The sequence below is a fragment of the Vibrio sp. OPT41 genome (assembly GCF_015163595.1).
GTDB classification, from domain to species: Bacteria; Pseudomonadota; Gammaproteobacteria; order Enterobacterales; family Vibrionaceae; genus Vibrio; species Vibrio alginolyticus.
In genome coordinates this window covers 1-40,646 of sequence record NZ_JADDYH010000054.1, presented here as the reverse complement: position 1 = coordinate 40,646, position 40,646 = coordinate 1, and the positions used below count along the sequence as shown (strand labels likewise).

The following is a 40,646-nucleotide window of genomic DNA, read 5'->3' as shown; positions in this document are numbered from 1 at the left end:
AACGTGATGAGTCCGTAATCATCGAACAAAAAGAACCTGAATCGGACATTCCAGCAGAAGACGATCCATACGCAGATTTCGTCGTGCCTGACGATTTGATGTGGTAACAATAAATTAATCGATACATCAACGAAAAGAGCCGCTAATGTAACATCAGCGGCTTTTTTTATAGAAAAATAATCTACAGAGATGATGTTTTGTTATTGCTTACTTAGAAGCAAATTCGCACCTGATGCAGCTAAAAACAACGAACATCCGCGATTGAAACGTTTCGCCATTTTTGGATTTGAAAACCAGTGTCTCAAGTACAAACCAAAGATGGCATAGATTGAAATGGCGACCATTTCTAATATCAAAAACGTCGAGCCAAGGGCAAAAAACTGCTCTTGAACGTTGGCATTGGCATCAACAAATTGCGGCAAGAATGCAGTAAAAATAAGAATCGCTTTCGGGTTGCCAGCAGCAAGCGTAAATTCTTGCTTCGCAAGTCCTGCGTAATTGCGCGAATTGTCCAAGTCAGAGATCGGACTGGACTCTGAACGCCAAAGGTTGAACGCAATCCACAGTAGATACAGCGCCCCTACCAGCTTTATTGCCAAAAATAGCATTTCTGACGTATACAAAATCACAGCCAGACCTGATGCAGACAACGCAATCATTGCTGAAAAAGCGGCAATTCTGCCTAAACTGGCCGTAAACGCGGCCCTAAAGCCGTAACAACGCGCATTATTCATTGCCAATAAATTGTTTGGGCCTGGAGCCATATTTAGAGCGAAGCAAGCAGGAATAAAAAGGAGAAGCTGCCAAATATCCATAATAAAATGGTCTTAGTGAGTGATATTGATCGGTACCCTAACATCTGTTAATAAAGTGAGTAAACCACAAACCGATCTTAAAGCAACTCAGCATCAAATCGTGCCGTGCGAGCTTGAACTAACGTGCAGTTCGTTTCAGCCATCAGCTCCGCTAAGGTGATGTTTGGGTTTTGTCTCACCAAACGTATCAACTTCACGTCCAAAGGTTCCAATTTGTCTTGGTGAGCAAGTAGAGCTTGTTCGATTTTGTTGATCGCAAATCGCATCGTCTCTGCTTCTTCGTTTTTGAGATGCTCTAAAAACGCTTTTACATCCAAAGCCTCGCCCGAGATTTGCCAGTGACGAGATCGTCTAATTCGCTTAAGATCGCACTGTTTTTCTGCTGCGAGTGTTTTCGCTCGCTTGGCATGGTCGCCCCCAATACGGTGAATCAAGGATGGGAGCGAAATCGTAATCTTCGTCTCTTTCATGGCCTTTTCTTTCATCGTCTCAGCCCTCAACCACCGACACATTCTCGCCAACCCAAGCCAACAACTGTTTTGCCGCTTTGGATAACACCTGATTTTGACGCACGATGTAGCCGAAATCAGTGTTTGGAAAACTTGGCAAAGGCGTAACTTCACGAGAAAGCTTTAATCTCGGATCGAGCGAGAAATCCGGCACAATAGCAGTCCCAAACCCCGCTTCCGCCCAGTCGATTTGTGCTTCCACACTGCCCACTTCCATCACGCGATGCTTAGGCAGATTTAGTTCAGGTAAAGACGCATCAATCAGCTCTCGGGTTCGAGTATCGTGCCCTAGCAGGATCAGCGTCTGGCTCTCTTTTCGATTGTCTTGCCACTCAAAAATGTTATCGCCAAACGCACACCAGTGAATCTGCGTGAGAGGCGTAAAATGCAGCGGTTGACTCTCTTTTTGTGCGATAACAAAGCCGATATCGGCACGCGCACTTTTCACCAAATCCACCGCTTGAGAAGATGTGGTGTTGAACAATGCCAAGTCGATCCCCGGATATTCACTTTTGAATTGCTGAAATGGTTTGATAAGCAGTAAACGTGAAACAATATCGCTCGCCGCAATAGAAAGCGTCCCCTGCGTAAGATCGTTGATGGCATTGAGATCTGACTGACAAATTTGCAGCTCATTGAGCATCCGCTGCGCCGTAGCTAACAAACGCTTCCCCGCTTGCGTCAACTGCACGGGATTTCGCTCAATCAATTTCGTGCGCGTGGCTTGCTCCAACTGCTTGATATGCAAACTTACGTTCGGCTGCGTCATGTGCAGTTCCGTCGCTGTTTTACCAAAGTGTTTTACCTCTGCAAGAGTTACGAAGGTTCGCAGCCAGTTCAAATCTAACATTGCCAATTCCGATATGAAATTCTTATCAAGTTAATGAGTATAATTAATTTCTCTTATTATGGCGAACACCTTAAGATTTTTGCATCTGTTTTTGGAGATTAAATTATGTCGTCTATCGTTGTTGTGGGTGCAAACTGGGGTGATGAAGGCAAAGGCCGCATCGTTGACTTTTTGGCAGAGCAAGCTTCTGCGAGCATTCGTTTCCAAGGTGGTAACAACGCGGGTCACACCGTGGTTAACGACCTAGGTACGTTCAAGCTGCACCAGCTTCCAAGTGGCGTATTCAACCCAGACTGTTTGGCAGTGTTAGGTCCGGGTATGGTTATCAGCCCTGCGTTGCTGTCTCAGGAGATTGCGGAAGTTGAAGAAGCGGGCGTAAAAGTGAATATGTGCATCTCTGATCGCGCAACACTGTGTCTACCTCTACATGCACTAGAAGATACGCTAGAAGAACAACGTTTAGGCGACAAAGCATACGGTTCAACTCGCCAAGGTATTGCACCTGCGTACGGTGACCGCGTAATGAAGAAAGGCATCCTAGTTGGTTGGTTGAAGCAACCAGAAGTATTGGTTGAACGCCTTCAATTCATGATGGATTGGAAACTGCCGCAACTGCGTGCACTTTACCCGACGTTCGAGTTTGAACAAACCGCTGAAGAACTGGCGAACTGGCTGCTAGAAGTCTCTGCACCTTGGCGCGATTCAATTTGCAACGTAACGCTTCCTCTAAAAGAACTACAAGCGAAAGACAAAACTCTATTGTTCGAAGCGCAGCTTGGCGCGGGTCGTGACCTTGTTTACGGTGAGTACCCTTGGACAACATCTTCTAACGTTGTATCAATGTACGCGGGTATCGGTAGTGGCCTTCCGGCACTTCGTCCTGAACGCGTTATTGCGGTTGCAAAAGCCTTCAGCTCATCAGTGGGTACTGGTACGTTGATCACTGCAATGGAAGAGCAAGACGCTTTCCGCGAACTTGCTGGCGAGTTCGGTGCAACTACGGGTCGTCCACGCGACATGGGCTACTTCGACGCAGTCGCTACGAAAAATGGCGTTGAACTGCAAGCCGCAACTGAAATTGCACTAACGAAAGTAGACTGTTTGACTGGCCTTAACGATCTGAAAATCTGTGTTGGCTACGAAGGCGACCACAGCGAAAACCCAATCTGGCCTCAAACTGCCTCTCTTGCGCCAATCTACGAGAAGATGGAAAGCTGGAGCGAGGACATCACAGGTTGTCGTAAGTTTGAAGAGCTTCCAGTAGCAGCACAGAAATACGTTCTACGCATTGAGGAACTCATGGGCGTACCAGTAAAAATGGTGTCTGTGGGTCCTGGTCGTGAACAAATGATTATGCGATAAGATGTGAATTAACACATCATTGGCAAGCGGCTTTTATCTGTTCCGGGGTAAAGCCGCTTTTTTTACACTGTAAACTTTGGAAAATTGCACGGCTAAATTCATGTTTAGTAACCTCATCACGAGACTCCTACCTCCTTTATTTATAAATCAATAAATTATAGGGCTTAACACGTTGTGCACGTTACTAGCACATCTCACTTGTTAAAGAAGCACGTCAATTAGGTTAACTGGTTGATTTGATATTCTTTAAGTGATTAGTTGATCACGATCTTCATCTGCAATTTGTTGAACTAGTACTCAAAAAATCTAACCCGCTGTTTTTAGGATAGATGAGTTCCCCAACATCCAACCTAACAGCAGGTGATTCCCATGACGAAAAATATTTTCCGCCTCAGTACGATAACCCTTGGTTTGTGCCTTAGTTCTTTGTCTTTCGCGCAATCCGATCTTCCGAACATTAAAATTCTTGCCACTGGCGGCACCATTGCAGGCGCAGGTCAATCTGCAACCGAGTCAAACTACACAGCAGGTAAAGTCGGCGTTGAATCATTGATTTCTGCGTTGCCGAGTATGACCAAAATTGCCGATATTTCTGGAGAGCAAGTGGTCAGTATCGGTTCACAAGATATGAATGATGAAGTGTGGCTAAAATTATCGAAAAGAGTTAATGAGCTACTCGCTCAAGATGATGTTGACGGCATCGTCATTACTCATGGTACGGATACGTTAGAGGAAACCGCTTACTTCCTTGATCTGACCGTCAAGAGCAAAAAGCCTGTCGTGATCGTTGGTGCAATGCGTCCTTCCACCGCAATGAGTGCTGATGGACCAGTCAACTTATACAATGCAGTCGTAACAGCCACCGATGAAGATTCAGAAGGACGTGGCGTGCTAGTCGCAATGAATGACACGATTTTCGATGCGCGAGATGTGACAAAAACCAATACAACCTCCGTCAGCACTTTCCAGTCACCCAACTTTGGTGCTATCGGCTACATTCATAATAGCGATGCCAAATATCAACGAAGCCCAGAGCGTAAACATACGACAGAAACCCCATTCGATGTATCAAAGCTTAGTAAGTTGCCTAAGGTCGGTATTGTTTATAACTATGCAAATGCCTCCAATTTGCCAGTGAAAGCCTTTGTGGATGCGAAGTTTGACGGCATCGTAAGTGCTGGTGTCGGTAATGGTAACTTGTACCACACTGTGTTTGATGAGCTAGAGAAAGCGAGTAAAGATGGCGTTGTTGTTGTAAGAAGCTCCCGAACGCCTAGCGGCTCAACCACTTTGGATGCTGAAATTGATGACGAAAAATACGGCTTTGTTGCCGCTGGTACATTGAACCCACAGAAAGCACGTATCTTACTGATGCTGTCACTGACTCAGACCAAAAACTATCAAGACATCCAAAAGATGTTCCAATACTATTAATTCTGTCTAAGGTTCATTCGATAGAGGAGGTATACATCTTACCTCCTCTTACACATAGCGACATGAGCGTCTCTTGTTAGCCAAACAAGCGACGCTTCATTCCTGCTTTTTCCAGAATACGCGTAGTAATTTCCTCAACAGACAGAGAGGACGTATTGATATATGGGATCGCCTCTCTTCTAAACAACGCCTCAACAGTGTCTAGCTCCAGCTTACACTGCTCTGTGCTAGCGTAATCACTTCCAGACAAACGATTTTCACGGATTTCAGTCAAACGTTCAGGGTCGATAGTAAGCCCAAACAACTTATGACGATGGATCTCAAATTCAGGCAACAAACGCATCATCTTCACATCTTCCGCAATGAACGGATAGTTCACAACACGTAAACCAAATTGCATCGCCATATACAAGCTAGTCGGCGTTTTTCCACTGCGCGACACGCCAAGTAAGATAATATCAGCTTGCTCCAACCCTTTTAGCGTAATGCCATCATCATGCGCCAATGTGTATTCAATGGCCGCAATACGGTCAAAATAGGTGTCGGAATCTTTCCCCACGCTGCGAGAACGCTGCAACTTAGGCTTTGGTGCCATCTGAATGTCGTCTTGCACTTTCTGCACAATACTCTCCAACACATCGTAACTGTATGCTGGCGCTTCAAGCAGCATTTCACGTACTTCTGGAACGACAATTGAGAAAAAGACCAGAGGTTTGACGCCATTGCGCTGGTAGGAAGTTTCAATTTCTTTGACTACGTCAGTAGCTTTGTCCTGGCTTTCTACAAACGGAAAGGTTTTTTCGTTAGGAATGAACGGAAATTGACCGAGAACAACATGCCCTAATGTCTCACATGTTATCGCCGTACCGTCAGAAACATAGAACACATCACGACTTTGGTTATTTATTTGCATTTCTGTTTAATTTTTCAAAATCTTTTGAGTAGGATGGTACACATAATATTAATAAATCAGTTTGGCTTTCAGTTAGGTTCACCACAGCTTTAAAAATTCTTTTGAATTTTTTTCAGCCAGAACGTAATCGTTTGCCTTTGATATCAATCTAAATGAAGCAATGTATGGTCAACGTGTAATAACAGCCAACATGCGTTTATTTAGATCGATTTAAGTCCCCCTACTAAGCTGCAATGTTTCTGGAGAAAGACATGCAAAAGAACACCCTCTGGTTCAATGGCCTATCCATGGATGATGTCGACAAAGTCGGCGGTAAGAATGCTTCACTTGGCGAAATGGTTTCTAACCTAGCAAACGCAGGCGTTTCTGTACCAAATGGTTTTGCGACAACCTCATACGCGTTTAACCAATTCCTTGACCACGAAGGTTTGGATGAGCGTATTCACCAATTACTCGATGAACTAGACGTTGAAGATGTAGAAGCTCTGCGTAAGACAGGTGCAAACATTCGTCAATGGGTATTAGAGGCCCCTTTCCCTGCGGACCTTGAACAAGAAATTCGTGAAAACTACCAAGAACTGATCGAAGGCAATCCTGAGCTTTCAGTCGCAGTTCGTTCATCTGCTACGGCAGAAGACCTACCTGATGCTTCTTTTGCTGGTCAGCAAGAAACGTTTTTGAACGTGAAAGGCATCGACGCAGTACTAGAAGCAACTAAGCACGTTTACGCTTCTCTATTTAACGACCGTGCGATTTCTTACCGCGTTCACCAAGGGTTCGACCACCGTGGCATCTCGCTATCTGCGGGTATCCAACGTATGGTGCGTTCAGATAAAGCCTCGTCGGGTGTTATGTTTACACTAGACACTGAATCGGGTTTCGACCAAGTTGTCTTCATCACCTCTTCATGGGGTCTAGGCGAGATGGTCGTTCAAGGTGCAGTAAACCCTGACGAGTTCTACGTTCACAAGCCAATGCTTGAAGCAGGCGAACACCCAATCGTTAAGAAAACATTTGGTTCTAAGTTGATCAAAATGATCTACTCAGATAACCAAGAAATCGGCAAACAAGTTGATATCGTTGATACTTCTGATGAAGAGCGCAACACGTTCTCATTGAACGACGACGAGATTAAAGAGCTCGCAAAACAAGCAATGATCATCGAAAAGCACTATCAGCGTCCAATGGACATTGAATGGGCAAAAGATGGCATTGATGGCAAGCTGTACATTGTTCAAGCGCGTCCTGAAACCGTATGTTCACAAACGGAACAAAACGTGATTGAGCGCTACGAGCTACAAAACAAAGCGGATGTTTTGGTTGAAGGTCGTGCAATCGGTCAGCGCATCGGTAAAGGCGTGGTTCGCTTGGTTGACTCTCTGGACCAAATGTCTTTAGTCCAAGAAGGTGACGTGCTAGTTACAGACATGACTGACCCAGATTGGGAACCAGTGATGAAAAAAGCATCTGCAATCGTAACCAACCGTGGTGGCCGTACGTGTCACGCTGCCATCATCGCTCGTGAGCTTGGTATTCCTGCAATCGTTGGCTGTGGCGATGCGACAAGCAAGTTAACCGATGGTGCAACCGTGACCGTATCTTGTTCAGAAGGTGAAACGGGCTACGTTTACCAAGGTGAACTTGAGTTTGATGTAAAACGCTCTTCTGTTGATGAACTGCCACTGCTACCAACAAAAGTGATGATGAACGTGGGTAACCCTGATCGCGCGTTTGACTTCGCACAAATTCCAAATGAAGGTGTTGGTCTTGCGCGTCTTGAATTCATCATCAATAAGATGATTGGTATCCACCCGAAAGCATTACTTAACTTTGATGCACAAAGCGATGAGCTAAAAGCAGAAATCACTCAGCGTATTCGTGGTTACAAAGATCCTATCGATTTCTACGTAAGCAAACTGACAGAAGGTATCGCAACCATTGCTGCGGCATTTTGGCCGAAACGCGTTATTGTTCGTATGTCTGACTTTAAGTCTAACGAATACAGCAACTTGGTTGGCGGTAAAGCATACGAACCGCATGAAGAAAACCCAATGCTTGGCTTCCGTGGCGCGTCTCGTTACATTTCTCCAGTGTTTGAAGACTGCTTCGAGCTAGAAACTCAAGCAATCAAACGCGTTCGTAACGAAATGGGTCTGAAAAACGTTGAAATCATGATCCCATTTGTGCGTACACCAAGCGAAGCAGCATCAGTGATTGATTTGCTAGCGAAGTTTGATCTGCGCCGTGGCGATCAGGGTCTTAAAGTCATCATGATGTGCGAACTGCCATCCAACGCGGTCCTTGCCGATGAGTTCTTGAAGTACTTTGATGGCTTCTCGATTGGCTCAAACGACATGACTCAGCTAACGCTTGGTCTTGACCGTGACTCTGGCGATGTCGCACATCTATTTGATGAGCGCAACCCAGCGGTTAAGGTGATGCTTCAAATGGCGATTGATGCGGCAACAAAAGCAGGCAAATACGTTGGTATTTGTGGTCAAGGCCCATCAGACCACGACGACTTAGCGGAATGGCTAATGGATCAAGGTATTAGCTCTGTATCACTAAACCCAGATACGGTTATCGATACTTGGTTAAAACTCGGTAAAGTTAGCAGCAAGTAACACACGATAAACTCTAGCCCTCACACTCCCCTTGTGAGGGCTTTGTTATTCACACGTCATTTCACAATCAGTTCGTGATTCCTCTCTCAAGTTCGTCATTTAGTCAATTTCATTATCAAAGTCTGATGACCTAAAATGAATGGTATATCGATAACTCCAGAGAGAATTTGATGAAAAAGCCTATCGCACTCCTTACTACATTGATGCTCCTGGCATCCCCTGCTTATGCCGATTGGGATGAAATTTCCAATAAAATGTCTGAGCTTGGCGACGCAGTTTCTGATACTGCACAAGATGCTTGGGACGACACCAAAGCGTTTTCAAAACAAGCGTGGCAAGATTTCACGAATTGGTCCGAGGAAGCGATCAATACCGCAGGCGAATGGACAGAAGCCAGCATCGAGAAAAGCAAAGAATGGATAGATGCTGCCGACAAAAAAATTGATGAGCTGATGGAAGGCGATACGCCAGAAGAAGCTCGCCAAGCTGTGGACTTAATGGCAGATAGCGCTTTGCTCAAGTTATTTAATGAAAAGCCGGAGGCAAAAGCTATTTACGACAACGCGTACGGCTACGCGGTCTTTGATTCTCGTAAATTATCTTTGCTGTTTCACACCAACTCAGGGTCAGGAGTCGCAGTGAATAAGGAAACAGAAGAACGCACTTATATGAATATGTTTGGTTTGGGCGTTGCACTTGGGGCTGGCGGAAAATTTTACCAACAAGTGGTTCTGTTTGAGAACAAAGAAGACTTTGATACGTTCGTCAACGAAGGATGGGAGGCCACAAGTGAAGCCTCTGCTGTTGCGGGCGAAGATTCAGAGCAACTTTCAAAACAATTTAACAGCGGCGTCGCCGTCTATCAGTTGAACGCTAAAGGTTTGCTCATCGATGCTAACGTGTCTGGTTCTAAATATTGGGTTAACGAAGAGCTCACTAACTCGCAGTAATGCATAGCAACTAATCGCTTAAATAAAACCGTTGTTATGCACCCTTATCAATAAGTTAACGGGGATATAATTCCTCAAAACTGAGCACTTACGCAACTTTCTCTATGGAAGTCACCAGAAGATGGCGACTTCCCTTTCTCGTTGGATTGCTTTTGGTTATGCTTGCGCAAAACCACCTGCAATTCGGTATCCCATGCCTGACAATAACTTTAATAATCTGCTAGCAGAAGCAATTTCTGCTCTTAACACGCCTAACTTTACTCCTAAACTTATGCGTGTCATTCGCACTCTTTTTCATTTTGATTGCGCAGTTATTTTAGGTTACCGAGAAGGTAAACATCCTATTTATCTCTACGACTCAATTGAGAACGAGCGAGAGTTACTTTTTCAACGCTACCTTACTGACTCATTTCAAAATGACCCTTTTTTTCTCAAACTAAACGAGACAAAGCAACAAGGCGTATTTACGCTCAAAGACGTGGCGCGTAAAGGCGTTGACTTCACCTCATACTGCGAGCAGTTCTATCATCAAACAGGGTGGAAAGACGAGCTTAGCATGCTAGTCGAAGTTGAATCTGGCCGTTGGGTCATGCTGTACTTCGGATATATGACTGATGGAAAATACTTTTCTCAGCAACAAATAAATAAGCTAAAGCCCTATTTCCCGATAATTCAGTCGCTTTGTCAGCAGCATTGGAAACAAACGGAATTTACCTTTTCTGAGCCTGTTTTTGCACAGAGTGCTTATTCTGGCAGTATGCGATTAGCCATTGAGCAAGCTTTAGCAACGTTTGGCGTAGAATCACTCACCCGTCGAGAACAAGAGGTGGCTTCGCTTCTCGCTCAAGGGTTTGACACCAAAGAAATTGCCGCGCGGTTACACTTAGTTCAAGGCACGGTCAAAAATCATCGAAAGCGAATTTACTCGCAATTAAATGTGTCTTCATTGAGTGAGTTATTCCAGCTTTTCCTCAATCACCTCATTCTCCATTCAAGATAAAAACTGTCCCTTAAGGGATATATCGAGAAAAGGTGTCGCGTTTTAGTCTGAATGTAACAACCACTAAGACAGACAAAAAGAATGACGACACCATTACTGCAAGATTTACAAGATCGTGGCTTGATTGCACAAGCCAGCGATTTGGAAGAAATTCAGACACTTCTCTCACAGCCACAAACCGTTTACTGCGGCTTCGATCCTACAGCTGGCAGCTTGCATATCGGCCACCTCGTGCCTTTGATTATGCTTAAGCGCTTTCAAGATGCCGGACACCAAGCTGTTGCCTTGATTGGCGGTGCAACGGGCATGATTGGCGACCCAAGCTTTAAAGCGACTGAGCGCAGTCTGAACTCAGAGGAAATCGTCTCAGGCTGGGTTAACGATCTTTCTAATCAAATTCAGCAGTTGATGAATCACCAACTGACCAAGCCGATGATCATGGTGAACAACGCTGACTGGATGAAAGCGATCAATGTGATCGACTTCTTCCGCGATGTGGGTAAGCACTTCTCGATCAATACTATGGTCAACCGAGAATCGGTAAAACAACGCCTGCAACGACCTGACCAAGGTATCTCCTTCACCGAATTTAGCTACGCCCTACTGCAATCGTACGATTTTGCCGAGCTAAACCGTCGATACGGTTGCCGTTTGCAAATCGGTGGCAATGACCAATGGGGAAACATCGTCAGCGGGATCGATTTAACTCGCCGTCAAAATGGTGAGCAAGTATTTGGCTTAACTCTGCCGCTGATCACCAAATCCGATGGCACCAAATTTGGCAAAACTGAAGGTGGTGCAGTATGGCTAGATCCTAGCAAGACCTCTCCTTACGCGTTCTACCAGTTCTGGCTTGGCGCAGAAGACGCCGACGTTTACCACTTCCTGCGTTACTACACGTTCTTGAGCTGCGAAGAAATTGCCAGCATTGAAGCGCAAGACCAAGCAAGCCAAGGTAAGCCACAAGCACAACGTATCCTCGCTGAGGAAATGACGCGATTTGTTCATGGCGAAGAAGGCCTAGCTAGCGCCGAGCGCATCACTCAAGCTTTATTCAGCGGTAATGTGCAACAACTGAGTTTGGGTGAATTAAAACAATTGGAGTTGGATGGTTTACCAAGCATTGAGAGCGCACAGCAAGATTTGGTTGAGCTGTTGATTGAGTCGGGTTTAGCAAGCTCGAAGCGTGTTGCACGCGAACACATCAGCAACAACGCCATCAGTGTAAACGGTGAAAAAGTGGCGGCTGATAACCCAAGTTTGAGCTTCCCACTGTTTGATCAATATTGGTTACTGCAACGCGGTAAAAAGCACTTCTGCCTCGTGAAGCGTGCCGCGTAGTAACACTCGAAGTACAAAGCCCATAAAAAATTCCCCTCACTGCTTTCGTGATGAGGGGAATTCAAATTTGAACGATTTTAAGCCTAACAATAGGCAAAGGCGTTGCTTATTGCGTTCTTAAACGTTGCCAGTACTTTTCGTAAATCGCTAACGTTTCTGCGCCAACATCATTAATAAACTCGCCTTTTTTCATGTCTTCTGATGAAGGGAAAATAGTACGGTTATTTTTCAACTCTTCTGGCAATTTGTCACGCCCAGCGTTCGTTGCCGACGCATAACCCAAACTGGTCACGATTTCCGCTTGGTTCTCTGATTGGTACATGAAGTTAATAAATTTATGCGCCAATGCTTTGTTTTTACTGCCAGACGGAATAGTGAAGTTGTCCATCCACAATACCGCGCCCTCTTCCGGCATCACGAACTTCAGCTCAGGCATTTCAACCTGTCCTTGGAATGCGTTGCCGTTCCATTGCATGCCGACCGATGTTTCACCGGACACGTAAGGGACTTGCGGCGCATCTGAGTTGTACAGTAATACGTTGTTTTTCAGCGCGACTAGAGAATCAAAAGCCTGCTCGATTTCTGCTTCGTCTTTTGTGTTCACGCTATGGCCATTTTTCTTCAGCGCCATACCGAACACATCGCGAACGTCATCAATCAGCATGACTTGTTGTTCGTATTGAGACTCCCATAAGTCTGCCCATTTGGTCACTGGTTGCTCAACCATGGATTCGTTGTAGCTGATCCCGGTAATGCCCCAAATATAAGGCAGCGAGTAATCATTTTTAGGATCGTGCGCTTGGCCAAGTAAACCGTCCATTGTGTCTTGCATGTTTGGCACTTGAGCGTGATCTATTTTCGAAAGCAGCCCTTCTCGCCCCATTTTTTCAATGAAGTACGCAGAAGCAAAAACCACATCGTAGCCAGAACCTTTTAGCAATTTTAGCTTGGTATACATTGATTCATTATTCTCAAAAGTCGAATAATTAATCGTAATACCTTCTTGTTTTTCAAACGCTTTTAACGATGCTTCCGGCAAATAGCCACCCCATGCATAAACGTTCAACGTTTTGCTATCTGCATGAGCAAACATGCTGAGCACAAGAGCACTCAGCCCCAATCCTTTGATGATTAATTTCATGGTATGCAATCCAACCAGTCCAGCGACGCGCTGGGATTCGGGTGCATAATTAGGTAATTGTTACCCAATTGAAAGAAAATTTAATTAATCTTTAACAGCAAAAATATTTATCGAATTTATAAAATTAACGCATGTTTTTAATAGCGACTGTGCATACCAAAATGATGAGACATTCCATCTTCCATTCGACCGCCTTTCCAGCCACCAGAGCCGAGTAAATTAAGCACATCTTGAGCGGTATAATCGGCACCAGAAAAGAAATCATGCGCCACGTCTGAGCGTATTGCTTGCAATTCTGGTTGGTTTTCCAAATCAAGATCTTGCGGATTCGCATACAACGCCAACGCAATTTTTTGTTGGCACGCGCTTAAGCTTAACTCGCTGGTGCTCGTCTTTACCTGACCAACCGAAAAGTACTCACGACTGCCGTATCCCACTATCAATCTGGTACTCATTAGCTTAATCACTTTCTTAATGCGGCGACGTTGTATAAATCTCAACATGTTTTGTTATTCCTGTATTAAGTTGGCTATGTCGTATTCTTTTGTTCGAATTAAAACACTCTGTTTTATCCGCGAAATTTCTCTAGCGCTTTTCGCGATGATCGGTTGTATAATACGATCCTGAAATATTTTGTTACGTTACCTCGGTAACCCCTGAGACTGCAACATGAACAACAGCAGATGGGTCGGCTTTATAGGCGGCACGATTGTCTTACTTAGTACCTTTATCCTCTTCGGATCTTCCGTCCACTCTGCTTGGTACCGAATCCCTGCGGAAGCCATTCATGGTATCGCCTTCACTCTGGCTTTTGGTTTAGGGTTAAACAGCCTGCTGGCGTACGCGACGGCAGTGATTACTCTTGCTGCACTATTCTACATTGGCTTTGTCGTTAGCTATCGGGTCCATCAGAAACTTAAATAAACTTCTGTCTCAACCTGAGCTTAATAACGGATACTTAATAACTAAAAAGGGAGCAAATGCTCCCTTTTTAGTTATCAGCATATAGATGTTCTATGCCCGCTTTAATCATTAAGGTGGCATACCCTCAACGACTGCTGCATACCTGAAACATCATCACCTAAATACTCAACCGTCATTGGAACGTTGACCAACAGAGTAAAACTGGAGTCACTGAACCTTCCATCAGCATCACTCTCCAAATGAACAAAAAACGCAGGCTTATCCGCAATCAATGTAATTTTCCTCCCTTCAATAGAGACACCTATATTGGCTTTCGCTATCGGCAAGGTTTTTAGCTCATGAGTACTAAACCATGTGTTGCTTATTCTGTCTTCACCGATTTGCGCTTCAACATAGAAGAAGCCTGACGTAAGTTCGTCCTTCTCGATCGATTCATCCAATTGCCACAAAATCGTATTGCTGTCTGCTATGACTGTTTGCTCTAAGCTCCAACATTGCTTTTCTTCCCCTTGCCAATCTACCCACTTGAGCAGTGCGTTGACGCTTGCGGACTCTTTGGCATCATTGAGCAAATGTAGGCTCAACTCGCCTGTATGCTCGGAAAATACCAAATACTGCGGCGCAAAAAAGCGTTTTGCATGGTAGTGCAACTGCTTCCATCGACCACTGTATTCCAAACTAGACCAAGAACTGACAGGCCAATTGTCGTTGAGTTGCCAGTACAGCATGCCGCGACAAACTGGAGAAATGGCACGCCAATGATCGCATGCAGTTTTGATCGCGATTGCCTGCTGAACTTGACTTAAATACAGCATGCTCTCAAATCCAGAGGGAAAACGAAAATAGCGCGTGAACATCTCTGTGATAATACTATTACCACGAGGGTTCTTCTGATGTTGTTCGAAAGTTGGGGATGTAATATTCCAGTCTTGCTCAGGGACAAACCGCTTAACTTCAGCAAAAGATGGCCAAGATTGAAAACCAAACTCAGAGCAAAAACGAGGATTCACGTCAAGGTAGGCACTGAATGATTTTCCTGAATGCCAAACGTCCCAAAAGTGCATATCGCCTTTACTATCATCATGCCACGCATCACCGAAATCCAGTTCACCATTACATGGGGAACTTGGCCAGAAACGGCGAGTGCTATCTTGCTCGGTAATCTCCTTCTCAATCATGCGGTTGAGGCGATCGTAGTTAACCGTGTATTTGACTTTGCTGCGCTTAGATTCGTCATACCAACCAATAGCTCCAATCACTTCATTGTCACCACACCAAAGTGCGATTGATGGGTGCTTCTTAAGCCTCGGGATTTGGAATCTAAGTTCTTCTTCTACGTCTTTTAAAAACTCGTCGTTTGATGGGTACAACGAGCAGGCGAACATCATGTCTTGCCACACCAACAAGCCAAGTTCATCACAAAGGTTATAAAAGGTTTCACTCTCGTAATGACCACCGCCCCATACGCGAATCATGTTCATGTTGGCGTCAACCGCACTTTGCAAAAGGTTGCGATAACGTGTTTCGTACTCTCGCCCCGGCATTGCGTCAATAGGGATCCAGTTGGCACCTTTAGCATTAATCGGTACGCCATTGACGATAAATTCCATTGCAGAGCCGTGCTCATCAACTTGGTTATTTAGGGTTAACTGACGCAAACCAATGTTGTGCGTTAACTTTTGCTCTCTGCAAGAAATGGTAATGGGATAGAGATACGCTTCGCCATAACCCGATGGCCACCAGCGTTGAGGCTCCAAAATGTGGAACTGGCAATGATAGTGACCACTTCCTTTTGTTTGAATACATTGACGCTCACCATTAAATTCAACCATCATTTCATGGCGTTGACTGTCCGTTTCCACTTCAACTACTACATCAAGAAACACACTCCCATCGGCTTGCCATTGCTGCTCTGTCGAGAAACCTTTGAGCCAAAGCTCATTCACAATGTCGATTTGAATGGGGTCGTAAATACCCGATACCATCAAGCAAATGCCCCAGTCCCATCCGGAATGGCATTGTGTTTTGCGGATCAAGTTCATGTGTGGAATTTGGTTGTTGCCCATTGCCGATGGAATAGGAAATGGCAGTTTTTTTGCTCTTGCGATACCTTCTAAATCCACCCGAGCAAACTCAACCCGAATCGTGTTAGTACCTTGCTTTAAATGCGGTTTAATATCCACACGTTGCTGGGTAAACATGTTGCTGCAAGTTAGTGCTAGCTCACCATTAACATAGAAGGTTGCCAATGTATCGACACGAGTTAGCGTCATCCAAATTTGCTTGGCAGACAACGTAAACGCGTCGACGTCAAACTCACGTGAGATATGCCACTCACACTCTTCAATCCATCGAACTTTGTTTTCATTATCGGCAAAATAAGGATCTGGAATCTGCTCTGCTTGTAAAAGCGCCGACACATTATCGCCCGGAATAAACATTGGAATTTCAAGATTGGGGCGCTGTGGCGAGGTAAGCATCCACTGCCCGTTAAGTTCGAAGTGAGCCATCGAGTTAAACCTTAGCTTGGGAAAAACATGTTTTCTCAATGTAATCCTGATAATCCCATGCAAAAACAAGGGAAATGTTAATTACATACGAAATGCGGTGCATTTCACGTAAAAACTCTTTCTTTTGATCTCTACCCAAAAATCAGCAACTTGGCTAACCTGTTAAAAATTAATCGAAATCTAAGGTTATATTTGCAACTTCGACATGTTAACATCATCGGCTTTTTGAACATCCTCACACTTTTCGTCGAAACGATGTGAGGGGAAATGCACGGCTTCATAGCCCTAAAAAGCGAAGTAATTATGTCAAATATGACGAATGCCGCCTCCCACACAGCGCCTATTCAGGATGCTGACTATTCTGCTATTCATCCCCCATCTTTACTCAAGCGCCTCGAACTCACCAATCCTGTCTTTTGGTTAAGTGGTAGCTTCCTCACTCTATTCGTTTTACTTGCTCTAACGAATACCGACTCTCTAACCGCAATGGTTAACACCGGCTTCGGCTTTGCTACTAAATATTTCGGAGCTTACTGGCAAGTACTGCTTCTTCTGAATTTCCTAATTGGTTTGGCTCTTGCGTTTGGTCGCACTGGTTATGTGCGCCTAGGTGGTCTAGCGAAACCTGATATTGATAACTTTAAGTGGTTGTCAATCGTACTCTGTACTCTACTTGCAGGTGGTGGTGTGTTCTGGGCCGCAGCTGAGCCTATCGCGCACTTTGTGACTGCTCCGCCTCTATACGGGGAAGCCTCACCGAAAACTGCCGCAATCAATGCCCTATCTCAGTCTTTTATGCACTGGGGCTTCTTAGCTTGGGCGATCCTTGGTGGTCTATCTTCCATTGTCTTAATGCACTTGCATTACGATAAAGGCCTGCCTCTTAAGCCGCGTACTCTGCTTTACCCTGTGTTTGGTGATAAAGCCATTAAAGGCTGGATTGGTGATGTTGCTGACGCATGTAGCATCATTGCAGTAGCAGCAGGAACCATCGGTCCTATCGGCTTCTTAGGTTTACAAATTAGCTACGCGCTAAACTCATTGTTTGGCCTGCCAGATACGTTCGTAACGCAAAGTATGGTTATTATGGCGGCGATCCTGATGTATACCCTTTCCGCACTGAGCGGTTTGAGCAAGGGTATTCAAATCGTCAGTCGTTACAACATCATTTTGTCTGTACTATTAATTGGTTACATCCTGTTCTTCGGGCCGACAAGCTTTATCGTTGATGGCTACGTGCAAGGCGTTGGTCGTATGGTGGATAACTTCTTCCCTATGGCACTTTACCGTGGTGATACAGGCTGGCTAAGTTGGTGGACAGTATTCTTCTGGGGTTGGTTTATCGGTTATGGCCCAATGATGGCGATCTTTATTGCTCGTATCTCTCGTGGTCGTACAATTCGCCAATTAATCATGTCTATTAGCATCGCGGCACCGCTGATTACTTGCTTCTGGTTTAGTATCGTTGGTGGCAGTGGCCTTGCGTTTGAACTTGATAACCCTGGTTTGATTTCATCTGCGTTTGAAGGCTTTAACTTGCCTGCAGCACTGCTAGCGATTACTGGTGAATTACCTTACCCAATGATCATTTCGGTTCTTTTCCTGATCTTAACGACAACATTTATCGTGACGACGGGTGACTCGATGACTTACACAATCAGTGTAGTGATGACGGGCTCAACAGAACCAAACGCAGTGATTCGCTCGTTCTGGGGGCTGATTATGGGTATTGTCGCTATTGCGCTTATCTCAATGGGCTCTGGTGGTATTTCTGCATTGCAGTCTTTCATTGTGATTACCGCCGTACCTGTGTCTTTCATTTTGCTGCCAAGCATTTGGAAAGCACCCGGCATTGCAAGCAGAATGGCGAAAGAGCAAGGCCTCGTTTAAACCGCCTCTCTAACCAATATGCGAAAAAGAGCCCTTCATTGGGCTCTTTTTAATTCTGCGCTTTATCCTACGCTATCAATGCGAATCATCACTGCGTCTGGACGCCAATACTCGAATTCGCAGTCCATTAAATGCCCATCTTGTTTGTAGTTTACCCGCCGAATTTTCAGAACGGGTTGTCCTTCAACTAGGTTCAACGCCTTAGCGACATGAGCAGGAGCTGACGTGGGAATCACATCAAAACGAGAGCGCTTTGTCTCGTAACCATACTTCTCACGATAAATGCCCGTCAGGGACATGGTGAGGTTCTCAAACAATATACCCTCAAACAGTGCCGCTTTGAGCACGTTCTCAACAAACAATACCGCTCGCCCATCAATAAAACGTAACCGTTCAATTACATAAATTGGGGTAATTAGCTCCACCTCTAACGATTTGGCATACTCACCTGCGGCCATTTCACTTCGCACGTTGAGTAACTTAGTTTCTGCAATACGATGCTGCTCTCGAATCATCTGATGGAAGTGAGAACGAGACAACGGGTTGTAACAGATACGCTCAGGAGATACATACCAACCCCGGCGCTCTTCTCGATAAATAAGACCTTCAGTTTCTAAAGACACCAACGCATCTTTGATAGTGATTCGAGTTGTAGAAAACAGCTCACTGAGCTCTCTCTCTGACGGCAGTTTTTGTCCTTCCGACATGATGCCGGAAAGAATCTGCTGTTTTAAGCTGCTTCTAATTTTTCCTAATTGGGTACCAAATTGTCCGGTGCCTGTCGCTCTCATTCTGATCTAGTCCAACGATAATTTGACGAATAACATAAGGCGTTTACGTAACAAAAATATGACATTAATCAACAGAACACATACTGAACGTATGAAATATAAGTGCCATATAAAATCAGCAAAACTGTCAAATTACTTGCGCTAAATCGTCACATTCCATCCATAGCATACAAAGCGAACTTACTGACCTAGTCCAGAAGGATGGAGACAATGAAAACTTTGCTAAGTCGTTCAATTACCGCACCAGCGGCAATCATTGCGGTAACACTCGCTACGCCAACAGTAGCGAAAGAAGCCGATATTGAATCTTTGGTAGCAGCAGCACAAAAAGAAGGGGCGGTTTACAGTGTGGGTATGCCTGACAGTTGGGCAAACTGGAAAGACACATGGGCTGATTTAAAGTCAAACTACAACCTTAAGCACCAAGACACGGATATGAGCTCGGCTCAAGAAATCGCAAAATTCGAAGCTGAGAAGAAAAACGCGACCGCAGACATTGGTGACGTAGGCTTTGCCTTCGCACGTGTAGCGGTTAAAAAAGGCGTCACTCAGCCATATAAACCAACAACTTGGAATGACATCCCAGATTGGGCAAAAGACGAAGATGGTCATTGGGCACTTGCTTACACTGGCACTATTTCTTTTATCTCCAACAATAACCTCGTAAAAGACGCGCCAAAAACGTGGGATGACCTATTAAAAGGCGACTACAAAGTGACCGTAGGTGACGTAGGCGTAGCAGCACAGGCAAACAACGCGGTTCTCGCCGCAGCGTTCGCCAACGGTGGGGACGAATCCAACCTCAAGCCTGCGCTCAAATTCTTTTCTGAACTCGCGAAGCAAGGTCGTCTTTCATTTACCGATCCGAACATCGCCAACCTAGAAAAAGGCGAAGTGGAAGTGGCGATCATGTGGGACTTCAATGCATTGAACTACCGCGACAAAATTGACCGCGACCGCTTTACAGTGAGCATTCCTCAAGATGGCTCTGTGATTTCTGGTTATACAACCATAATCAATAAATACGCGAAGAACCCTAATGCAGCAAAGCTTGCTCGTGAATACATCTTCAGCGATCAAGGGCAAATCAACTTAGCAGAAGGTTATGCGCGTCCAATCCGCACCAACATCACACTGCCTCAAGCAGTGCAAGACAAGCTAATTGCTAATGACCAATACAGCAATGTTCACCCAGTGACTGACTTCTCAGCTTGGGAAAAGTCCGCACGTAAGCTGCCACGTCAATGGCAAGAAAGTGTCTTAATCCACCAGCAATAAGAGTAAGTCGTTATGAGCAATAAGGTCATCCTTGTTGTTCTAGATGGACTGAACTATCAGGTAGCCCGTGATTGCATGGGCTACCTCAATGGTCTTCTAGAACAAAGTCGTTCCCAACAAGAAACTCGCGCAACGCTTTATCCTGTGCAGTGTGAGCTGCCCTCTATGTCTCGCCCACTTTATGAGTGCATTTTAACGGGCGTTCGCCCTGTAGAAAGCGGCATCGTAAACAACAATATCGTTCGTCTATCCAAATACGATTCCATTTTCAGTTTGGCAAAAGCCCAAGGAAAAGTGACCGCTGCGGCTGCCTACCACTGGGTAAGTGAGCTTTATAATCGCGCGCCATTTGAACCTGTTCGCGATCGTTTCACGCATGATGAAACCCTGAATATCCAGCACGGCTGCTTTTACCATTGGGATCATTATCCTGATGAAGCCTTGTTCCTGGACGCAGAGTATTTACGCCGCAACTATCAACCTGATTTCTTACTGATCCATCCGATGAATATCGACGATACAGGACATAAGTTTGGCCTAGACTCTCGCCAATACCGCAATTGTGCGCGAGGTGCAGACATTATTCTTTCCAACTACATCGATCAATGGCTTGCTGATGGGTATCAAATCATTGTGACCAGCGATCATGGCATGAACAACGATCTTTCTCACGGTGGGATTTTACCTGAAGAGCGAGAAGTTCCCCTGTTTGTCATTGGTGATAAGTTTACCCATCAAGATTGTCATATTAAGCAAACTGATATTTGTGGCACCGTTTGTCAATTGCTAAACCTTGACCACACGAAGCCATACACTCAGGAATTGTTAGCACTATGAGCAGTTCAGTCCTCTCCCCAAGCTCTAGCGAATCACGTTCAAATTTGGCAAGTACTTGGTTAAAGCGCTTTAAGCCAGCCATTTGGTTGGCGCCTTTCGCACTGTTTTTCTATCTATTTCAACTCGCACCGATGATTTGGGTACTGTTAAACAGCTTTATCTACGATGGCGAGTTTGCCTTCGATAACTACATTGAAGTGCTCGACTCCGCCTTTATGATGCAGGCGTTTGGCAACAGTTTGTGGTTAGCTGTATGGTCGAGCATTTTTGGCTTAGCCATTGCGACTCTGTTGGTCTCTTCTCTGCGCAGAGTCGATTCTAAAGTCCGCGACGGTGTGATTGCGTTTACGAACATGAGCAGCAACTTTGCAGGCGTACCTCTGTCATTCGCTTTTATTATTATTTTGGGCACCAATGGGGCGATTACCCTTTTTCTCAAGCAGTATGGCTTACTCGGTGATTTCGACCTTTATGGTAAATGGGGCCTGCTGGCCATTTACATCTACTTCCAAATCCCGCTGGCGGTGTTGTTGCTCTACCCTGCGTTCGACGCGTTGAGTGATGATTGGCAAGCTGCTGCTGCGCTACTGGGAGCCAAAACATCACAGTATTGGGCGAAAATCGCGCTGCCAGTGCTCTCACCAGCCTTATTCGGTACCTTTATTATCTTAATAGCCAACGCAATCGGCGCATATGCGAGTGTTTATGCGTTGACCTCCGGTAACTATAACGTCATCACCATTCGAATTGCGAGTCTGGTATCGGGAGACCTGTTCCTTGAACCTAATCTCGCCGCTGCAATTTCGGTGATTCTAATGGCGTTACTTGCCTTTATCACAGTGATTAACCAATGGCTCATTTCGAAAAGCTATGCAGGTAGGAAGTAGTCATGAACAACGTTAATACTCGATTCCATAAAACGGTGGTTTATTCCATTGCTGGGATCATGCTCATCCCGATTTTAGCGACCTTTGTCTATTCGCTTTCATCACGCTGGGGCGCCACGGTGCTTCCAGATGGTTTCACTTTTGATTGGTACGTTAAATTGCTGACCGACCCACGCTTTTTGCAAGCATTTGGGCGTTCGCTGTTTATTTGTATTGCTTCGCTAACCCTCAGTGTGATTCTAGTTCTGCCAGCGATATTCGTGGTGTTTTACTACTTTCCAAGGCTCGATAAGCTCATGAACGTATTGATTTTGCTACCATTCGCTGTACCACCAGTGGTGTCCTCCGTCGGCTTGCTTCAACTTTATGCTGACAGTGAAATCTCCCTTATCGGTACTCCTTGGATTCTAGTAGGTACTTACTTCACCATCGCGTTACCGTTCATGTATCGTGCGATTTCTAATAGCTTCGAAGCAATTAACCTTAACGATTTAATGGACGCTGCACACTTGCTAGGAGCAAGTACAACCAAAGCGTTTTTGATGGTCATTTTACCTAACCTCAAAAAAGGACTGATGGCATCGCTTTTCCTTTCATTTTCATTTCTATTGGGAGAGTTTGTGTTCGCCAATATTTTAGTCGGCACACGTTATGAAACCCTGCAAATCTACTTGTATAACATGCGTCAGACGAGCGGCCACTTTACGTCTGCCTTAGTGATGACCTACTTCCTATTTATTTTTTTACTGACTTGGTTGGCAAGTCGTTTCAGCCGAGGAGTCAAACAATGAGCTACGTAACAGCGAAAAATCTGACTAAACGTTTTGGTGATAACACCGCATTTGAGGACATTCACTTTAACATCGAGCAAGGTGAATTCATTACGCTTTTGGGCCCTAGCGGTTGTGGTAAATCGACACTACTTCGCAGCCTTGCTGGGCTTAACCCTGTCGATGGAGGCGAGATTTGGGTAAACGGAGAAGATATCACGCATCAAGTCCCGCAAGAGCGTGGTATTGGGATGGTCTTTCAATCGTATGCGCTGTTTCCCAATATGACCGTCGAAGGCAACATTGCATTTGGCTTAAAAATGAAAAAGCTTGCGAATGATGATATTCGACGTGAAGTGGCTAAAGTCATCAAACTGGTGGATCTGGCAGGTAAAGAAAAACACTATCCGCATCAACTTTCTGGCGGTCAGCGCCAGCGTGTCGCACTCGCTCGAGCGTTGGTGGTGAAACCTCGCATATTATTGCTTGATGAACCACTTTCTGCGCTTGATGCCAAAATCCGCAAACACCTTCGTCAGCAAATCCGAGATATTCAGAAAGAGATGAATCTCACCACTATCTTCGTAACTCATGACCAAGAAGAGGCGATGATTATGTCTGATCGTATCTTCCTAATGAGTAAAGGAGAAATTGTTCAAGCAGGAACACCTGAAGAAATTTATACTCATCCTGCTAACGAGTTTGTGGCCGGTTTCATGGGGCACTACAACCTTGTAGAGGCCAATAAAGCCAAGCAACTCTTCAACATTGATACCGAATGGAAAGTGGCGATTCGCCCAGAGTCTATATATGTAAAAGAGCAAGGTCGTCAATATGATAGCCACATCTCAGCGCCACAAGTAGGTACGATCACCAACCACCAGCTTCTAGGTAATGTTATTCGCTATCAAGTGAACGTTGAAGAGTGTGAGCTCACTGTTGACTTGCTTAACCGCTCTTCAGAACGCTTACTAGCGAATGGCAGCCAACTAGAGCTACTCTTTAACCTAAACGAAATTCAACCAGTGAGAGCCTAAACATGTCCAAACCTTTGTATGTTTTTGATATGGATGAAACCCTAATAAACGCTGACTGCGCAATGATTTGGAACGAGTTTATGGTTGAGAGAGACATCGCGACTGATCCTTTATTTATTAAGGAAGATCAGCGTCTAATGGCCTTGTACTCTGAAGGCAAAATGGACATGGAAGATTACCTAGCGTTCTCCATGAAGCCACTAGAAAACATGCCGATTGAAGAAGTAAACGCCTTGGTTGAAGAATGTGTTGAAAGCCATATTTTGCCTAAACAGTTCCCTCAAGCCAAAACCCTGATTGAGCAACTGTCTCGTGATGGTATAGATATGGTTATCATCTCTGCCAGCGTCACTTTTTTGGTGGAAGCCGTTGGTCGCCGTCTTAATATTCCAACCGCACTCGGAATTGATTTAATCGAGAAAAACAACCGTTATACTGCTGAAATCGACGGTATCCCGAGTTATCGTGAAGGCAAAGTCACGCGATTAAAACAGTGGCTAGAAAATCAGCCTGAGCCTTATTCCGAAATCCATTTCTATACCGATTCAATCAACGATTTACCGCTTTGTGAATACGCAAACTACGCTTATCTGGTAAATCCATGCCCACAACTAAAAGAACACGCCAACAGACCGAATTGGAGTGTGTTAAGTTGGGGGTGATCTAGCATCAAAAGGCCGTTCTTCCTAAGTAAATACTTTTCTATTTGTTCAAAGAGCAGTTCTTTCTGCTCTTTTTTACTTCTCTTCATCACAAATTAATCACTTGATTAAATACTGATTAATTTTTCACATGTCGCATGAGAAATCAGCGTCTTATAATTAATCAAATGTTTAATATTTTGAGAGAAGATTGTGACGGAAGCGCATCGAAGGGCGGGAAGACCCACAGATAATATCGACGCACGGGAAAAACTGATTTTCCACGCGCGCGAACTCTTCACCATTATGGCTTATGACAAGGTCTCTACTCGCCTAGTCGCGCAGAAAGCAGGCGTGAACGTGGCGATGATTCGTTACTACTTTGGCAACAAAGAAGGCTTGTTCGAGACCATGTTGCGCGAAACACTGTCACCGATGCAAAAGCAGATGCAGACGTTGGTATCCAACAGTAACGAGCAAAACTTTCTCGATCTAATGCGCACCTACTACCGCGAAATGATCAAGGTACCACAGTTCCCACGCTTAGTTGCCCAAGTTATGAATATGCCCCCATCGGAAACCCAACGCAAACTGCTCGAAAAAGTCTTCGCAGATATCAGCAAGCCAATGCAAGGCGTGATCTTTGATAAGTTGATCGACAGTGGCGTTTTACGAAAAGACGCCGACCCTAAACTTTGTCGCGTCTCTTACATCAGCTTGATGGTGTTTCCTTTTATGGCACCACCAGCACTGCTCGCCATTCATGGCATTGAACTTTCTGAAGCCTTCTTGAACCGATTATTCGAACACAACATACAACTGATGAAACATGGATTTTTAGACTCGGGCGACCAATATGAAAGTAAATAAAAAGCTGCTGTTCTTTCCTGCTCTTGCGGTGGGGGTCGTCATTCTGTTTTTGGCGATTAGCCTCAAACCAGATTTGCCCGTAAAACCCTCTGGAGATCGTGCACGGTTGGTCGAGACGATTCCACTTGAGCTAAAAGCCATTGCTCCAGTAGCCATAGGGTTTGGCAAGATCACCCCAAAAGTGGAATGGAAAGCGATAGCCGAAGTGACGGGTAAAGTGGTCTACCGCCATCCGCAACTGGAAAAAGGACAAGTGTTGCAAGCAGGGACAGAAATCTTGCGCATCGACCCGCTCGATTACGAGTTGAAACTGGTTCAAGCTCAAGCCGATCTCAAATCTGCCCAAACCTCTCTGGCTAAGCTGAACCAAGAAGAAGCGAATCTCAAAAGCACCCTCAAGATAGAAGCCAACCGTCTGGTTATCGCCAACAAAGAGTTAGACCGTAAGCAAAACCTACGTAAAAAAGGCCTAACGTCTCAATCGGATGTAGATCAGCAAGAGCAAAGCGCACTCTCTCAACGTAAGTTAGTACTGGATATTGAAAATCAAATTGGTTTGATGCCGGATGAGAAACGAGTCGCGGAAGCCCTAGTTAAAGTTAATGCATCAAAAGTGGATGAGGCCGAACGCTCGCTTGATAAGACCATCATCACGCTTCCTTACGATTTGCGTATTGCTGACGTAGAAATTGAGAAAAAGCAAGTGGTTAACCTCCAACAAACCATGGTGACAGGACATGGTATTGATGTCATGGAAGTGGAAGCTCAACTATCCATTCATGACATGCAAACTTTGGCGGCGAGCATCGGTGAGTTTGTCCGCGATGAATCTGGTATTCCACAACCTGATATGAATGCGATTCATGCCAACATTGAACTCAGCAGCGGTAACCTCTCTGCAAGCTGGCCTGCGAAAGTTGCACGCATCAGTGAAACGGTTGATCCAAGCCAAGCGACTGCCGGTGTGATTCTGGAAATTGAACAAGACTACCGTGCATTAAACCCAACGTCTGCGCCTCCATTGGTGAACGGCATGTTTGTGCGTGCCTTGATTGAGGGACAAGAGAACCCGAGTTGGGTCATCCCAGAGCGTGCGCTTCATGGCGATAAGATTTACCTGATGGGAGATGACAACCGTCTGCAAGTCGTCACGGTTGAAGTGTTATATCGTCGCAATAACCAAGTGGTGATCGATGGTGAACTAGAGCAAGGTCAGAAGCTGATCATCAACGATTTGCTGCCTGCGATTAACGGCATGCTATTGAAAGAGTCACCTGAACAGTCAGAAACGGCTATTGAGGAGTCTGATTCATGATCCGATTCTTCGCCAAGCATCCAACAGCAGCCAACTTGCTGATGCTAACGCTGCTGATATTGGGGATTTCTTCACTTTCCACGATTAAGCGTGAAACTTTTCCTGAGTTTGATCCGCCCTACATCCTAGCTGGTGTGGTTTACCCCGGCGCTTCCCCTCAAGAGGTAGAAGAGAGCATCTGTATCCGAATGGAAGATGCTGTCGATGGCCTTGCCAACATCAAAGAAACTCAGTGTGAAGCGATTGAGGGTTCTGCGCGTCTTATCTTAAAACTGAATGAAGAAGCCGACATCGGCCGCATGCTGGTTGATGTTCAAACCCAGATCAACTCGATAAACGACTTCCCACAAGAGATTGAATCTCCTGTGGTCCAAGAGCTCGATTTGAACGAGCCAGTTGTGGATGTCGCCATCACCGCAGATACCACATGGCCAGAGCTAAAAGCGTATGCCGAACAGCTTAAACGCACGTTAAAAATCGATTACGATGTCTCTTTGGTTGAAGTTGCTGGCTTCTCTGACCACCAATACCGAGTAGAGTTAGACACTCAAGCTATCCGACAACTTGGTTTGAGTGTTGGTGATATTGCGGACCAGATTGGTCGTCAAAACGTCAAGTTGCCAAGTGGTAATGTCGAAACGCCAGATAAGAACTTTCTGATCCGCTTTGACGAACGACGCGTGACGCCGGAAGAGCTTGAGACTATCGTCGTGGGCTCTGGTACAAATGGCTCAATCATCCGTCTAAGAGATATTTCGACGATTACCGACGGGTTTGAATTGGACGAACAGAAAGTCCTCTTCGATGGTCACCCTTCTGCCCTACTAAAAGTCAGCAAAAACAAAGAAGACGATGCACTGCGCATTAAAGAACGTGTTGCTCAATTTGTCGAAGAACAACAAGCCATCGCGCCAGACGGTGTGATGCTACAAATGACCAATGACCTTTCATCCGTGCTTTGGGATCGCCTGACCATGATGGTCAAAAACGGTTGGCAAGGTATCATTCTGGTCTTCGCCACCATGTGGTTGTTCTTTAGTTTTCGCTACTCTTTTTGGGTCGCAGCTGGTTTACCTGTTGCCTTCTTAGGTGGGTTATTTTTGATGGCGCAACTTGGCCTGTCCATCAACATCATGTCTTTGGTCGGGTTACTCATGGCCATCGGTATCATGATGGATGACGCCATCGTTATTGCCGAATCGATTGCCGCTCACCTCGACCGAGGAGAAGAGATCGATGATGCCGTGATAAAAGGAGTGAAAAAGGTACTGCCGGGGGTCATCTCTTCCTTTTTAACTACGGTGTGTATTTTCGGTAGCTTGTTATTTTTGCAAGGTGAAATGGGTGCGGTACTTAAAGCGGTTCCTCAAGTTCTGATCCTCGTACTGAGTTTAAGTTTGGTGGAAGCCTTCTTGATTCTACCTAACCACCTTTCTCACTCACTACACAAACAAAAGCAAGAGCGAAAAACACCGAAGTTCAAACAAAAGCTGCTCGCTTCTTTTGAAAACTTCCGCAACACCACCTTGGTCAACGCAGTGGATAAAGTGGTCGAGTATCGCTATGCCTTTATGGGTGGCGTGGTTGCCTTGCTTCTTATCTCCGCGGCCACGTTAGTAGGTGGTTTACTCAAGTTCCAACCCTTCCCTGAATTGGATGGCGACATTGCAGAAGCGCGTATTATTCTTCCTCCGGGTTCTTCTCTGTCTCAAACGGAAGCTGTCGTCGATAAGATCGTCGCTTCCGCTCAAAAGCTAGATAAAGAATGGACAGAGAAAGTGGAAGACGGCAATCCATTGGTTCTACACATTACCAGTCAATTCAACGCTAACGCCGACGCGAATGAATCTGGCCCTCACATTGCCACGGTACGTCTGGATTTGCTGGGCGCCGAGAGTCGTAACACACTCATCGATGAATTTATCGACGCATGGCGTGAAGACATTGGTGAACTTGCCGATCCTATCTCGCTGGTATTTAAACAACCGACCATGGGGCCGGGTGGACGAGCGATTGAAATTCGAGCGAAGCATGATGAACTGGATGCGCTCAAAGCCGCCTCTATCGACATTCAACAATACTTAAATGAGTTTGACGGTGTCCATGGCGTGTTGGATGACATGCGTATGGGTAAAGAAGAAGTCTTGGTAAAACTGCGTCCGGGCGCAGAAGCTTACGGGATTAACGGCCAACTCATCGCCAATCAATTGCGTGCAGCTTTCTTTGGCCAAACCGCAGACGAGATCCAAGTTGGGGTAGAAAACATTTCAATCGAAGTTCGCCTCGATAAAGCACAAGCCGGTGACTTACAGCAATTGGCAAACTTTCCGATTATCTTGTCCGATGGCAGTCAAATCCCCCTCGCAACCATTGCGACTTTGGATTTCCAACGTAATTACGTAAGAATCCAGCGCATTGATGGCTTGAGGACTGTGAGCGTATTCGGCGATATCAACAATACGAAAGCCAACTCAACCGCCATTATTCGTCAGTTCCAACAGGATGAGGCGCCAAAGCTTATGCAAAAGTATCCTGGTCTTCGCTTTGATTTTGAAGGCGAAGCCAAAGATACCGCTGAAACTGGCGCATCAATGGGTAAAGGCTTCTTGCTTGGTTTATTTGGCGTGTTTGCGATTCTGAGTTACCAATTCCGCAGTTATTTGGAACCATTCGTCGTCATGCTTGCGATTCCACTCGCCTTTATTGGCGTGGTATGGGGACACATCCTACTCGGTCACTCATTAAGTATGCCGAGTATGATGGGCTTTGTCTCACTAGCGGGGATTGTGGTGAATGACTCGATTCTGTTAGTTCAGTACATACGCCATCATGTCGATGAAGGGGATAATGTGCACGACTCAGTAGTCAAAGCCAGTCGGGAACGCTTTAGAGCAGTATTCCTGACATCAATGACCACTGCAGCAGGTTTGCTTCCGTTACTGACTGAAACCAGTTTGCAAGCACAGGTTATCCAACCACTGGTTATCTCTATCGTGTTTGGTATTTTCGCATCCACTCTGCTGGTGTTGTTTATGATCCCTGCTGCGTATGCCATTTTAGCTGACTTCGGCCTAGTCCATAAGCACGAAGAAATCTAAAACGACTGATAAGTAAACTTATCAAAATGCACAAGAGCGGCTTAGGTCGCTTTTTGTTCAATACCAATGCGTTAAAAAACACACAATCACTTAACAAACAGAGGGTTATTGTGTCTCATTAAGTGTGAATATGAACAGTTAAGGATTAAGTATGTTGAGTTTTATATAACCAAATCAAATAACCAACACAAGATTTATAATATGTCTTATTGTCAAAAACGGAATTTCACAGAGTAAAAATACACGCAGGCAACACATTCACAATTTAAACTCACGATAATGAAAACATTGATTGAAGAATTAACATTTTAACAATCATTACAACAATGTTAACTTTAGCCTCGTTGGTCGTGCTGGTGGTAAGCCTCTCACCAAGCCTATTGTCAGTTTTATATGGACGTTCGACCACCTCCAAAATGAATAGACACCCAATTTGGTGCCCTTTTTTCGCCCGTGAAAGCATTTTTCGCGGGCTTTTTTCTTTAAGTTAAGTATGAACGCTCTGGATCAACTTTTTTTTGTCAACCTTTCGGATTTGGAGGTAGTATGTGAATCAATAAGCGGAGACAGTGCTAGCAACTCTAAAACATTTTTTTCAAAGATTTCATCCGCGTGTCTTACCCAATCTAAAAACTTTTTTTGAGCAAACATAGGCTCGATTTCATATAAAAATTCAATACTAAAGTAAAACTCATTTTTGATAGGCAAATTGTACACTCTTCGATAGTCTTTTTTATACTCCAAATTTCCTTCTACATATTTTGAAAATGTATTTTCACCAATCTTGATATCTTGGCATTTGATTGGAGGGTAACCACGAAGAAACTCTCCTACAAGGAACTCTTCTTTCGCTCTCTTTTTTTCTTCGTTTATCGGGTCCATTCCCCAACGATGATTTGCGTACGCAATGGCATCATTCATCAACTCTGTATGATCACCTTTTCGAGAGCCGTCAGGTGACTCTACAGCATGATAAAAATCCACGTACTCTTTCTCTATAAATGAAGATAGTTCATTAACACTAGTAATATATTTATCTGAAGATTTAATCCTTAACCGAATATATAAACCACCTTGTTTATTGATTGGTAATAGTGGATTTATTATTTTATTTTGAAAAGAGAAATAAATCGTGGCCAATTTTATAAACTTTTCATGCCGCTCTACTTTTGAATCAATATTGAACCGTTGTAATTCAATAAAATCTTGGTATACATGACCTTCATATATGTTGTTCGGACACTCAAATGACAGCACTAAGTCATCTATCTGGAATACATTATGTAACAAGTTTGCAAAATCTGGTTTCCCTCTAAACCCATCTTTAAGGATTTTGATAAAATTCATATTTATATCTCTTGTTATTTAAATATGTATTGATATTTGTGATAAGCTCTCTACTAAATCCATTGGCTTTATATACGCCATGGCGTACAAAGGTAAATAGACATCCAATTTGATTCATTTTTCTCTCATGGCTACATACTTTGCTAGCTTTTCTTGACGCTGTGTTACTCTGTCTTAGTTTTTTCGTTCAATCCCTTTACCGCTTTGGCTATATACGAGTCGATGAGCGGAGACAAATCCAGTAATTCCAATACTTTTTTTTCAAAAGTTTCATCAGCACTTCTCACCCAATCTAAAAACTTTTGCTTAGCAAACATCGATTCGTACTTATACCAAAACTCGATGCTCAGGTAGAATTCATTTTTTATGGGTAAATTGTATACTCTTCGTAATTCACTCTTATACTTAATATTACCTTCTGAGTATTTTGAGTATTTGTTTTTTCCAACTTCAACTAGCTCACACTTTATTGGTGGATAACCACTTAAGAAACCTCTAATTAAATATTCTTCTTTTTCTCTTTTTCGGTCTTCACTTTCTGGAATTTCTCCCCATTGTTTATTAGCACGCTTAGTCAATTCTTTCATCAAGTCTGTATGATACCCCCTCATAGAGCCTTCACTTTGCTCCGGGGCATGATAAAATCATAATATTCTCTCTCTAAAAATGAGGACAATTGACTAATATTATCAATATCTTCTCCAGTAGATTTAACCCGTAGACTAATATATAATCCACCTTATTTGTTAATAGGAAATAAAGGGTTTAATATTTTCTTCTGAAACAAAAAATATACCGTAGCTAATTTTATAAACCTTTCATGCCTCTCTATTTTTGATTCAACATCGAACTGTTATAAATTAACAAGATCCTGGTATACATGTCCTTCATATATGTTGTTCGGACACTCAAATGACAGCACTAAGTCATCTATCTGGAACGCATTATGTAATAAGTCAGAGAAATCCGGCTTTCCTCTAAAACCATCTTTACACATTTTAATAAAACTCATATGTCTATCTCTTACTCTTCAAATATGCATCAATACCTTTAAACGAGAGCCTGCAATATGAGTTCTAATTCAAGTAAAGGTAAGCCACATACTAAGGTATTATGAAGGTCAAAAAGGAGATCGGATCTTTTCTAAATTTTAAATATCTAACATCACCTCCACTTTACTGAAATCTACACTTTTGAAAGTTACATCCGCTCCATCCAGCAATAGCTCATCAAACACGCCAACTATTGATAATAAGCTTGAGGATCTGATCTCCACCCATGAAATGAGAAACAAAAAAGCCAGCCTTAAAAGGCTGGCAAGTAGAGCAACAAGGTCAGTGCTTACTGCTAACTAACACCGAACTCGTATTGGATTCATTTTCGTCTGTTAGTCTCTTTTAGCGGCGTTTATGACTTGCTTGCTTTCTCTTTGTGGCACGTTACCTTTACTAACTGTTCTTGCTCATCTTTAATGTTTTTCACGATACGCTCATCACGTGCGTGAATGGCATCCATGTTCATTTGCTGAATATCTGCTATAGCTTCATGTTTCATCTCAGAAAAGTCCTGACGTAAATCTGAGCTCCACTCCTCTTTGTCTAAAGTGTTAGCAGCAGCGATTGGTGATGACATTACAGCAATAAGACTTAGAGTAGATAGAAATACGCTTTTCATAATAAGCTCCTTGAGGATTAGCAGTTAATTTTAATTACAATTTATATATTGCACATACGATGCCAACTTTTATTTTGTTATTTTTCAATAACTTAAATCATGAGCCATATTCAGCGTTATCTTCGTCTGGTAAATTTCGCTAACCAAGTGTCAAATTAACCATGCGAATTCAATACATTAAAAACATACATATTAGAAATGCTTTGTCAGGCAGTTTTCTCATCAGATAATTACGTAACTGCCCACTAAAAAATCGCTTTGAATCAAAATGCGGAAACAAAAAAGCAGCCCGAAGGCTGCTCCTAATCGTTAACATCAAGCTTGTTAACTCGATACGCTTGCTTCAACGCTCGACGTCACTGGCGACTTTCTGAAACGATTAATCAAACGATGGATAAACCTCTTAATCGATCTGAAAATATTTTTATTATCTTCAAGCATTAAATACAAACAAGGCACCAACACTAAAGTCAGAACCGTTGCGTACAACACCGCAAAGCCCAAAGCGACAGCCATCGGTATGACAAAACGCGCCTGCAAACTCGTTTCAAACATTATCGGCAATACACCCGCAAACGTCGTTATTGAGGTGAGCGTGATAGCTCGAAAACGAGCACAACCCGCCTCAACAACCGCTTGTTTGATGTTCATACCCTTTTCTCTCACTTGGTTTACGTAATCTGTCATAACCAGAGAGTCGTTGATAACCACGCCAGCAGCGGCGATCAAACCAAATGTCGACATCATACTGATGTCTAAACCTAGCCAGAAATGGCCCCAAATCGCCCCCGTCAGACTAAACGGAATGACGGACATTACAATCAAAGGTTGGGTATAACTTTTTAACGGTACAGCTAACAAGATGTAGACGATGATCATGCCTGCAATAAAGAACAAAATCTGTTCATTACGCTGCGCAGCCTGCTCTTCAATATCACCGCCCAATTCTGTTTTCACAGTTGGGAAGTCTTGCTTCATGTCCGGTAAGATATTGTCGTCAATGACCTTCACGATTTCTTGAGGTTCAACCAATTCTTCGTCTATCGAACCATAGACATAAACGGTTTGATACCCGCCTTCACGTCGAATGCTACTCACGCCCGGCTGCTCATTGATCTTCACCACATCACCCAACATGACCTTCTTACCTGCTGGTGTTGTAATCACGGCGTAACGCAATGATGAAAATGCTTCACGCGTCAGTTGCGGGTAACGCACCATAACTTTAATTTCTTCACCATCACGAATAATGCGCTGTGCTTCGCCACCATAAAAGCTGCCACCAACTTGCTCTGCGATCATGGTGAGATCCAGACCGAGATCGTACGCTACAGGCGCAAGAGACAAGAGTACTTCTTTGCTTCCAGAATCAATAGAAGATGAAATATCATATAACCCTTCTTCCTGCTGTAAACGCTCTATCAAGTAACGCCCAGCCTCGTTGAGCTCATTGATGTTAGAGCCAAACAACAAGTAGCCAAACTCATCTCTGTCACCACCACCCGCACTCTGCTCACGGATTTTGATGCTCTTCATACCTGGAATAACAGGCATAGCTTCACGCCAACGTCGAGCCAGTTCAAATGTATTGAACGGGCGTAACTCTTCATCAACCAAAGGTACTAATACACGACCTTCGGTGCGGCTTCTGTTGTACGACAGCACGTCACGAATCATTCCTTGACCATGTTCTGCAATGGTCTCAGATTCGATCTTTTGCATGACACGTTCAATAGTCTTGAGTGCACTGATTGTCTGCTCACTTGAAACGGTATCATTCATTTCAATAGTGATCGCAGGATAGTCGGTCGGCACTTTAGGGTTAGGGATCATCCGAACATAATTCGCGTTGATCAAAGCCGCGCTGATCAGCAGTAAACCACAGAACACCGCAAACACTGTCCAGCGCCAATGGGTGCATGTTGTTACAAAGTTACGATACGGACCGTTTACAAAGCCGAAGAAACGTTGGTTGAAACGATCTCGCCATCCACCAGGTTTGACTGGTTTAAAATGGGTATGCGCAAGGTGTGCAGGAAGGATCAGCTTCGATTCAATCAAACTGAAGATCAAACAAAGAATCACGACCCCCGCGATGCCATAAAAGAAGGCACTATCAATACCGCTAGACAACAAGAAAGGGGCAAACACAGCAATTGTGGTTAACACACCGAAAGTGGCTGGTGTGGCAACACGTTTTACACCACGAACCACGTTTTCGACGCCACCACCTTTTTCTTCAATTTCGCTGTAAGCGCTCTCTCCCATCACGATGGCGTCATCCACCACAATTCCGAGCACCATGATGAAAGCGAACAGCGAGACGATGTTCACTGTAATACCCAAAGCTGGCATCATCATCACCGCACCAAGGAAACACACTGGTAAGCCGATCATTACCCACATAGCCAAGCGGAAACGTAGGAAAATGGTCAGCATAATCGCGACTAATGCAGCGCCTTGCAGCAAGTTTTTCAACATCATGTCGAGACGCCCATTTAAATAATAAGTCGTATCAACTAAGACTTTGAGCTTAACATCCTGCGGCAATGTCTTGTTTTTTGCTTCAATATAGTTACGAACGGACTGTGCAACAGGGATAATGTTCTGGTCACGAGTTGCTTCAACAGACATGTAGATCGCATTTTGCCCTGAGTATTCAAAATAGCGCTCTTCTTCCGTAAAGCCATCTTTTATCGTGGCAATATCTTGCAACAGAACCTTTGCTCCATTTGCGCCAAGCTTTACTGGAATATTTCTAAACTCATCACCACGGTAGTATTGGTTTTCAATCCTTACTGCAATCATCCCTGAATTTGTTTTTACTTCGCCCGCAGAAAAGTTAGCTGAATAACGGCTGATCGCGCTGCTGATATCGCTCAACGTCAGGTCGTATTTACGAAGAACAAGTGGGTCAACTTCAATCGCTATTTCTTCTTCTGGCGCACTCAGATACACCAGCATGACGTTTTCTAACTGAAGTAATTCATCTTCGATTTGCTTAGCAAGCGGTTTAAGCTCCTCGAGCGGTCGGTCCCCAACTAACCCCATTTCGATTACATCTTGGCGCCATTCAACTTGGTAGACATTGATTGGTTCCATACCCGCTGGTAAGTTAGACAAGGTATCAATACGTTGGTTTACATCATCTAAGACACGCTTGATATCGGCATTAACGTCTACCTCGATGGAAACATACGCGCTACCTCTAGAGGCCGTTGAGACTGCTTTTTTAATCCCGGTGACGTCTTTAATCGATTCCTCGACCTTAACGAGAATACTCTCTTCTATCTCTTGAGGAGAAGCGCCAGGATAAGTCGCACGAACATCAATGTAGTTCACCTCAATATTCGGAAACATCTGCCTTTGAATAAAGAGAAAACTCACCACACCCATGATAATGATGAACACCATCAAAAGGTTGGCAGCGACGGGGTTATTCGCAAAATAGGCAATTAAGCCCTTTTGTTTAGTATCTTCCATGACAAACTCCTACTTACTGTACGACGGTTTCGGAGTCGTCACTCTTTTTTGCGATTTGTACCGCCATGCCTTTTTGAGGGTACTCGGGCAAGGTCAGTACCAACTTATCACTTTGCTCTAAGCCTTCGCCCACCAGCAAAAACTCACCTTCTGCTCTCAAAACCGTGACAGTTCTGGGTTGAAGTTGATTATCGCCATTCACCACCCACACGGTACGGTTTTTAACTAATTCCTGTGGCAAGCGGTAGATGTGCTTAAGTTCCTTACCAGTGAAGCTCACTTCAACGTAGGAGCCGAATTTGATTGGAGGCTGCTGGTTATCGACACCGTATGGGTCCGCGATTTGAATGACCATGTTAATCATTCGGGTAGCGCTATCAATCATGCCTAAATCACGAACTACTCGACCTTCTCTAGTGGTAGAAAACACACCTTGCTGCGTCACTGTCGCAGTGAGTTCACCAATGGATTCGGGTAAAAATGCACTATCAAAACCGGCAATGGGTACGTGCACCTCTGCCACTTCGATGTTGTTTAACGTGGCAACTCGAGAACCAGATGTAACAAATTGACCAACACCAATATCACGCTCAACAACCAGCGCATCGTAAGGTGCAACGACTTTGCAATTTTCTAACTCTCTTTTTGCTCGTTTGAGTGCCGCTTGAGCCGACTTTACTTGCGCTTGTGCGCTCAAAACGTGAGGCTTGCGTAAATACAGATCCGTCACTTGCTTATCGCTCAGTCTCTTTGCCTGACGTTTTGCCACTTCGGCTTTCGCTTGTTCCTCAATCAAGTTTGCGAGTGCACTAGCTAAATCGGCTTCAGCTTGTAAAACCGACGCTTCATAGTTGTCACTTTCAATTGTGAAAAGAACCTCTCCTCGTTTTACGATGCCACCCGTCACAAAATTCGGGTGCCAACTCGTAACTTCACCACTAACTTGCGCGGAAAGGTGTGTTTTTTCAAAAGGGACTAATTCACCGTGACTGGTAATCACCACTTTGTGATCAGTAGGAAAAAGAGAAGAAGCCTGAACAGTAGGTTCTGTAATTGCATCTTTGGTTGACTCTTTTTCCGGCGCAGTTGCGGCAATTGCAGCATATCCTGCATAAGAGCCTCCAACGACGACGAAGGGTAAAAGCCAACGTAATATGGGTTTTGCTAACATCGAAAATCCTTTTTTATTGTTGTTTTCAACACCACACTTTTATTCAGTCCATTGCTCCCGGTAAGCATGGTGGTGAGAGAATTGAATTTGAATAAACATCAAAGCGGCGCTTGCCTAGTCTTTTAAGCAGCGAACTAGATAGTTATTGCCAATTCAAAGTTAATAAAATTAACAAAAAATTAACCAACTGCGCAAGTTGCTCTGACTTAACTTTTATTCTAAATGGCAAATGACATGCCAAGCATTTATTTATTAAAAATCATATGGTTATATAAAAATCATTATTTTATCCAGTGCGCTATTGGTCATAATCACCAGATATTAGTGATTATGACCAATACGGCCATAATGATAATTAAAATAAATGATTATCTGCGCTTTAAAAGTTGAACTTAGTTCAGGCTCTATGGCAATTCATCGATTAATCGCTCGTTATCAAACGGTTCTGGGTGCATGTGGCGTCAGCTTAAGTCTATAATTTGGAGTAGGTAACACTCTGTAAGACAAGGAAATGTGCTTTGTTACAAACGCTCGCCAAGTTGCTCTTCCCCTCGCTGCTCACTATTTTATCGGCATGCTCATCCGTATCGTTGAATGACGCCAGTGAAAAGTCCACCAGCTTTCAGCTCGGTTATCAAAAGGATTCTGTTCTTGCGCAGTACTTTGAAGCTTACGGGAGAGACCCCAAGTCCATAACTGGCTTTGCACCGTTAAATCAGGGACACGATGCCCTTCTTGCTCGAACCTCTTTGATCGAGTCCGCCCAGAAAAGCCTTGACCTTCAATACTATATTTACCGTGGTGACGAAACGAGTCAGCTAATAACGTGGCGCTTGTATGAAGCGGCAAAGCGTGGTGTTCGAGTAAGACTGTTGCTTGACGATATGCAAAAGCGAAACGACGATGTGATGGCAGCCCTCAATGCACATCCTAATATAGAAATCCGCTTATTTAACCCGCATCAGTATCGCGACTCCCGTTGGTTCGCTCTTGCTAGCGATTTTGAACGCCTTAATCGTCGTATGCACAATAAGTCTCTGATTGCAGACAGTGTTTCCGCCATTGTCGGAGGTAGAAATATCGGCAATGAATACTTCTCTTTTGAATCGCAAGTTGAGTTTGGTGATTTTGATCTTCTGCTCTATGGTGAGGCGGTACAACAAACTGCCGATCAGTTCGACCTCTACTGGAATAGCGCCTATTCGATACCAATGGAATGGATTACACCGAATTCACAGCAAATTACCGACCAAGCGATTCAAAAGCAGGTCAATAAACTCCGGTTAGAGGAAAAGTTTTCAACCGGCCGCTATGACTTCACTCAACTGGATATGTACCAAGATCTAAAACAAGGCAAACTCAAGCTCTACTGGGGAGAAGCGAAAGTATGGTTTGACCTGCCCGATAAAGTCGCGACCCGAGAGAGCCAACTTATTGATAATTTAACGGAACTGGTTAAAAGTGTTGAGGATTCATTTGTGCTCATTTCTCCCTATTTCGTTCCAACTGAAGCAGGTACTCAAGCATTAAGTAACGCGGCCAAGCGAGGCGTTGATATCACGATTGTGACCAATAGCCTCGCGTCTAACGATGTGTTTGCCGTGCATGGTTGGTACGCAAAATATCGAAAAGATCTACTCGAAGCTGGAATCAAGCTTTGGGAAGTAAAAGCGAGCGCGAAACTCAAAAGTAAGTGGAGCCTCACGGGGAGTAGCAGAGCAAGTTTACACGCTAAAGCAATGACAATTGATAACAAAACACTTTTCGTTGGTTCGATGAACTGGGACCCACGTTCGGCCGCTTTGAATACCGAAATGGCCGTTGTTATCGAACAGCCAGAATATGTGCAAATGTTTCTAGAACAACTGCCAAATCAACTGTCGAGTAACGCCTACGCCTTAACTCTGCGCGACGGGGACATTGTCTGGACCGACGTAAAAACAGGCGAAGAATACGACTCCGAACCAGAAGCAGGAGTATGGCGAAAAATGGGCGCTTGGTTCTCCGGAATATTACCGATTGAAGATCAGCTATAACAGCTGCCAATACTGCAAACCTCCCCAGTCAAGCAAAACAAAATGGACGCTAGTTTTGGGCAGGGGACACAACCAACATAAGGAAGTTCAATGCCAGCGCAATGGAATGAATACTATCAGAAAATTTTAAGCCAACCTCACCGCCCAAACGTGGAAAATGCCCTGAACCTACTTAAGATAGAAGGCAAAGTCGCTCTCGATATTGGCTGCGGAATAGGTCGAGACAGCCACTTTCTCCTCGAACAGGGATTTAAGGTTCACGCATGTGATAGCAATGAAAATGCAGTAAAAACTTGTTTAACACGCTTTGAAGGTAATAAACGATTTTCGGTTTCGCAGTGCTGTTTTACTGAATTTAATTACCCTAAGTGCAGCTTGGTTATCGCAAATGCCAGTTTGTTCTTTTGCCCTGACACAGGCTTCAAACAAGTCTGGACAAAAATAGACAGCGCATTACAACCGGGCGGTATCTTCTCCGGCGATTTCTTGGGAGTGAAAGACTCCTGGGTTACCTCCGAAATGCACCCAAACATTACCGCATTAACAAAAAAGGAAGTGGAAAGCTTATTCGAAGGTTACGACCTCATTTCATTGCATGAAAGAGATGAAGACGGGACCACTGTAGTAGGAAGCCAAAAACATTGGCACATGTTTAGTGTGACCGCTCGAAAGCGCTAAAAATGGTCTCTCAGTAAAGAAAGCAGCACTTCAAATCAGTGCTGCTATCAGAGATTAATTGACGGGATACACCACTTCAAAACGCTCTAAAACCAGCGTACGTTTCTCATGCCAATCGATGTTCAACTCATCGCATTCAGCTTTAAAAAATGCAGTATGAGCATCACGCCACCAGTTTAAGGTTCTATCACCTTCGCCTTCTGCGAAGGCAAACTCTGCGGTTACATCCTCATATTTGCATGTACTTACGTCAGTAATTCGTATCACGCAAACCGGGTCCCCATCCCAATTCGTCACTACTTGTAAATGACCGACTTGGGGCATGATTTCACCATGCTCTCGATACCAAAGCTCCAAACTGCACGATGCAGTTTAATAAGATGGTACGCCCCACACCTGCACTACACTCAGCTATGTCGCTGAATATTGGGAGGTGCCATCATGTCGGCAATCAAAGTTATTGGAATCGA

At 44.3% G+C, this 40,646-nt stretch carries 33 protein-coding genes and 1 pseudogene; 20 read left to right on the top strand and 14 right to left on the bottom strand.

From position 1 onward, the window contains the following. A partial coding sequence (locus IQP38_RS26610; RefSeq protein WP_228010144.1) for a DUF2058 family protein occupies positions 1 to 107 on the top strand: 107 nt, incomplete at its 5' end. 93 nt (positions 108 to 200) lie between these two features. Here IQP38_RS26610 and IQP38_RS19055 read toward each other — a convergent pair. The 3 genes from IQP38_RS19055 to IQP38_RS19045 all read right to left on the bottom strand — a co-directional run bounded on the left by IQP38_RS19055 (position 201) and on the right by IQP38_RS19045 (position 2,174). Next, positions 201 to 815 (bottom strand): LysE family translocator, encoded by a 615-nt coding sequence (locus IQP38_RS19055; protein WP_017633575.1) that lies wholly within the window; start codon positions 813 to 815, stop codon positions 201 to 203. A gap of 77 nt (positions 816 to 892) precedes the next feature. Then, positions 893 to 1,285: a ribosome recycling factor family protein gene (locus IQP38_RS19050; RefSeq protein WP_017819813.1), complete on the bottom strand. Its 393-nt coding sequence runs from the start codon at positions 1,283 to 1,285 to the stop codon at positions 893 to 895. Positions 1,286 to 1,304: 19 nt separating this feature from the next. Further along, the gene (locus IQP38_RS19045; RefSeq protein WP_005373812.1) at positions 1,305 to 2,174 is read right to left on the bottom strand and encodes a LysR family transcriptional regulator; all 870 of its coding nucleotides are present in this window, start codon (positions 2,172 to 2,174) and stop codon (positions 1,305 to 1,307) included. Between the two features lie 105 nt (positions 2,175 to 2,279). On the opposite strand from IQP38_RS19045, the gene IQP38_RS19040 reads away from it, so the two are divergent. Further along, positions 2,280 to 3,536: an adenylosuccinate synthase gene (locus IQP38_RS19040; protein WP_005373814.1), complete on the top strand. Its 1,257-nt coding sequence runs from the start codon at positions 2,280 to 2,282 to the stop codon at positions 3,534 to 3,536. Positions 3,537 to 3,905: 369 nt separating this feature from the next. Further along, positions 3,906 to 4,970 (top strand): L-asparaginase 2, encoded by a 1,065-nt coding sequence (gene ansB, locus IQP38_RS19035; protein ID WP_193837909.1) that lies wholly within the window; start codon positions 3,906 to 3,908, stop codon positions 4,968 to 4,970. Between the two features lie 76 nt (positions 4,971 to 5,046). On the opposite strand, the gene IQP38_RS19030 is transcribed toward ansB, so the two are convergent. Continuing rightward, a complete protein-coding gene (locus IQP38_RS19030) occupies positions 5,047 to 5,883 on the bottom strand; it encodes a pyruvate, water dikinase regulatory protein (RefSeq protein WP_005373820.1) in 837 nt (278 codons plus the stop codon). A 251-nt stretch (positions 5,884 to 6,134) separates the two neighbouring features. Between IQP38_RS19030 and ppsA the strand changes: the two genes are divergently transcribed. From ppsA to tyrS, 4 genes are all read left to right on the top strand, one after another. Next, positions 6,135 to 8,507, top strand: a complete 2,373-nt coding sequence (gene ppsA, locus IQP38_RS19025; RefSeq protein WP_005373822.1) for a phosphoenolpyruvate synthase — start codon at positions 6,135 to 6,137, stop codon at positions 8,505 to 8,507. Positions 8,508 to 8,677: 170 nt separating this feature from the next. Beyond that, positions 8,678 to 9,457, top strand: a complete 780-nt coding sequence (locus tag IQP38_RS19020) for a hypothetical protein (RefSeq protein WP_167415724.1) — start codon at positions 8,678 to 8,680, stop codon at positions 9,455 to 9,457. 193 nt (positions 9,458 to 9,650) lie between these two features. Beyond that, a complete protein-coding gene (locus IQP38_RS19015; protein WP_021707696.1) occupies positions 9,651 to 10,457 on the top strand; it encodes a response regulator transcription factor in 807 nt (268 codons plus the stop codon). A gap of 81 nt (positions 10,458 to 10,538) precedes the next feature. After that, the gene (gene tyrS / locus IQP38_RS19010) at positions 10,539 to 11,798 is read left to right on the top strand and encodes a tyrosine--tRNA ligase (protein ID WP_042523265.1); all 1,260 of its coding nucleotides are present in this window, start codon (positions 10,539 to 10,541) and stop codon (positions 11,796 to 11,798) included. Positions 11,799 to 11,904: 106 nt separating this feature from the next. Here tyrS and IQP38_RS19005 read toward each other — a convergent pair whose 3' ends face one another. After that, the gene (locus IQP38_RS19005; protein ID WP_042523267.1) at positions 11,905 to 12,939 is read right to left on the bottom strand and encodes an ABC transporter substrate-binding protein; all 1,035 of its coding nucleotides are present in this window, start codon (positions 12,937 to 12,939) and stop codon (positions 11,905 to 11,907) included. 137 nt (positions 12,940 to 13,076) lie between these two features. After that, positions 13,077 to 13,442 (bottom strand): DUF6559 family protein, encoded by a 366-nt coding sequence (locus tag IQP38_RS19000; protein ID WP_054576155.1) that lies wholly within the window; start codon positions 13,440 to 13,442, stop codon positions 13,077 to 13,079. 166 nt (positions 13,443 to 13,608) lie between these two features. Between IQP38_RS19000 and IQP38_RS18995 the strand changes: the two genes are divergently transcribed. Next, positions 13,609 to 13,863 (top strand): hypothetical protein, encoded by a 255-nt coding sequence (locus tag IQP38_RS18995; protein ID WP_017819806.1) that lies wholly within the window; start codon positions 13,609 to 13,611, stop codon positions 13,861 to 13,863. Between the two features lie 101 nt (positions 13,864 to 13,964). Here the strand turns inward: IQP38_RS18995 and IQP38_RS18990 are convergent, their stop codons facing one another. Continuing rightward, complete coding sequence (locus tag IQP38_RS18990) at positions 13,965 to 16,373, bottom strand: beta-mannosidase (RefSeq protein WP_193837908.1); 2,409 nt, start codon at positions 16,371 to 16,373, stop codon at positions 13,965 to 13,967. Positions 16,374 to 16,676: 303 nt separating this feature from the next. Between IQP38_RS18990 and IQP38_RS18985 the strand changes: the two genes are divergently transcribed. Continuing rightward, positions 16,677 to 18,263: a BCCT family transporter gene (locus tag IQP38_RS18985; RefSeq protein ID WP_005373846.1), complete on the top strand. Its 1,587-nt coding sequence runs from the start codon at positions 16,677 to 16,679 to the stop codon at positions 18,261 to 18,263. A 62-nt stretch (positions 18,264 to 18,325) separates the two neighbouring features. Here IQP38_RS18985 and IQP38_RS18980 read toward each other — a convergent pair whose 3' ends face one another. Then, positions 18,326 to 19,054 carry a UTRA domain-containing protein gene (locus IQP38_RS18980; RefSeq protein ID WP_033906315.1) on the bottom strand — a complete coding sequence of 243 codons (729 nt, stop codon included), beginning with the start codon at positions 19,052 to 19,054 and terminating at the stop codon, positions 18,326 to 18,328. Between the two features lie 210 nt (positions 19,055 to 19,264). Here IQP38_RS18980 and IQP38_RS18975 point away from each other — a divergent pair, with 210 nt between their 5' ends. The 9 genes from IQP38_RS18975 (at position 19,265) to IQP38_RS18935 (ending at position 29,787) form a co-directional block, all read left to right on the top strand. Further along, complete coding sequence (locus IQP38_RS18975) at positions 19,265 to 20,332, top strand: ABC transporter substrate-binding protein (RefSeq protein ID WP_005373851.1); 1,068 nt, start codon at positions 19,265 to 19,267, stop codon at positions 20,330 to 20,332. 12 nt (positions 20,333 to 20,344) lie between these two features. Next, positions 20,345 to 21,169: an alkaline phosphatase family protein gene (locus tag IQP38_RS18970; RefSeq protein ID WP_064369403.1), complete on the top strand. Its 825-nt coding sequence runs from the start codon at positions 20,345 to 20,347 to the stop codon at positions 21,167 to 21,169. Then, complete coding sequence (locus IQP38_RS18965; RefSeq protein ID WP_193837907.1) at positions 21,166 to 22,056, top strand: ABC transporter permease; 891 nt, start codon at positions 21,166 to 21,168, stop codon at positions 22,054 to 22,056. The genes IQP38_RS18970 and IQP38_RS18965 overlap by 4 nt, the downstream gene beginning before the upstream one ends. A 2-nt stretch (positions 22,057 to 22,058) precedes the next feature. Further along, positions 22,059 to 22,847 carry an ABC transporter permease gene (locus tag IQP38_RS18960; protein ID WP_158173378.1) on the top strand — a complete coding sequence of 263 codons (789 nt, stop codon included), beginning with the start codon at positions 22,059 to 22,061 and terminating at the stop codon, positions 22,845 to 22,847. Next, positions 22,844 to 23,863 (top strand): ABC transporter ATP-binding protein, encoded by a 1,020-nt coding sequence (locus IQP38_RS18955; protein WP_193837906.1) that lies wholly within the window; start codon positions 22,844 to 22,846, stop codon positions 23,861 to 23,863. Before IQP38_RS18960 ends, IQP38_RS18955 begins: the two co-directional genes overlap by 4 nt. 2 nt (positions 23,864 to 23,865) lie before the next feature. Beyond that, the gene (locus IQP38_RS18950; protein WP_005387091.1) at positions 23,866 to 24,525 is read left to right on the top strand and encodes an HAD family hydrolase; all 660 of its coding nucleotides are present in this window, start codon (positions 23,866 to 23,868) and stop codon (positions 24,523 to 24,525) included. 192 nt (positions 24,526 to 24,717) lie between these two features. After that, positions 24,718 to 25,374: a TetR/AcrR family transcriptional regulator gene (locus tag IQP38_RS18945; RefSeq protein WP_193837905.1), complete on the top strand. Its 657-nt coding sequence runs from the start codon at positions 24,718 to 24,720 to the stop codon at positions 25,372 to 25,374. Further along, on the top strand, positions 25,361 to 26,689 hold the full coding sequence (locus IQP38_RS18940) for an efflux RND transporter periplasmic adaptor subunit (protein WP_053349324.1): 1,329 nt from the start codon (positions 25,361 to 25,363) through the stop codon (positions 26,687 to 26,689). Before IQP38_RS18945 ends, IQP38_RS18940 begins: the two co-directional genes overlap by 14 nt. Further along, complete coding sequence (locus tag IQP38_RS18935) at positions 26,686 to 29,787, top strand: efflux RND transporter permease subunit (protein ID WP_193837904.1); 3,102 nt, start codon at positions 26,686 to 26,688, stop codon at positions 29,785 to 29,787. The genes IQP38_RS18940 and IQP38_RS18935 overlap by 4 nt, the downstream gene beginning before the upstream one ends. Positions 29,788 to 30,294: 507 nt before the next feature. Here IQP38_RS18935 and IQP38_RS18930 read toward each other — a convergent pair. The 5 genes from IQP38_RS18930 to IQP38_RS18910 form a co-directional block, all read right to left on the bottom strand. Next, complete coding sequence (locus tag IQP38_RS18930; RefSeq protein ID WP_193837903.1) at positions 30,295 to 31,134, bottom strand: DNAase; 840 nt, start codon at positions 31,132 to 31,134, stop codon at positions 30,295 to 30,297. Between the two features lie 164 nt (positions 31,135 to 31,298). Beyond that, on the bottom strand, positions 31,299 to 31,721 hold the full coding sequence (locus tag IQP38_RS26965; RefSeq protein WP_228013703.1) for a hypothetical protein: 423 nt from the start codon (positions 31,719 to 31,721) through the stop codon (positions 31,299 to 31,301). Positions 31,722 to 32,541: 820 nt separating this feature from the next. Next, positions 32,542 to 32,808 carry a hypothetical protein gene (locus IQP38_RS18920; RefSeq protein WP_005373876.1) on the bottom strand — a complete coding sequence of 89 codons (267 nt, stop codon included), beginning with the start codon at positions 32,806 to 32,808 and terminating at the stop codon, positions 32,542 to 32,544. 324 nt (positions 32,809 to 33,132) lie between these two features. Beyond that, on the bottom strand, positions 33,133 to 36,291 hold the full coding sequence (locus IQP38_RS18915) for an efflux RND transporter permease subunit (RefSeq protein WP_193837902.1): 3,159 nt from the start codon (positions 36,289 to 36,291) through the stop codon (positions 33,133 to 33,135). 13 nt (positions 36,292 to 36,304) lie between these two features. Next, complete coding sequence (locus tag IQP38_RS18910) at positions 36,305 to 37,462, bottom strand: efflux RND transporter periplasmic adaptor subunit (protein ID WP_193837901.1); 1,158 nt, start codon at positions 37,460 to 37,462, stop codon at positions 36,305 to 36,307. 518 nt (positions 37,463 to 37,980) lie between these two features. On the opposite strand from IQP38_RS18910, the gene IQP38_RS18905 reads away from it, so the two are divergent. Next, on the top strand, positions 37,981 to 39,498 hold the full coding sequence (locus IQP38_RS18905) for a phospholipase D family protein (protein ID WP_054576161.1): 1,518 nt from the start codon (positions 37,981 to 37,983) through the stop codon (positions 39,496 to 39,498). Positions 39,499 to 39,588: 90 nt separating this feature from the next. Next, positions 39,589 to 40,176: a class I SAM-dependent methyltransferase gene (locus IQP38_RS18900; protein WP_017635142.1), complete on the top strand. Its 588-nt coding sequence runs from the start codon at positions 39,589 to 39,591 to the stop codon at positions 40,174 to 40,176. Between the two features lie 54 nt (positions 40,177 to 40,230). Here IQP38_RS18900 and IQP38_RS18895 read toward each other — a convergent pair. After that, positions 40,231 to 40,548: pseudogene (locus IQP38_RS18895) on the bottom strand (ASCH domain-containing protein); the annotation flags it as partial. Positions 40,549 to 40,646: the final 98 nt, after the last annotated feature.

Coding starts and splice junctions, on each gene's coding strand:
- IQP38_RS18960 (WP_158173378.1), top strand. CDS start 22,059: ATGAACAACGTTAATACTCGATTCCATAAAACGGTGGTTTATTCCATT.
- IQP38_RS19030 (WP_005373820.1), bottom strand. CDS start 5,883: ATGCAAATAAATAACCAAAGTCGTGATGTGTTCTATGTTTCTGACGGT.
- ansB (WP_193837909.1), top strand. CDS start 3,906: ATGACGAAAAATATTTTCCGCCTCAGTACGATAACCCTTGGTTTGTGC.
- IQP38_RS19045 (WP_005373812.1), bottom strand. CDS start 2,174: ATGTTAGATTTGAACTGGCTGCGAACCTTCGTAACTCTTGCAGAGGTA.
- IQP38_RS18965 (WP_193837907.1), top strand. CDS start 21,166: ATGAGCAGTTCAGTCCTCTCCCCAAGCTCTAGCGAATCACGTTCAAAT.
- IQP38_RS18985 (WP_005373846.1), top strand. CDS start 16,677: ATGTCAAATATGACGAATGCCGCCTCCCACACAGCGCCTATTCAGGAT.
- IQP38_RS18970 (WP_064369403.1), top strand. CDS start 20,345: ATGAGCAATAAGGTCATCCTTGTTGTTCTAGATGGACTGAACTATCAG.
- IQP38_RS18990 (WP_193837908.1), bottom strand. CDS start 16,373: ATGGCTCACTTCGAACTTAACGGGCAGTGGATGCTTACCTCGCCACAG.
- ppsA (WP_005373822.1), top strand. CDS start 6,135: ATGCAAAAGAACACCCTCTGGTTCAATGGCCTATCCATGGATGATGTC.
- IQP38_RS19020 (WP_167415724.1), top strand. CDS start 8,678: ATGAAAAAGCCTATCGCACTCCTTACTACATTGATGCTCCTGGCATCC.
- IQP38_RS18950 (WP_005387091.1), top strand. CDS start 23,866: ATGTCCAAACCTTTGTATGTTTTTGATATGGATGAAACCCTAATAAAC.
- IQP38_RS18955 (WP_193837906.1), top strand. CDS start 22,844: ATGAGCTACGTAACAGCGAAAAATCTGACTAAACGTTTTGGTGATAAC.
- tyrS (WP_042523265.1), top strand. CDS start 10,539: ATGACGACACCATTACTGCAAGATTTACAAGATCGTGGCTTGATTGCA.
- IQP38_RS19000 (WP_054576155.1), bottom strand. CDS start 13,442: ATGTTGAGATTTATACAACGTCGCCGCATTAAGAAAGTGATTAAGCTA.
- IQP38_RS19040 (WP_005373814.1), top strand. CDS start 2,280: ATGTCGTCTATCGTTGTTGTGGGTGCAAACTGGGGTGATGAAGGCAAA.
- IQP38_RS19050 (WP_017819813.1), bottom strand. CDS start 1,285: ATGAAAGAGACGAAGATTACGATTTCGCTCCCATCCTTGATTCACCGT.
- IQP38_RS18995 (WP_017819806.1), top strand. CDS start 13,609: ATGAACAACAGCAGATGGGTCGGCTTTATAGGCGGCACGATTGTCTTA.
- IQP38_RS18915 (WP_193837902.1), bottom strand. CDS start 36,291: ATGGAAGATACTAAACAAAAGGGCTTAATTGCCTATTTTGCGAATAAC.
- IQP38_RS18975 (WP_005373851.1), top strand. CDS start 19,265: ATGAAAACTTTGCTAAGTCGTTCAATTACCGCACCAGCGGCAATCATT.
- IQP38_RS19055 (WP_017633575.1), bottom strand. CDS start 815: ATGGATATTTGGCAGCTTCTCCTTTTTATTCCTGCTTGCTTCGCTCTA.
- IQP38_RS18900 (WP_017635142.1), top strand. CDS start 39,589: ATGCCAGCGCAATGGAATGAATACTATCAGAAAATTTTAAGCCAACCT.
- IQP38_RS18910 (WP_193837901.1), bottom strand. CDS start 37,462: ATGTTAGCAAAACCCATATTACGTTGGCTTTTACCCTTCGTCGTCGTT.
- IQP38_RS19005 (WP_042523267.1), bottom strand. CDS start 12,939: ATGAAATTAATCATCAAAGGATTGGGGCTGAGTGCTCTTGTGCTCAGC.
- IQP38_RS18980 (WP_033906315.1), bottom strand. CDS start 19,054: ATGAGAGCGACAGGCACCGGACAATTTGGTACCCAATTAGGAAAAATT.
- IQP38_RS18920 (WP_005373876.1), bottom strand. CDS start 32,808: ATGAAAAGCGTATTTCTATCTACTCTAAGTCTTATTGCTGTAATGTCA.
- IQP38_RS18930 (WP_193837903.1), bottom strand. CDS start 31,134: ATGAATTTTATCAAAATCCTTAAAGATGGGTTTAGAGGGAAACCAGAT.
- IQP38_RS26965 (WP_228013703.1), bottom strand. CDS start 31,721: ATGAAAGAATTGACTAAGCGTGCTAATAAACAATGGGGAGAAATTCCA.
- IQP38_RS19015 (WP_021707696.1), top strand. CDS start 9,651: ATGCCTGACAATAACTTTAATAATCTGCTAGCAGAAGCAATTTCTGCT.
- IQP38_RS18940 (WP_053349324.1), top strand. CDS start 25,361: ATGAAAGTAAATAAAAAGCTGCTGTTCTTTCCTGCTCTTGCGGTGGGG.
- IQP38_RS18935 (WP_193837904.1), top strand. CDS start 26,686: ATGATCCGATTCTTCGCCAAGCATCCAACAGCAGCCAACTTGCTGATG.